Raw genomic sequence first — 57671 nt, 5'->3', positions numbered from 1 at the left:
CCAATAAAAACGAAACGCCCGGCATCGTGCCGGGCGTCCGTATCGGCGTTAATCTCTGTTGCTCATTCGGAGCATGCGACCGAAGGATCGTTTCTTCCAGCCGCTGCCGTGCCGTCGATGGACGCGGCAAGCGGTTTCTGGGGTTTGCCGATATTGATGCGCTCGTCCGCCGCCTCACGGACCGCCTGCCATTCGTTTTCGTGCCTAATGAAAATCTCGCGGGGCACAAAGTTGATCATCATATGTTTCTCACCCTGTTTCGAATCTAGAGCGTCGGCGCGCCTCAAAGAGGCTTCCCGAATGCTGGTCATTTCTTGGTTTCTGTATTGCCTTTGATGTCGGGACCACCCTTGGAAAGATCGGCACCGCTAACGTGGGCCGGCACGTGAATGTCGTGATAGACGCCGGGCGTCAGCGTCAGGTCGACATGATGCGGCGGCAGCACCTGCGCCTTCTGCATGCGGTTCGGCTTTGCCCGCTTCATGCGGTCGGATGCCTCCGTGCGTTTGTCGGGAATATGGGTCGAAGTGTGCATCATCGGCCTCCTTTTTTAAGCTCAACCAGAGCCAAACGGGCAGGCACCGGGATGGTTCCCAAAAAAATCACCTGATCTCGAAGGGCGGCCGGCCTTGACTGGCTGGGGAAGTTCATTACCTAGGGCGTATCCCGCAGCCTTCCAGACATCGGCTGACGGGGAACTTTGGTGCCGGGCCCCTCTGGCGAGAGTTTTTAACGGCGCTCTCGTGATGTCGGTACCGCCTGCAGCTTAGCCGGCGGATTTTTCATCGATGAACAAGCTCACCATGCCTGACCCGCATGCCCGTGGCGGCGTGCCGCATCTTTCCGATCTAACCACCCTCGTCAACACGATTTGCGGCCGCGAGGTGCGGCCATGAACCAGCCCGCGACCCCATCCTCGCTCAGCTATTTCCGCTGGGCCTTCATCGTCACTGCCCTCGGCCTCGTTCTTGGCGCCGTGCTCGGTTGGCAGACCACAGGCACGATCGGCGGCATGGCAACCGTCTTCTTCATCTGCACCGTGCTTGCGGTGCTGGAGATTTCGCTGTCCTTCGACAATGCCATCGTCAATGCCAACAAGCTGAAGGAGATGACGCCGGTCTGGCAGAAGCGCTTCCTCACTTGGGGCATCATCATCGCCGTCTTCGGCATGCGCATCGTCTTCCCGCTGGCGATCGTCGCCATCGCGGCACAGATCGGCCCCTGGGACGCTCTGGTGCTTGCCGCCCGCGAGCCGGCCGAATATGCCCGCATCATGAACGATGCGCATCTGCCGATCGCAGCCTTCGGCGGCACCTTCCTGATGATGGTCGGCCTCAACTATTTCTTCGACCACAAGAAGGAAATCCACTGGCTTCCGGGCCTGGAAAGGGTGATGGCGCGTTCGGCCACCATCAAGGGCATCGAAATCGCCTTCGTACTGGCGCTGATGCTGGTTTTCTCCTGGCTGATCGGCGGCGAGGAAGCCACCGTGTTCGTCCATTGCGCCATCTACGGCCTGCTCACCTTCCTCGCGGTCGAAGTGGTCGGCGGACTGCTCGATGCCTCGCAAAAGACGATGAGCGCTGCCGCCAAGGGCGGTCTCGGCGCCTTCATCTATCTGGAGGTGCTGGATGCCAGCTTCTCCTTCGACGGCGTCATCGGCGCCTTTGCGCTGACACAGAACCTCTTCGTCATCGCCATCGGCCTCGGCATCGGCGCCATGTATGTGCGCTCGATGACGATCATGCTGGTGGAAAAGGGAACGCTTGCGGAATACCGCTATCTCGAGCATGGCGCCTTCTACGCCATCCTGATCCTCTCGGTGATCATGTATGCGCAGACCCTGGTGCACATCCCCGAGGTGATCACCGGCCTCGGCGGCGCGGCCTTGATCGGCCTGTCGCTCTGGTCGTCCATCCGCCACAACAAGCGTGAGCGGGTAGAAGATCAAGCCGCCGCACAGGAAGAGCTTCACGCCTGATGTTACAGGCCGCGGTGCTCGGCACTGCGGCACCCCTTCAGAAAAATAAAGCCCGCGACCATCCGGTTGCGGGCTAATTCATTCATGCATGCATGCATCGAAGATTTTAGCGGATGACCTGACCGAAAGATGCCGGGTCGATGCCGAGTTCCTTAAGGTCGCGGGCACGCGGGCGGCGGCCGGCTTCAACGGCGGCGCTGACGGCATTTGCGGCGCCGAGCGCAGCAAATGCGCGGCCAAGGAAACCGGTGTGGATTGAACTGCGGATAGCGGACATTGTCTTCTTCTCTCACTCTATGATTGACCACCCATAGGTGGGCACCCGAGCGCGCCGCAACAATGCACGTAAAATCACCGCAGCCATGCAAAAAGAAGAGGCCGGCGCATGTCTCCATGGCCGGCCGCGAGGCAGGGGTAAGGTCGTCTTTTTAGTCTTCGTTTGCCGCCAGCTGCGACAGCACCTGGCCGCGGCCGCGCAGCCGCAGGATCAGCGGGATGAGGAAGGCCGCCGCCGCAACGATGAGCAGACCCGCCGCGATCGGCGACATGACAAGCGTCGTCACATCGCCCTGGCTGATCGCCAGCGCTCGGCGCAGCTGCTGCTCGGCAAGCGGACCGAGGATCAGGCCGACAACGGTGGGCGCGATCGGATAGCCGAAGAGCCGCATCACATAGCCGAGCAAGCCAAAGGTGAGCAGCATGCCGAGCTCGAACACCGACGGATTGGCACCGATCGTTCCAAGCGTCGCAAACAGCAGGATGCCCGCATAGAGCCACGGCTTGGGAATGGTCAGCAACCGCACCCAGAGCCCGATCATCGGCAGGTTCAGCACCAACAGCATCGCATTGGCGATGAGCAGGCTGGCGATCAGTCCCCAGACGAGCTGCGGATTGGTGGCAAACAGCAGCGGCCCCGGCTGCAAGCCGTATTGCTGGAAACCGGCCAGCATGATCGCCGCCGTCGCCGTCGTCGGCAGGCCGAGTGTCAGAAGCGGCACCAGCGTGCCGGCGGCCGACGCGTTGTTCGCCGCCTCGGGACCGGCCACGCCTTCGATTGCGCCATGGCCGAATTCCTCCGGATTCTTCGCCAGCCGCTTTTCGGTCGCATAGGAGAGGAAAGTGCCGATTTCGGCGCCGCCCGCCGGCATCGCGCCGATCGGGAAACCGATCAGCGTGCCGCGCAGCCAGGGCTTCCACGAACGCGCCCAATCCTCAGCGGTCATCCAGAGCGAACCCTTGACCGCCTCGACCTTCTCGGCGATCCGGTTGCCTTGCGCGGCGATATAAAGTGTCTCGCCGATCGCAAACATCGCCACGGCAAGCGTCGTCACCTCGACACCGTCGAGCAGGTCGGGAATGCCGAAGGAAAGCCGCGCCTGCCCGGTCTGCTGATCGATACCGACCATGGCGAGCGCGAAACCGATGAACAACGACGTCAGCCCTCTCAAAGCCGAATCGCCGAAGGCTGAGGAGACGGTGACGAAGGCAAGCACCATCAGCGCGAAATATTCACGCGGCCCGAAGACCAGCGCCAGCTTGACGATATAGGGCGCGATGAAGGCAAGCCCGAGCGTCGCGATCAGGCCGGCGACGAAGGAGCCGATCGCCGCTGTCGCCAGCGCTGGTCCGCCGCGCCCGGCGCGCGCCATCTTGTTGCCCTCGAGCGCGGTGACGATCGAGGCGCTTTCACCCGGCGTGTTGAGCAGGATCGAGGTCGTCGAACCGCCATACATGCCGCCGTAATAGATGCCGGCAAACATGATCAGCGAGCCGCCGGGATCGAGTTTGTAGGTCACGGGCAACAGCAGCGCCACGGTAAGTGCCGGGCCGATGCCGGGAAGCACGCCGACGGCGGTGCCGAGCGTCACGCCGACCAGCGCATAAACCAGGTTCATCGGCTGCATCGCAACCAGGATACCCTGCCATAGGAATTCGAATGTGCTCATCTTGGTGTCCCAAGCGGCGTTCCCGACCATCCGATTTCGGGGTCAGGCGCCGCGCAAAATCAAAAGAGCTGACAGCGCGTCCGCGCGGTCAGAAGAACAGATGTTCGAGCGGGCCGGCCGGCAGCGTCAGTTGCAGCAGCTGCGAGAAGATCGCCCAGACGACGAAGCTGAAGACGATGCCAAGCGGCAGCGAGATCCATAGCTTGCGTTTGCCGAAGCCGCGTGCCGTCAGCGCAAAGAGGATGCCGGTCGCAATCGAGAAACCGGCGACGCGCAACAGCAGCATCTGGCCGGCGAGACCGGCGACAATCCAGATGACGGGTGCGACTTCCTGCCGGTCACGTTCCGGAAAATCGCCGCGCCAGGCTTCGAAGGCGGTCCAGATCCCGAGACAGAAGAGGCCGAACGCCACCACTTGCGGCACGGTCGCCGGACCGATGCGGTCATACTGCGCAATGGTTTTCAGATGCAGGGCATCCCAGGCCATCACGCCGGCGACGACGAAGAGGAAAACGGCAATGATGAACGCCGCCCAATCAGGGCGGCGCTCGGTTGCCGAGGAGGGGTTATCCTCGCTCATTGAACAAGTCCGATATCTTTGAGAATGCCTTCAGTGGCGGAGACGTCCTTCTCGAGCTGCGCCTTGAAGGCGTCGCCGGACAGATAGGTGTCGGCCCAGCCCTTGGTCTTCAGCGTTTCCTGCCAGGTGGCGGAGTTGTGCAGCTTCTCGAAATCGGCGGTGACGGCCGCGACCTGATCAGCCGACAACCCGGGAGCAGCGGCAACCATGCGCCAGTTCTGGATGGTGACGTCGGTGCCGGCTTCCTTCAGCGTCGGGGCATCGACGCCGTCGATACGCTTGTCGCTGGATACGGCGAGAAGACGGAGCGTGCCGGATTTCACCTGCGATTCGAACTCGCTGTAGCTCGAGACGCCTGCTGTGACCTGGCCGCCGAGAATGGCGGCGAGCGCCTCACCGCCGCCGGAGAAGGCGACATAGTTGATCTTCGTCGGATCGACGCCGGAGGCTTTGGCGATCAGGCCGACCGTGATGTGGTCGGTACCGCCGGCCGAACCGCCGCCCCAGGAAACCGAACCCGGATCCTTCTTCAGCGCCGCAACCAGATCGGCCATGGTCTTGATCTCGGAGGAAGCGGGAACGACGACAGCCTCATATTCGCCGGTCAGGCGGGCGATCGGCGTAACGTCCTTGAGCGTCACCGGCGATTTGTTGGTCAGGATCGCGCCGACCATGACATAGCCGCCGACGATCAGCGAGTTCGGATTGCCGGCAGCCTGGCTGCTGAACTGTGCAAGGCCGATGGTGCCGCCGGCGCCTGGAACGTTCTGGACCTGCACGTTGCCGGAGATTTTCTCCTGCTGCAATGCGGTCTGCAGCGAACGGGCCGTCTGGTCCCAGCCGCCGCCCGGAGCAGCAGGCGCGATGATGGTGTAGTCGGCCGCATAGGCCGGCAGCGCGATAGCAGCTGCAAGAAGGGTTGCGATGAATGTATGCTTCACGATGTGTCCTCCGTGGGCGGCTGAGCAAACCGCCTGTTATTCTCCAGGGAATCGGGAGGAATGGCTGATCAGCGGACACAAATGTCCTGAATGACGAGCGGAATACCTCCCAAAGCTTCAGCTCTCCGCCTCCACGGAGAAGAAGTAGCCAAAGCGACCACAACAAGCTGTCATTTAGCTGACATCGGCGAGATATCCAGAAGCACAGGACACTTTTTTGCCGTAATTGGCGGGTGGCGGGCTAAAGCCGGCCCTACACGGCTGCATTCACGGGCGTTGGCCGCCGCCGAGGACAATTGCAGGCTTCAACTGGCCAAGCCCCCGAGCCGACCTCCGGAGCCTGCATTGCTCTCAATACCTGTGGTTTAATTCCTTGCAACCCCGGCCCCAAGTCAATTACACTTTGATCAATTCAGGGTTTTGCTTTCCCGTATCTCGATTTCTGCAGAGCTTTATTTCGCCGATCTTCCGAGGAAACGATATGTCGCGCTGCCTGCATACCAATCCCGGCCGGATTTACGACGACATCCGATCGCTGCGTCCCGGCGCGGCCCTGACGCTGGAAAACGGACGATACCCAACGCCGCTCGTGCTCTCCTCGCTCAGCGGCTCCCAACAGCAGCCGGTCGTGATTGGCGGCGCCTGTGCCGTCATCGACGGCGGCAGAAGCTATGAAGACTATCGCGACACCGCCAACCGCCTCTCCGCCGTGCAGGAAGCCAATGGCCGTTTCCCCGGCATTTATTACATCGCCGACAACGCAGCGCTGATGCTGCGCAATTGCCAGTGGGTCGTCATTGAGGATCTCACGTTCGAAGGCTGCTGGCCGACCGCCATCTATCTCGACAACTGCCAGCACATCACGCTCCGTCGCCTGCATATTCGCGGCAGCACGATCGCCATCGGCGCAGCCGGAGCCTATACGCGCCATCTGCTGATTGAAGATTGCGATTGGATACAGGATCTGCAGTCTCACGGCGAGGCGGACCTTGCCACGATACGCCAGGTCGATGCGGTCGATGCCGCGCTCGATCCCGAGGATTGTAGGCTCTGGCGAAAAACCTACTGGGGCCAGGTCCACGGCAATCTCGAAGACACCCAAAGCCGCGTGAACGTCGAAAAGGACGAGCGCGGTTTTGACGGCGACTTCTTCAGGGCCTGGACCATCGCCGGTTATGTCGTCCTGCGCGGCAACGTCATTCTCGATGCCTTCAACGGCATCCATTTCTTCAACGATGCGTCCGATTCCACGGTGGAGGATTTCTGCCGCAACATCGTCATTGAGAACAACTGGTTCGTCCGCATTCGGGACAACGCCCTCGAGGCGGAGGACTATGCCTGGAATTGGACCGTGCGCGGCAACAAGTTCGTCGACTGCTACATGCCTTTTTCGCTGGAGATGCGCCGATCCGGCTATTTCTACATCTACGGCAATCTCGGCTGGAACCAACACCGCCCCGGCCCTGATGACGACGATCGCAATTTCGGCCAGCTTTTCAAATTTCCCAAAAAGCACGAAGCCGCCGGCCCGCACTATGTCTTCAACAATTCATGGATGCTGAGAGGGCCGATCAGCAAGCGCAACCGCTTCCGCCAGTTTCACCATCTGAACAATGCGATCGGCTATTACGGCGCGGCCGGCCTGTCGACGCCGGAGGATTCCGTGCCCTTTGGTGCAGGCTGGCAGAGCGTGCCGAAGGAGGGACAGGATGAAAGCTCGCTCGAAGGCAAGCATTTCACCAGGCTTTGGCAGGAACTCGACATCCGCTTCGACGGCGATCTGATCGACCACAAATATTTCCCCGACCCGCTGCGCCAGGCGGGATATGCGATCGGCGTGGACGCACATCCCGGGCCGGTTCCTTTCCGCTCGCCCGTCCTCGGCCTGCCTGAGGGACTGAAGCTGACCACAAAGGTTCCGGCAGTCTCTTTCCTGATGCAGCTTCCCGACGGACGCGCGCAGGCCGTCGGCTGCGCGGACTACACCATCGGCGCCTGGCAGGGCGAAGATCCGTTCACGGTTGGTAAGCCGATGTTTTACGAATACTGGCTTTACGCCGCCGACCCTTGCGGAAAGGATGAATCAGCCGAAAGCTGAGGCTCTTCACTGCGCCCGCAGCACTTCGTTCCAGTGCGCGATCAGCCGCGCCCGTTTCACCTGGTCGAGATAGACCATCAGCCCGGGACTGACCGGCACCGGCCGCAGTTGGGCGCCGAGCAGTTCCTGCAGCGTATTGGCGGTATTTTCCCCCGCCACCTCGGGACTGACCGCCGGGATCTGCAGCTCGCGCGCCATGATCGTCTGTCCTTCCCTCGACATGAAGAAGGTGAGATAACGCCGACCGAGCTCCGGCTCGGCGGCCGCCTGCGGCACCAGGCCGATCCGCGACATCACCACCGTATAGTCCTTCGGCAGCACGATGCCGACATCGGGATAGCGCGAGGCCCAGTCGGCCGCATAGGAGCCGAGAATATTGTAGCCGAGCACGAAGCGGCCATCGGCAACACGCTCGAGGATCGCCGAACTCGTCGAATAAAGCTTGACGCCGGCAGCCCCCATCGCCCCGATCACCGACCAGATATCGCCGAATTGCTCCTGGTCACGCGCCATGAACAGAAAGCCGACCCCGGAGCGCTCGATATCGTAGGTGCTGATCCGGCCATAAACCGCATTGCCCTTGCGTTTCAGATAGTCGACGAATTCCGCCCGCGAACTCGGCACCGGCTCATGCACAAAGCTCGGCTTGTGATAGACGAACACCGCCGGCTCGAAGGTCAGCGCATAGGCGGTGTTGCGCCAGTTCGCCCATTTCGGCCAGGCGGCGCTCATTGGCAGGTTGCTGACCTGCGCATATCCGTCATTGGAAAGCTTCACCTGCAGATCCATCGCCGAGGAAAAGGCGAAATCCGCCGTCTTCTTGCCGGCATCCGTCTCCTTGACGATCCGGTCGTAGATATCGCCGGTCAACATGTCCTCGTATTTGACCGCGACGTCGGGATTGGCCTCCTGGAAACCCCGGATCATCGGCTGCGCCAAGGGTTCGTCGAGCGAGGAATAAACCGTCAGCACCGCCGCATCGGCATTGCCCGACTTTGCCGGATAAAAGGTCTGATCGGCGAGCGCAAAGCCCGGCCAGAACGCCAGCAGCAAGATGAAAACTCTCCTCATGCCGCAACAATGCCTGAGCATGCCGGGAGGAGCAACCGGATCTAGAGCCTTTCCGGGTTAGATTGCAGCATTCTGCCGGAGCAGGTTTTCGTCAGGGCAAAGGCGATTGGCGAAGGGCATACCCCCAGGTACGTCCGAGCCGATCGCCTTTGATCCTGGCGGAAAGATGCCCGGCCCTTCGAGTTGGCTGAAACGGGCCGGCTGATCGACCGGCCGGCTTGGCCGTAGAACTGGGCTACGACGCGCGCCGGCCCGTCGACCATCCGACTCCGTTTGAGCCAACAGAATGCTGCAATCTAACCCGGAAAGGCTCTAGGCGATGACCCACTCCATCAGCGCATTTTGCGCATGCAGCAGAAAGGCCTTGGCGGCGCGGCTTTGGCAGCGCGGGTGCTCTATCGCTTCGGCCGTCACCTCCTCGCCGCGCCGAACCGGCGGGCATGGCAGGAAGATCGCATCCTCCCGCAGCCGATCGAGCAGATCGCTCCCGATCCGGTAGCCGGCAAGCGCGTCGCCAATAGCGTCACCCGGCCATGAATCGGTGATGACGATGTCGGCATCCAGTAACTCGCCCATATCGGTGCTCACGCGAAAACACCTGTTGAGCAGCGCGGCGTCGCTGATATGCCAGCGTTCAGGAAAGACCTGCACCACCTCGATCGGCAACGCGATCGACGCTTCGGCCCAGGAGCGCAGGATATTGGCGTCCGCCGCCACGCCAACGACCTTCAACCTTTCGATCGAGCCGCGCCGGCTGTTGATATAGGCAAGGTCGCCGAGCGTCTCGCAAGGGTGGTTGGAGCGTGTGCGCGCATTGATGACAGGCACCGGCGAGACCGCCGCTACGGCCTTCAATGTCGTAAGCTCTTTCGTGCGGATCACCAGCATGTCGAACCAGTTGCCGAGATAACCCGCAAGGTCGCCGGTCTCCTCCCTGACATTGAAGCCGATCGGCACATGCGCGCAGATACCGCCCATCGCCTGGATGCCGAGATCGAAGGCACTCGTATTGCGCCAGCCACCGTCGTCGGCAATCAGCGCGACGCGTTTGCCCGCAAGGCTCTGCGGCATGGCGCGCTCATCCCAGGCTTTGGCGAGCTCGCCGGCGCGAGCGATAATCGACCGAAGCCCGGCCTCCGGAATATCGTGAAACTCCAGAAAATTCCGGGCCGAACCGGTCATCCAAAATCTCCATGGCGCATGAAACCCTCGCCACAATAACCGGCGCCGGCCTGACAGCAATCGCGAATCACCTTCCATACGGTGCTGGATATCCTCACGATCGTCTTCCAGGCCATGCATTGGGTCCGGTTCACGCCCCAAACCGATCGACAGCTACTTTTATAATGCCGACCTCGAAGCATCTTCCGAAGAAGATCGCTCTGCTTTCTCCGATTAGAATCTTCTTTTCATCACAAAGGATTAGCGCCGAACGCCATCCTTCACCCATTCAGAGTATTGATGAAGATCGGCGACGATATATGGTCGCGCTGCCGTGTCAAAACGTCGAATCCTCCCGAATTTCTATTCAGGGGGCGACTCTACGCGACAAAAACTCTATAAAAAGCCGGACTAAACTGGGAGGATCCTGGGAGGGGTCATGGAACGACGACTGAGCGCTATTCTCGCTGCGGATGTCGTCGGCTACAGCCGACTGATGGGCATCGATGAGTCAGGCACGTTGCAGGCGCTGAACCGCCATCGCTGCGAGTTGGTTGACATTCGTATTTCGGATTACAAGGGCCGGATCGTCAAACTCACCGGCGACGGCATCCTTGCCGAATTCCAGAGCGTGGTGAATGCGGTCGCCTGCGCCGCCGAAATCCAGCGCAGCATGGCGGCCCGCAACGAGAGCGTGCCCAAGGACGAGCGCGTCGAATTCCGCATCGGCATCAATCTCGGCGACGTGGTGGTCGAAAACGGCGATATTTTCGGCGATGGTGTCAATCTCGCCGCCAGACTCGAACGTATCGCAGCGCCCGGCGGCATCGCCGTGTCCGCCTCGGTGCGCGACCAGGTCGGCTCGCGCCTCAATCTCGGCTTCGATTTTATCGGCGAACATACGTTGAAGAACATCAGGCAGCCCGTGCAGGTCTATACCGTCACTCTGACGCCACCCTCCTCAGCCAGGTTGGTCGCGCAGAACCGCAATACCTGCTTCATCGCGGTGCTGCCCTTCACCAATATGAGCGGCGATGCCGACCAGGACTATTTCTCCGACGGTATCACCGAAGACATCATCACCGACCTCTCCAAGATCTCCAGCCTGCACGTCGTGCCGCGCAACACCATCTTCACCTACAAGGGCATATCGGTGAAGGTGAAGCGGCTCGCCCAGGAGCTTGGCGTGCGCTACGTGCTCGAGGGAAGTGTGCGGATCTTCGGCAATCGCGTGCGCATCTCAGGCCAACTGATCGACACCGCCAATGGCGATCATCTCTGGGCCGAGCGTTACGACCGCGACCTCACGGACATCTTCGCCATTCAGGACGAGATCACCCATGCGATCGTCGGCCAGTTGAAGGTGCGTCTGCTGCCGGAAGAGAAGAAGGCGATCGCCACTGAGCCGACCGCCAATGTCGAGGCCTATACCTACTATCTCCGGGGCCGCCAGCTCTCCCACACCTGGACCAAATCCTATCTGCAGCTTGCCAGACGGATGTTCTGCAAGGCGGTCGAGCTCGACCCCGACTATGCCCGCGCCTATGCCGGTATTGCCGATTGCGACGCAGCGATCCGCGATTGGGCCCCTGACGACGTGCCGCTGCGGCGCATCCTCGACATGAGCGCCCGCGCGCTCGCGCTTGATCCCGACCTTCCCGAGGCCCACGCCTCTCATGGTCTCGCCCTGCATCAGAGCGGCTTTGACGACAGGGCGGCGGCGGCCTTCGAACGTGCCTTGGCGCTCGACCCGAACCTCTTCGAGGCGAATTTTCATTATGCCCGGTTCTTCTTCATGCACGGCAACTTTGCCGAATCGGTGCAATATTTCACCCGCGCCGCCGAGATCCGCCCCGACGATTACGTCTCGCCGATCCACCTGATGTCTGCCTACCGCTCGCTCGGCCGTGTGCTGGATACGGAAAACTGGGCGCGCCTAGGCCTGCTGCGCGCCGAACGCGCGCTGAACCTCAATCCGGAAAATTCCGGCCCCGCCCATCGCGGCGCGCTGGCGCTTGCCCATATGGGCGATGTGACGAGAGCACGCGACTGGGCGGCCCGTGCGATCGCCATCGATCCCGACGACATCGTCGCGCAGTATAATCTCGCCTGCGTCTATTCCGTCCTCGGCGATGTCGACCAGGCGATCGATCTCTTGCAGAAGCTGCTGCCGAACAGCTCCGTCTACCATATCAAATGGTTCAACAACGATTCCGACCTCGACAATATCCGCGACGATCCCCGCTTCCAGCAACTGCTGGCCGCCGCAATGACGCATCGCGAACGGGTCGAAAGGACCGGCAGCTGAAAGCGCCTTTTCACGGCGCCGTTCACCATTCCGGAAAATCGCTGTGACATCCCATCGGCACCTCTGTAATCTCGCTGAAAAACAGGGGAGCCATCCGTGCGCATTCTGCTCACCGAAGACAATATCGCACTGGCCGACGGCCTGTCGGCGATCTTGCGCGGCACGGGCCATGCCGTCGATGTCGTCCATGACGGCGCATCCGCCAATGCGGTCATCGCCGCGGAAAATTTCGATCTTGTCATTCTCGACCTCAACCTGCCCGAGATGGACGGGCTCGACGTGCTGCGCGCCATGCGCGCCCGGCAAAACCAGGCAGCCGTCCTCATCCTGACGGCGCGCGGCACGCCGGAAGAACGGGTGAAAGGTCTCGATCTCGGCGCCGACGATTATCTGATCAAACCCTTCGACATATCAGAATTCGAGGCCCGCGTGCGCGTGCTTCTGCGCCGCCAGGCGGGGCTCCGTTCGGCGACCGTCGGCTTCGGCGGCATTTCCTTCGACCTCAACTCCCGCACCTTTTCATCAGGCGCGACACCCCTCGACATTCCTGCCCGCGAGCTTGGGCTGCTCGAAATCCTCTTCATGCGGGCCGGCAAGGTCGTCGCCAAGGAAGCGATCATCCAGTCGCTGACGGCCTTCGACGACGACATTTCGGCCAATGCCATCGAGCAATATGTCAGCCGCCTGAGGAAACGCCTCTCGCCGCACGGCCTGACGGTCAAGACCGCCCGCGGCATCGGCTATTATCTCGACAAGCTGCCCGAGGCCTCATGACATCAGCCTATTCCCTCAGGCGCCGGCTGCTCTTCTGGCTGCTCGTCTCCACCGCCGTCATCGGCACGCTGGCGCTTGCCGACACCTATCGCGAGGCGGTCCAGACCTCGAATATCGTCTCCGACCGCGTGCTCGCCGGCTCGGCGCTGGCGATCGCCGAACGCGTCGTCGTCGCCGAGGACGGCACGCTGCAGGTCGATATTCCCTATGTCGCGCTTGAAATGCTGACCTCAGCCGCCCAGGACCGCGTCTTCTATCGCGTCGACGGCCCGCCGGGCCAATTCATCACCGGTTACCAGTCGCTGCCGGTCCTGAAGAAGACGCCGCCCAATGCTGCCGCCTTTGCCGACGACACCTTCCGCGGCGAGCCGATCCGCGTCGCCACCCTCGAACGTTCCGCCTCGACGGGCATCCGCTCGGTGCCCTTCGTGGTGACGGTCGCCGAAACCACCATCGCCCGCCGCCAGCTGGCGCAGGCGATCCTCGTCCGCTCGGCACTGCGCCTCGCCTTCATGATCGCCGGTGCCGCCGTCATCGTCTGGATCTCGGTCACGATGGCTCTGCGTCCGCTCTACAAGCTCGGCGACGCCATCGGCGAACGCAGCCCCGATGACCTGCATCCGATCGAAGAGATCGTGCCGAGCGAGGTCGAGCCGCTGGTGGATACGGTGAATTCCTTCATGGTCCGCCTGCAATCGGCGCTCGATGCGCTACGCCATTTCACCGGCAATGCCAGCCACCAGCTGCGCACGCCGCTGGCGATCATCCGCACCCAGCTTGCCCTCTCCGTCCGTGCCGGCTCGCTTGACGAGGCGCAGGCGGCAGCGCTGAAGGGGGATCAGGCCGTGGCGCATGCTGAGCGCATCCTCGCCCAGCTTCTGCTGATGGCAAAGATCGACGCTGCCACCGCCAAGGAGGCGCTGACCGCCTCCGCCATCGATCTCGCGGCAATCGCCCAGGAAATCACCGGTGAGCAGATCCCGACGGCTGCCGTCGCCGGCATCGATCTCGGCTTCGACGGCGAGAGCCCGGCGATGATCCGCGCCGAGCCGCTGCTGATCGGCGAAATGCTGCGCAACCTTGCTGGAAATGCCATCGCCTATGCCGGCAAAGGGGCCGAGGTCACCGTCCGCATCATCGCAGCATCAGAGACGATCCGCCTCGAAGTCGAGGACAACGGCCCCGGCATTCCACGCAACGAGCTGGAGGCGGTGCGGGGGCGTTTTTCGCGCGGCAACGAAACAGGTGCGCCGGGCGCCGGCCTCGGCCTGCCGATCGTCGAAGAAATCGCCAATCTTTTCAATGCCGACCTGACGCTGGAGCCGGGGCCGAACGGCAGGGGCCTGAAGGCGGCCGTCACCTTCGCCAAGGCAGCGTAAAAGCTTCGACCCTCCTTGCTTTCTCTCGCTGCATTGCACACACTGATTTTGGGAACAGCAAGCCGCACGACGATGCGCGCCGGATAAAAAGAGAAATATGTCGATCAAAGCCAGTATCTATCATCTGACCCACTACACTTATGACAAGCCGGTCCGCCTCGGCCCCCAGATCATCCGGCTGAAACCGGCCTCGCATTCGAAGACACGGGTGCTCAGCCACTCGCTGAAGGTCACGCCCTCCAACCATTTCGTGAACCTGCAGCAAGACCCTTACGGCAATTACCTCGCCCGCTACGTCTTTCCGGATCCGGTGACGGAATTGAAGATCGAGGTCGATCTCGTCGCCGACATGACGGTCTACAATCCCTTCGACTTCTTCGTCGAGGAGGAGGCGACCAAGTGGCCGTTCGGATATCCGGAAACGATCCAGGAAGATCTGTCGATCTACATGACGCCGGAGCCGGCCGGTCCGCGCCTGAAGGCGCTGCTTCCGACGCTCGACTGGTCGCCCGGCCAGCCGACGGTCGATATGATCGTCGGCCTGAATGCCCGCCTGCAGCGGCAGATCGGCTACGTCATCCGCATGGAAACCGGCGTGCAGACACCGGAGGAAACACTGGAAAGCGCCAAGGGCTCCTGCCGCGACACCAGCTGGCTGCTCGTCCAGATCCTTCGCCATCTCGGCCTGGCCGCCCGCTTCATCTCCGGCTATCTCATCCAGCTGACGCCTGATCTGAAGGCGCTCGACGGCCCTTCCGGCACCGAAGTCGATTTCACCGACCTGCATGCCTGGGCCGAGGTCTATCTGCCCGGCGCCGGCTGGGTGGGGCTTGATCCCACCTCCGGCCTCTTGACCGGCGAAAGCCATATCCCGCTCGCCGCCACGCCGCATTATCGCAACGCCGCCCCGATCTCCGGCGGTTATTTCGGCGAGGCCGAAACCGAATTCGCCTTCGACATGAAGGTCTCGCGCGTCGCCGAACATCCGCGCATCACCAAGCCCTTCTCCGATGAAAGCTGGGATGAGCTCAACGAACTCGGCGAGAAGGTCGACCGTGTCCTCGAAGCCGAGGACGTGCATCTGACGATGGGCGGCGAGCCGACCTTCGTTTCGATCGACGATTTCCAGTCGGAAGAGTGGAACACCGCCGCTGTCGGCCCGACCAAGCGCGAAAAGGCCGACAGCCTGATCCGCCGGCTGCAGGAACGCTTCGCCCCCGGCGGCTTCCTGCATTACGGCCAGGGCAAATGGTATCCGGGTGAAAGCCTGCCGCGTTGGACCTTCTCGCTCTACTGGCGCCGCGACGGCAAGCCGATCTGGCAGAACCTCGATCTGGTCGCCGCCGAAGGTAGGGATACCGGCGTTGCGGCCGCGGATGCCGAGAAGCTCCTGACCGCGATCGCAAAAGAGCTGGCAATCAAGCCTGAGATGGTGCAGCCGGCCTATGAGGATACTGCCGACTGGATCATCAAAGAGGGCAATCTTCCCGAAAACGTCGATCCGTCGAATTCGAAACTGAAGGATCCCGAGGAACGCAACCGCATCGCCCGCGTTTTCGATCGCGGTCTCACCGTCCCCACGGGTTACATCCTTCCGGTCCAGGCATGGAACGCCAAGGCGGCTGAAGCCCGGGTCTGGGTCAGCGAGAAATGGCGCACCCGCCGCGGCAAGATCTTCCTCGTTCCGGGTGACAGCCCGATCGGCTACCGCCTGCCGCTCGGCACGCTGCCCTATGTCCCCCCGGCGCGTTATCCCTATATCCACCCCGCCGATCCGACCATCCCGCGCCAACCGCTGCCGGACGTTTTCGTACCGGCCGGCCGCGCCATGCCGGAAGCCTCCTTCCACGCCGACGAGAGCAATCGCGGCCGGATCGAACAGACGCTCGGCGACATCGGCGGCGCCGTGCGCACCGCCATGTCGGTCGAGCCGCGAGACGGCAGGCTCTGCGTCTTCATGCCGCCGGTCGAGCGCATCGAGGACTATCTCGAACTGATCGCCGCTGCCGAAAACGCCGCCGCCGAGCTTAAGCTTGCCGTCCACATCGAAGGTTATCCGCCGCCGCAGGACGAGCGCATCAACGTCATCCGCGTCGCCCCGGATCCCGGCGTCATCGAGGTCAACATTCATCCGGCCTCGAACTGGAAGGAATGCGTCGACATCACCACGGCGATCTACGAGGAGGCGCGCGCCACCCGGCTCGGCGCCGACAAGTTCATGATCGACGGCCGCCACACCGGCACCGGCGGCGGCAACCATGTCGTCGTCGGCAGCGCCAACCCGAACAACAGCCCCTTCCTGCGCCGTCCCGATCTCCTAAAGAGCACGGTGCTCCACTGGCAGCGCCATCCATCGCTGTCCTACCTCTTCTCCGGCATGTTCATCGGCCCGACCAGCCAGGCGCCGCGCATCGACGAGGCTCGCCACGACACTCTCTACGAGCTGGAGATCGCCATGGCGCAGATCGGAGCACCCGGCCGTGGCCAGCAGCCGCTGCCCTGGCTCGTCGACCGGCTGTTCCGCAATCTGTTGACCGATGTCACCGGCAACACCCACCGCGCCGAGATCTGCATCGACAAGCTGTTTTCGCCCGACGGCCCGACCGGACGGCTCGGCCTCATCGAGTTCCGCGGCTTCGAGATGCCGCCGAACGCGCGCATGTCGCTTGCCCAGCAATTGCTGGTGCGTGCGCTGATCGCCCGCTTCTGGATCAACCCGGTCGACGGCAAATTCGTCCGCTGGGGCACAACCCTGCACGACCGTTTCATGCTGCCGCATTTCGTCTGGGCCGATTTCCTCGACGTGCTTGCCGACCTCAGCGAAAACGGCTTCGACGTCAGCCCGGAATGGTTCAAGGCCCAGCTCGAATTCCGCTTCCCCTTCTGCGGCGAAGTCGAATATGAGGGCTCGAAGCTGGAACTGCGCCAGGCGCTGGAGCCTTGGCATGTCATGGGCGAGGAAGGCGCGCCGGGCGGCACCGTGCGTTACGTCGACAGCTCCGTCGAGCGCCTTCAGGTCCGGCTCGAAACCAGCAATACGGCGCGCTACACCGTCACCTGCAATGGCCGCATGCTGCCGCTGACGCCGACCGGCACCTCCGGCGTCTCGGTCGCCGGCGTCCGTTACAAGGCGTGGCAGCCGGCCTCCGGCCTGCACCCGGTCCTGCCGATCAACACGCCTTTGACTTTTGACATTTATGATACATGGTCGAAGCGTTCGATCGGCGGCTGCATCTATCATGTTGCCCATCCGGGCGGCCGGACCTATGACACCTTCCCGGTCAACGGCAACGAGGCGGAAGCAAGGCGGCTCGCCCGCTTCGAGCCGTGGGGACATACGGCAGGCGGCTATATCCCGCGCGCCGAAACGGGTTCGCTTGAATTCCCGCTGACGCTGGATCTGAGGCGGCCGGCCGGAATTTAAGGCTGAGGTTGAGGCCGGGGGTTAAGGCTTGGGTTTTGATGGGTAAGAGGCCGGCAGTGGAGCGCAGGGGAGAGGCAGAGGACCGCATCAAGGGTGCGGCCTTCGACTATGCGCCGATTCCCGGCATCGCCGATGAGATGGTCGACAATAAAGGCGTCGTCCGCCCGGTCTGGCAGCGTTTCCTCTCGCATCTTGGCGCAATGCCGGAAAAGGATCTCGCCGAGCGTTTCGCCCGCGCCGACCGTTATCTCAGGGATGCCGGTGTCTTCTACCGCGCCTACGGCAGCAAGGGCACCGGTGGTGAACGCGCCTGGCCGATCTCGCATATCCCGGTGCTGATCGACGAGCGCGAATGGCAGACGCTTTCGGCAGGCCTCGTCCAGCGCGCCGACCTGCTGGAGGCGATCGTCGCCGATATCTACGGCGCCAATCGGCTGGTGGAAGAAGGGGTGCTGCCGCCGGCGCTGATCGCCGCCAATCCGGAATTCCAGCGCCCGCTCACCGGCATCCGGCCGGCCTCCGGCCACTATCTGCATTTCTGCGCCTTCGAGATCGGCCGCGGGCCTGACGGCAATTGGTGGGTGCTGGCCGACCGGACGCAGGCGCCGTCAGGCGCCGGTTTCGCACTGGAAAGCCGCGTCGCCACGACCCGGGCCTTCTCGGATATCTACGCCGAAACCCCCGTCCATCGCCTCGCCTCCTTCTTCGGCGCCTTCCGTGACGCGCTGCAGGGCATGAAACATTCGGGCGACGACCGCATCGCCGTGCTGACGCCGGGGCCTGCCAACGAGACCTATTACGAGCACGCCTACATCGCCCGTTATCTCGGCTTCATGCTGCTCGAGGGCGAGGACCTCACCGTCGTCAAGGGCCGCGTCATGGTGCGCACCGTCGCCGGCCTGAAGCCGATCGGCGTGCTCTGGCGCCGCCTCGATTCGGCCTTCGCCGATCCGCTGGAACTGAACCAGAATTCACATATCGGCACGCCCGGCCTCGTCGAAGCGCTGCGCGCCGAAAACGTCACCATCGTCAATGCGCTCGGCACCGGCGTTCTCGAGACCCGGGCGCTTCTGGCCTTCATGCCGACCATCTGTCGCCGTCTGTTGGGGCAGGATCTGCAACTGCCCTCGATCGCCACCTGGTGGTGCGGCCAGAAGGAAGAGCGCGAGCACGTCGCAAAAAATATCGAGAAGATGGTGATCGGCCCGGCCTATTCCCGAGCCCCCTTCTTCGACGACAACGGCGAATCCGTGCTCGGCGCGTCGCTGCGCGCGACCGCCAAGGATTCCATTACCGATTGGCTGCGCTCGGACGGCCCGAAACTTGTGGGACAGGAGGTCGTAACGCTCTCGACGACGCCGGCCTGGGTGGACGGCAAGCTCGTGCCACGGCCGATGTCGCTGCGCGTCTTCGCCGCCCGCACGGCAAACGGCTGGCAGATCATGCCCGGCGGTTTTGCCCGCATCGGCTCAGGCGCCGATGTCGCGGCGATCGCCATGCAGTCGGGCGGAGCGGCCGCCGACGTCTGGATCGTCAGCGACAAGCCGGTCGAGCGCCACACGCTGCTGCCGGCCGAGGGCAGTTTCACCCGCAACATGCCGGGCAGCCTGCCGAGCCGGGCGGCCGACAACCTGTTCTGGCTCGGCCGCTATATCGAGCGCGCCGAGGGGGCTCTGCGCATCCTGCGCGCCTGGCATGCGCGTTATGCCGAAGCCGCCGATCCGAGCCAGCCGCTGCTCGCCGACGTCTCCGACTATCTCGCTGCCGTCGATATCGATACCGCCGAACCCGTGCCGGAAAGGCTCCTGCGCAATATCGACAGCGCCGTCTATTCGGCCAGCAACATCCGCGACCGTTTCTCGCCGGACGGCTGGCTGGCGCTCAACGATCTCGCCAAGACCGCCCGCCGCTTCCACGTCAGCGTCACTGCCGGCGATGACGCCAGCCACGCGATGACGATCCTGCTGCGCAAGCTTGCGGGCTTTGCCGGCCTCGTGCACGAAAACATGTACCGCTTCATGGGCTGGCGCTTCCTCTCGCTCGGCCGCTACATCGAGCGCGGCCTGCATATGACCCGGCTGCTCGGCCATATGTCCGGCCCGGAAGCGCCCGACGGCGCGCTCGACATGCTGCTCGAGATCGGCGACAGCGTCATGACCCACCGCCGCCGCTACAACGTCAACACGGCACGGCTGACCGTCACCGACTTGCTGGCGCTCGACCCCTTGAACCCGCGCTCGGTGCTCTTCCAGGTCAACGAGATCCATCACGAGGTCGAGCAGCTGCCGAATGCCCTGATCAACGGCCAGATGTCGCCCTTTTACCGCGAGGCGATGCGACTCCATTCCGGCCTGGCGGTGATGACGCCGGAGGGCATGGGGGTCGAGGTCTATCAACGGCTCGAACGCGAATTGGAACAGCTTTCCGATCTGCTCGCCCAGACCTATCTCGGGTGACATCGATGCTCTACGATCTCACTCTTCGCATGGGTTACAGCTACGACGTGCCGGCCTCCGGCGCCCGCCACATCATGCGCCTGATGCCGCTGTCGCTGACCAACCGCCAACGCCTGGTGGCCGGCTCGATCACCATCTCGCCGACGCCGGACGAGCAATCGCATTTCGTCGATTTCTTCGATCATCCCGCCACCTCCTTCATGCTGCGCGCGCCGCACGAGAAGCTCGACATTCGCATGCAGGCCCGCGTGCAGGTGGAAAGCCAGCCGATCGCCGCCGATTTCTCGCCGCTGCTTGCCGATCTGCCGGAGGAGATATCCGGCATCTGGTCGCTGGCGCCGGATTCGCCGCATCACTTCCTTGGTGACAGCCCGCGCCTGGTGCAAGCGCGCGAGATCAGCGACTATGCCCGAAGCTGCGCCGTGCCTGGTCTGACGGCGATGCAGATCGCCCATGCGCTCTGCGCCCGCATCAACAAGGATTTCACCTACGACCCCGAAGCGACGACGGTGGACACGACGCCGCTCGAAGCGTTCAGGCTGAAGCGCGGCGTCTGCCAGGATTTCACCCACATCATGATCCTGGCGCTCCGAAGCCTCGGCATTCCGGCCGGCTATGTCTCCGGTTTCCTGCGCACCATCCCGCCACCGGGCAAAGAACGGCTGGAAGGGGCTGATGCCATGCATGCCTGGGTCAGGATTTGGTGCGGCGAAACGATCGGCTGGATCGAGCTGGACCCGACCAACGACATCCCCGCCGGCATGGACCACATCGTCGTCGCCTATGGCCGGGACTATTCCGACGTCGTTCCCGTGATCGGCGTATTGAAAAGCTATGGCGGCCAGCGCGCTGTCCAGGCGGTCGATGTGATCCCGCTGAAATAATCCCAAAACTGGAAAAATCCATCGATTCGTTAGAATTGAATGGACGCCGTAAGGGCGGCGTAAAGAAGTAGCGATGCCTAATGTAACCCACAGGGTCCATTTCGGGTGAACATGATGCGCACCTCCTTCTTGCATCCCTGCCTACGTCGCATGTTGAGCGACCGTGGCGGCAATTTCGGCCTCATGACGGCGATCATGATGCCCATTCTTCTCGGCGTCGCCGGCATGGCGATCCAGGTGGGCGACATGTTGCTCTCCAAACAGCAACTCCAGGAAGCGGCCGATTCGGCGGCGCTCGCAACCGCGAGCGCCCTGGCAAATGGCACGATCCAAACGTCACAGGCCGAAGCCTTCGCGCGGAATTACGTTGCCGGGCAGATGGCGAACTACCTTCAGAGCGGCGTCGACATCAAGAACGCGACAGGCGTTAACGTGCAGACGACGACGTCGGGCAAATCAACATCCTACCAGGTAACGGTTTCGCCGGGTTACGACCTCACGGTCAACCCGCTGATGCAGGCGGTCGGCTTTACGACGCAGCATCTTTCGACGTCCAGCACGACGGTCGGTGGTCACTCACAGACCCAAGGCTCGATCTCCATGTTCCTCGCACTCGACAAGTCGGGGTCGATGGGAGATCCTACCACCACCGTCACGACGGAATCATACACCTACAAGTGCAACCCTCATCTGAACAATAGCGGCAAAAATACAATCTACGACACATGCACCGGCACGCGCACGCGTTATTTCACAAAGATAGAAGCGCTGAAGCTCGCCGCCGGCAAGCTCTTTGCTCAACTCGATAGCGCGGATCCCAATGCTGACTATGTGCGCACAGGCGCGGTATCCTATGATATCGTTGAATACCCAGCCAGCAGTCTCGCCTGGGGAACTGCCGCTGCCTCAAACTACATCAACGCGCTTCAAGCGGGTGGCGGCACGAACTCGAGCGGCGCAATGAACACGGCCTATTTGTCCCTGACAGCTAAGAACGCTGCCGCGAATGATGTCGAAGACACTGCCCATCAGCAGAAAACCGGGCAAGTACCCAAGAAGTACATCGTCTTCATGACGGACGGCGACAACAACAATGATACCAGTGGCGGCCGTTCCTATGACACCGCGACCAAGAAGACCTGCGACGACGCGAAATCGAAGGGCATCGAAATCTATACGATTGCCTTTATGGCACCCGCAGGCGGACAGGCGCTGCTGCATTATTGCGCCTCCGACGACTCCCATTATTTCCAGGCTGAAAAAATGGAAGACCTCCTTGCCGCCTTTGAGGCGATCGGAGCAAAGAGCTCCGCACAGGTGACGCGCCTGACAAACTGACGATCCATCAGGCGAAAAGCCCAACTCAAAAGCCGCGCCGGAATAAACCGGCGCGGTTTTTCGTTATCGCTGTCCCACCCATCTGATCGGGAAAAGCGATTGAAATCAATGCCATCGAACCCACTGAATATGAAGGTTTCGCAAATTTTTCGTTTGTCCAAATCCCTTGTTGCAAGTGCTTCCTAACGATGCATAAACTGTCGCTGAGACAAGCGACAAATCGATTAGATCAGGCTTAATAGCCTGAAACCAAATTAAAATTGGCGAGATCTGACCATGAATACCGTTTCCAAGCCAGTTATTCCCTCCCCCGCCCCGCGCAGCTCGAAGCCGGAAATTCTCGCCGAAGAAATCATCGAACGTCTGACCTACCGCATCGGCAAGGACGCCAAGGTGGCAAAGCCGCATGACTGGCTGACGGCGACGATCCTGGTAGTCCGCGACCGTATCATCGATCGGTGGATGGCCTCCACCCGCGAGGTTTATGCGACCGGCGCCAAGCGCGTCTATTATCTTTCCCTCGAATTCCTGATCGGCCGCCTGATGCGCGACGCCGTCTCGAACCTCGGCCTGATGGAAGAGGTGCGCGATGCACTTGCCTCGCTCGGCGTCGACGTCAACGTCATCGCCGGCCTGGAGCCGGATGCCGCGCTCGGCAATGGCGGCCTCGGCCGTCTGGCCGCCTGTTTCATGGAAAGCATGGCAACGGTCGACGTTCCAGCCTATGGCTACGGCATCCGCTATGTCCACGGCCTCTTCCGCCAGCAGATGGCCGACGGCTGGCAGGTGGAACTGCCGGAAAACTGGCTCGCCCATGGCAATCCCTGGGAGTTCGAGCGCCGCGAGAGTTCCTATGAAATCGGCTTCGGCGGCGCCGTCGAATTCATCACCACCCATGACGACCAGCCGCGCTACGTCTGGAAACCGGCCGAACGCGTCATTGCCGCCGCCTTCGACACACCGGCCGTCGGCTGGCGGGGAAAACGCGTCAACACGCTGCGCCTCTGGTCGGCGCAGCCGATCGACCCGATCCTGCTCGATGCCTTCAACGCCGGCGACCACATCGGGGCGCTGCGCGAAAGCAACAAGGCCGAAAGCCTGACCCGGGTTCTCTATCCCGCCGACGCCACGCCTGCCGGCCAGGAATTGCGCCTGCGCCAGGAGTTCTTCTTCTCGTCGGCCTCGCTGCAGGACATCCTTCGCCGCCATCTGCAGCAATATGACGATTTCACCTCGTTGCCTGATAAGGTGGCGATCCAGCTGAACGACACCCATCCCGCGGTCGCGGTCGCCGAACTCGTGCGCCTGCTCTGCGACGTACACGGCATGGATTTCGACCAGGCCTGGGACATCACCCGCCGCACCTTCTCCTACACCAACCACACGCTTCTTCCGGAAGCCCTGGAAAGCTGGCCGGTGCCGCTGTTCGAGCGCCTGCTGCCGCGCCACATGCAGATCGTTTACGCGATCAACGCCAAGATCCTGATCGATGCCCGCAAGGGCAAGAACTTCTCCGATGGGGAAATCCGCTCGATCTCGCTGATCGACGAAAGCGGCGACCGCCGCGTGCGCATGGGCAACCTCGCCTTCGTCGGCTCGCACTCGATCAACGGCGTCTCGGCGCTGCACACCGACCTCATGAAGGTCACGGTCTTCGCCGACCTGCACAAGCTCTATCCCGACCGCATCAACAACAAGACCAACGGCATCACGCCGCGCCGCTGGCTGCAGCAATGCAATCCCGGCCTTACCGGCCTGATCCGCGAGGCGATCGGCGACGAATTCCTTGACGATGCCGAGAAGCTGACGCCGCTCGACAAGTTCGCCTCCGACCCGACCTTCCAGCAGAAATTCGCCGCGGTGAAGCGCGCCAACAAGGTGGCGCTCTCCAATCTCGTCGCCAGCCGCATGGGCGTGAAGCTCGACCCGTCGGCGATGTTCGACATCCAGATCAAGCGCATCCACGAATACAAGCGCCAACTGCTGAACATCATCGAAGCCGTCGCCCTCTACGACCAGATCCGCTCGCATCCGGAGCTGGATTGGGTGCCGCGGGTAAAACTCTTCGCCGGCAAGGCGGCGCCGAGTTATTACAATGCCAAGCTGATCATCAAGCTGATCAACGACGTCGCCCGCACGATCAACAACGACCCGTCGGTCCGCGGCCTGCTGAAGGTAGTCTTCGTGCCGAACTATAACGTCTCGCTCGCCGAAGTCATGGTTCCGGCCGCCGACCTGTCCGAGCAGATCTCGACCGCCGGCATGGAAGCATCCGGCACCGGCAACATGAAGTTCGGCCTCAACGGCGCACTGACGATCGGCACGCTCGATGGCGCCAATGTCGAGATGCGCGACAATGTCGGCGAGGACAATATCGTCATCTTCGGCCTCAAGGCTGACGAGGTGTCGAAGGTCCGCAGCGACGGCCATAATCCCCGCGCCATCATCGAGGGGTCGCGCGAACTCGCCCAGGCGCTCGCCGCCATCGGCTCCGGCGTCTTCTCGCCCGATGACCGCAATCGCTACACCGCGCTGATCGACGGCATCTATTCGCACGACTGGTTCATGGTCGCCGCCGATTTCGATGCCTATGCCCAGGCCCAGCGCGAAGTCGACCAGATCTGGACCAACCAGTCCGCCTGGTACACCAAGACGATCAACAACACGGCGCGGATGGGCTGGTTCTCTTCCGACCGTACGATCAGGCAATATGCAGACGAAATCTGGAGAGCCGGATGAAAACGCCGAAAACCGTCCCTGAAGTAAAGCTTTCCTGGGAAATTTCGGCAGATGAAATCGCGGCGATCCTTGCCGGCTCGCATTCTAATCCCTTTGCCGTCCTAGGTGTGCACCAGGCCGGCGACGCCTTCGTCGCCCGGTGCTTCATTCCGGGCGCCGACGAAGTGACCGCCATGACGCTCGATGGCAGCGTCATCGGTGAACTGAAACAGCTCCATGCCGACGGCGTCTTCGCCGGCCCGGTTTCGCTGACCAAGCTCCAGCCGGTGCGTTACCGCGCCCGCCGCGGTGATGCCGAATGGGCTGTTACCGACCCCTACAGCTTCGGTCCGGTGCTCGGGCCGATGGACGATTATTTTGCCCGTCAGGGCTCGCACCTGCGCCTGTTCGACAAGATGGGCGCCCACCTCATCAAGCATGATGGCGCCCAGGGTATCCATTTCGCCGTCTGGGCTCCGAATGCGCAGCGCGTCTCCGTCGTCGGTGACTTCAACAATTGGGACGGCCGCCGCCACGTCATGCGCTTCCGCTCCGATAGCGGCATCTGGGAAATCTTCGCCCCCGACGTCCCGATCGGCGTTGCCTACAAATTCGAGATTCGCGGCCAGGACGGCGTGCTGCTGCCGCTGAAGGCGGATCCCTTCGCCCGCCGCAGCGAACTCCGGCCAAAAACCGCCTCCATCACCGCCGCCGATCTGGAGCAGGAGTGGGAAGACGAGGCCCATCTGAAGCACTGGCGCGAGACCGACAAGCGCCGCCAGCCGATCTCGATCTACGAGGTGCATGCCGCCTCATGGCAGCGCCGGCAGGACGGCACGATGCTTTCCTGGGACGAACTTGCCTCCAGCCTCATCCCTTATTGCGACGACATGGGCTTCACCCATATCGAATTCCTGCCCATCACCGAGCACCCCTACGACCCCTCCTGGGGCTACCAGACGACCGGCCTTTATGCACCGACCGCCCGTTTCGGCGAGCCGGAGGGTTTTGCCCGTTTCGTCAACGGCTGCCACAAGGTCGGCATCGGCGTCATCCTCGACTGGGTGCCGGCGCATTTCCCGACCGACGAGCACGGCCTCGGCTGGTTCGACGGCACGGCGCTCTACGAGCACGAAGACCCGCGCAAGGGTTTCCACCCGGACTGGAGCACGGCGATCTACAATTTCGGCCGTACCGAGGTCGTTTCCTATCTCGTCAACAACGCGCTCTACTGGGCCGAGAAGTTCCATCTCGACGGTCTGCGCGTCGATGCCGTCGCCTCGATGCTCTACCTCGACTATTCCCGCAAGCACGGCGAATGGATCCCCAACGAATATGGCGGCAACGAGAACCTCGAAGCGGTCCGCTTTCTCCAGGATCTCAATATCCGCATCTACGGCAAAAATTCCAACGTCATGACCATCGCCGAGGAATCGACCTCCTGGCCGAAGGTCTCGCAGCCCGTGCATGAAGGCGGCCTCGGCTTCGGCTTCAAGTGGAACATGGGCTTCATGCACGACACGCTGAGCTACATGAAGCGCGACCCCATATACCGCGGGCACCATCATAACGAGCTCACCTTCGGCCTGCTCTACGCCTATTCGGAAAATTTCGTCCTGCCGCTCTCGCATGACGAGGTCGTCCACGGCAAAGGCTCGCTGATTGCCAAGATGCCGGGCGACGACTGGCAGAAATTCGCCAATCTGCGCGCCTACTACGCCTATATGTGGGGCTATCCCGGCAAGAAGCTCTTGTTCATGGGCCAGGAATTCGCTCAGTGGAGCGAGTGGAGCGAGGAAAAGGCGCTCGACTGGAACCTGCTTCAGTATCGCATGCACGAGGGCATGCGCCGCCTGGTGCGCGACCTCAATTTCACCTATCGCAGCAAGCCGGCGCTGCATGAGCGTGACTGCGAGGGCGAAGGTTTCGAATGGCTGGTCGCCGACGACCACCAGAATTCCGTCTTTGCCTGGCTGCGCAAGGCGCCGGGCCAGAAGCCGGTCGCCGTCATCACCAATTTCACCCCTGTCTATCGCGAGAACTACTCGATCCGCCTGCCGTCCGCAGGCCGCTGGCGGGAAATCCTGAACACCGATGCCGACATCTATGGCGGCAGCGGCAAGGGCAATGGCGGGCGCGTGCAGGCCGTCGATGCCGGCGGTGACATCACCTGCTCGATTACCTTGCCGCCCTTGGCGACAATCATGCTTGAACCTGAAAATTAGTGACTGGTGGGAGGAGAAAATGGTAGAGAAGCGCGTTCAGCCACTTGCCCGCGATGCAATGGCTTATGTTCTGGCGGGCGGTAGGGGAAGCCGCCTCAAGGAACTCACCGACCGGCGTGCCAAGCCGGCCGTCTATTTCGGCGGCAAGGCCCGCATCATCGATTTCGCCCTGTCAAACGCCCTGAATTCCGGCATCCGCCGCATCGGGGTTGCCACCCAGTACAAGGCGCATTCGCTGATCCGCCACATGCAGCGCGGCTGGAACTTCTTCCGCCCAGAGCGCAACGAGAGCTTCGACATCCTGCCGGCCAGCCAGCGCGTCTCCGAGACGCAATGGTATGAGGGCACCGCCGATGCCGTCTATCAGAACATCGACATCATCGAGGATTATGGTGTCGAATACATGGTCATTCTCGCCGGCGACCACGTCTATAAGATGGACTATGAATGGATGCTGCAGCAGCACGTCGATTCCGGCGCCGACGTCACCATCGGCTGCCTGGAAGTGCCGCGCATGGAAGCGGTGGGCTTCGGCGTCATGCATGTCAACGAAAAGGACGAGATCATCGCCTTCGTCGAGAAGCCGGCCGATCCGCCGCCCATTCCCGACAAGCCGGATTTCGCCCTCGCCTCGATGGGCATCTACGTCTTCCACACCAAGTTCCTGCTCGATGCGCTGCGCCGCGACGCCGCCGACCCGACCTCGAGCCGCGATTTCGGCAAGGACATCATCCCCTATATCGTCGAACACGGTAAGGCGGTCGCCCACCGCTTCGCCAAGTCCTGCGTCCGTTCCGATTTCGAGCACGAGCCCTACTGGCGCGACGTCGGCACGATCGACGCCTATTGGCAGGCCAATATCGATCTGACGGCGATCGTTCCGGAGCTCGACATCTACGACAAGTCCTGGCCGATCTGGACCTATGCCGAGATCACCCCGCCGGCGAAATTCGTCCATGACGACGAGGATCGCCGCGGCTCGGCCACCTCCTCCGTCGTGTCGGGCGACTGCATCATCTCGGGCGCCAGCCTCAACAACAGCCTGCTCTTTACCGGTGTCAGGGCCAACTCCTTCTCCAAGTTGGAAGGAGCGGTCATCCTGCCGAACGTGAAGATCGGGCGGCGCGCGCAGCTCAAGAACGTCGTGATCGACCATGGTGTCGTCATTCCGGAAGGCCTGGTTGTCGGCGAAGATGACGAGCTCGACGCCAAGCGCTTCCGGCGGACGGAAAGCGGCATCTGCCTGATCACCCAACCGATGATCGACAAGCTGGATATCTGACTTATGAAAGTTCTTTCGGTTTCGTCCGAAGTCTTCCCTCTGATCAAGACAGGGGGCCTGGCCGATGTATCAGGCGCCCTGCCGATTACCCTGAAAGCCTTCGGGGTCGAGACCAAGACCCTTCTGCCCGGCTATCCCGCCGTCATGAAGGTCATTCGCGACCCCGTCGTCAGGCTCGAATTCCCCGACCTGCTCGGTGAGCGGGCGACCGTGCTGGAGGTTGAGCACGAGGGCCTGGATCTGCTCATCCTCGATGCGCCGGCCTATTACGACAGGCCGGGCGGTCCCTATCTCGATCCGCTCGGCAAGGACTATCCCGACAACTGGCGGCGTTTCGCCGCGCTGTCGCTCGCCGCCGCCGAGATCGCCGCCGGCCTGCTGCCCGGCTGGCGGCCGGATCTCGTCCACACCCACGACTGGCAGGCGGCGCTGACCTCGGTCTATATGCGCTACTATCCGACGCCGGAATTGCCGAGCGTGCTGACCATCCACAACATCGCCTTCCAGGGCCAGTTCGGTTCCGAGATCTTTCCCGGCCTGCGGCTGCCCGCCCATGCTTTTTCCACCGAAAGCATCGAATATTACGGCACTGTCGGTTTCCTCAAGGGCGGCCTGAAGACCGCCCATGCGATCACCACGGTCAGCCCGACCTATGCCGACGAGATCCTGACCTCGGAATTCGGCATGGGGCTCGAGGGCGTCATCGCCAGCCGCATCGACGATCTCCACGGCATCGTTAACGGCATCGACACCGATATCTGGAACCCGGCGATCGATCCCGTCGTCCACACCCATTATGGCCCGACGACGCTGAAGAACCGTGAGGAGAACCGCCGCTCGATCGCCGAATTCTTCCATCTCGACAATGACGACGCCCCGATCTTCTGCGTCATCAGCCGTCTCACCTGGCAGAAGGGCATGGATATCGTCGCCAACGTCGCCGACGAAATCGTCGCCATGGGCGGCAAGCTCGTCGTGCTCGGCTCCGGCGAAGCCGCACTTGAAGGCGCCCTGCTCGCCTCCGCCAGCCGCCATCCCGGCCGCATCGGCGTCTCGATCGGCTATAACGAGCCGATGTCGCATCTGATGCAGGCCGGCTGCGACGCCATCATCATCCCGTCGCGCTTCGAACCCTGCGGCCTGACCCAGCTTTACGGCCTGCGTTACGGCTGCGTGCCGATTGTCGCCCGCACCGGCGGGCTGAATGACACTGTCATCGACGCCAATCACGCCGCACTTGCGGCGAAAGTGGCAACCGGCATACAATTCTCACCCGTGACGGAAACGGGCATGCTACAGGCAATCCGCCGTGCGATGCATTTTTACGCGGACCGAAAACTCTGGACCCAATTGCAAAAGCAAGGCATGAAATCGGATGTCTCCTGGGAGAAGAGCGCCGAACGCTACGCTGCCCTCTATTCAAGCCTCGTCTCGAAAGGCATGTGACCTAAAATGATCAAGTCCGTACCCACCACGCCCTATCTGGACCAGAAACCCGGCACGTCGGGACTGCGCAAGAAGGTTCCGGTCTTCCAGCAGCCGAACTATGCGGAGAACTTCATCCAGTCGATCTTCGATTCGCTGGAAGGTTATCAGGGCAAGTGCCTCGTCATCGGCGGCGACGGACGTTACTACAATCGCGAAGTCATCCAGAAGGCGATCAAGATGGCCGCCGCCAACGGCTTCGGCAAGGTCATGGTCGGCAAGGGCGGCATCCTGTCGACGCCGGCCGCGTCCCACATCATCCGTAAGTACAAGGCTTTCGGCGGCATCATCCTCTCCGCCAGCCACAATCCCGGCGGCCCCACAGAAGATTTCGGCATCAAATACAACATCAACAATGGCGGCCCGGCGCCGGAAAAGATCACCGACGCGATGTATGCGCGCTCGAAGACGATCGACAGCTACAAGATCGCCGACTTCGCCGACGTCAATCTCGACCGCATCGGCAAGGACGAACTTCCCGGCGGCATGATCCTCTCGGTCATCGACCCGGTCGAGGACTATGCCGCACTGATGGAGGAGCTGTTCGATTTCGGCGCCATCCGCAATCTGATCAGCCTCGGCTTCCGCATCGCCTTCGATGGAATGAGCGCCGTCACCGGTCCCTATGCCAAGGAAATCTTCGAAAATCGTCTCGGCGCTCCTTTGGGCTCGGTGCGCAACTTCATGCCGCTGCCGGATTTCGGCGGTCATCATCCCGATCCGAACCCGGTTCACTGCAAGGAACTGTTCGATGAGATGATGGGCGATGACGCGCCCGATTTCGGCGCCGCGTCCGACGGCGACGGCGACCGCAACCTGATTATCGGCCGCGACATCTTCGTCACCCCCTCCGACAGCCTGGCGATCCTTGCCGCCAACGCCAATCTCGCCCCCGGCTATTCCGGCGGTCTCGCCGGCATCGCCCGTTCGATGCCGACATCGGGTGCCGCCGACCGCGTCGCCGAAAAACGCGGCATCGGCATGTACGAGACGCCGACCGGCTGGAAGTTCTTCGGCAATCTGCTCGACGCCGGCATGGCGACGATCTGCGGCGAAGAAAGCTCCGGCACCGGCTCCAGTCACGTCCGCGAAAAGGACGGTCTCTGGGCGGTGCTGCTGTGGCTGAACATTCTTGCCGTGCGCGGCGAGAGCGTCGTCGATATCGTCACGCAGCACTGGCAGACCTATGGCCGCAACTATTATTCACGCCACGATTACGAAGGCCTCGACACCGATGCGGCGAACGGCCTTGTGGACAATCTCCGCAGCCAGCTTTCCACCCTGCCCGGCAAGAGCTTCGGCAGCTTGAAGGTCGAGAAATCAGACGACTTCGCCTATCACGATCCGATCGACAAATCGGTGAGTGAGCATCAGGGCATCCGCATCCTCTTCGAAGGCGGTTCCCGCGTCGTCTTCCGCCTGTCCGGCACCGGCACGTCTGGCGCAACCTTGCGCGTCTATATCGAGCGCTACGAGCCGGATTCGACTCGCCACAACATCGAAACGCAGGAAGCGCTCGCCGATCTGATCGCGGCCGCCGAAAGCATTGCCAGCATTCGGGAACGCACGGGACGCGACGCGCCAACCGTGATCACCTGATCCGGGGGGAACATGCGGGGGTCCAGTTCGGCGCAAAGCGGCGCGATCGTCTTGGAGACCGGCGTCGAATTTGCCGTGTGGTCGCATGATGCCGCACAGATCGAACTCTGCCTCTTCGACAATGACGGCAACAGGGAATTCGCGCGCCTGCCGATGGCGCGCGACAGCAATCACACCCATCGTCTCTTCGTCGACGGGCTGAAGGCGGGCGGGCGCTATGGTTATCGCGCCGACGGTATCTACGCCCCTGAAAACGGCCTCTGGTTTGACCCCTCCAAACTGCTGATCGACCCCTACGCCAAAGAGATCGACCGGCCGTTCCGCTACGATCCGCGTCTCGGCATCTATGGCGAGGACAGCCAGGATCTGATGCCGAAGGCGATCGTCACCACCGATACCCCAGCCGATATCGGCAAGCCGCTCTTCAAACCGGGCGGCTTCATTTATGAAGTGGCGGTGCGGCCCTTCACCATTCTCCATCCCGACGTGCCGGAGGCCGAGCGCGGCACAGTCGCAGCCCTTGCCCATCCCTCCGTCGTCGCCCATCTGAAGCGGATCGGTGTCGATGCCGTCGAACTGATGCCGATCACCGCCTGGATCGACGAACGCCACCTGCCGCCGCTCGGCCTCTCCAACGGCTGGGGCTACAATCCGGTCGCCTTCATGGCCCTCGATCCGCGGCTGGCACCGGGCGGCATGGCGGAACTTCGCAAAACGGTCGCCGCTCTCCACGCCGAAGGCATCGCCGTCATCCTCGATCTCGTCTTCAACCATACCGGCGAGAGCGACCGTTACGGGACGACGCTGTCGCTGCGCGGCCTCGACAACCTGCATTATTACCGCCACGCCCAGAATGGGCCGGGCGAACTCGTCAACGACACCGGCACCGGCAACACGCTCGCCTGCGATCATCCCGAGGTCCGACGTCTCATCATCGACAGCCTGCGCCATTTCGTGCTCAACGCCGGCGTCGACGGTTTTCGCTTCGATCTCGCCCCAGTACTCGGCCGCACCGCGACGGGTTTCGAGCGCGACGGCGGAACGCTTACCGCGATCCTAGCCGACGAGGTGCTCGCCGACCGGATCATGATCGCCGAGCCCTGGGATATCGGCCCGGGCGGCTACCAGCTCGGCAATTTCCCCAGTGCCTTCCTCGAATGGAACGACCGGGTTCGCGACGATCTGCGCTGCTACTGGCGCGGCGACGATTGGAAGACCGGCGCGCTGGCGACGGCGCTCGCCGGCTCCTCCGACATCTTCGCCCGCAACGACGGCGGAGAGACGCGCAGCGTCAATTTCCTCGCCGCCCATGACGGCTTCACGCTGACCGATCTCGTCTCCTACGCCGGAAAGCACAATGACGCCAATGGCGAACACAATCGCGACGGCCACAACGAGAACCATTCCTGGAACAACGGCGTCGAGGGGGAAACCGTCTATCCCACTATCCGCAAGCGTCGCAAAGACGATGTGATGGCGCTGATATCGACGCTCTTTGCCACCCGCGGCAGCATCATGCTGACGGCGGGCGACGAGGGCGGCCGCAGCCAGCACGGCAACAACAATGCCTATTGCCAGGATAATGAAATCACCTGGCTGGACTGGAAGACCCTGAACGAGGACCTCATCGCCCACACCGCCTTCGTCTCAGGGCTGCGCCGTCGCTTCACCGTCTTTTCGGAAGCCGGCTTTTTCTCCGGAGATGGTGATGTCGAATGGATCTCGCTCTCCGGCGAAGCGATGACCGTCGTCGAATGGGAGACGCCGTCGCTCTCGACCCTCGGCATGCTGCTTATGACCGGCGACCGCTCCTCTCGGGGCGAGCAGACCCGGCTTGCCGTGCTCTTCAACCGGTCCGACAGCCGCCAGATCTTCACGCTTCCGGAAGGCGAGGCGGCCTGGCGGCAACTAACACCCGAGGAAACGAAAAAAGCCGGGACCAGCGTGACCGTCGAGCCACGCTCCGTCGCCTTTTTCGTAGAAAAATGACCGCCTCGGCCCGCCTGGGCGAATCCTTGTCGCAATCGTCATAAATGCACGATAAGGCTTTGAAGCGGCGCGCTTATCTGACGAGGAATGCATGGGCATGGAAATTTCACTCTCCGACGTGCGGGGATTGATCGGCATGGAAACGGGCCTTTCGGATTGGGTCACCGTCGACCAGACGATGATCGACGCCTTCGCGGCGGCGACCGACGACCATCAGTTCATTCATGTCGATCCCAAGCGCGCGGCGGCCGAGAGCCCCTTCGGCGGTACCATCGCCCATGGCTTCCTGACACTGTCTCTGCTGTCGACGATGAACTACAACTGCCTGCCGAAAGTGCGCGAGCAGACCATGGGCATCAATTACGGTTTCGAGCGCGTCCGCTTCATGACGCCGGTGAAAAGCGGCGCCCGCGTCCGCGGCCGCTTCCTGCTCTCCGACGCCCGCTTTCGCGGCGCCGGCATGCTGATGACCACCTATGACGTGACCATCGAAATCGAAAACGAGAAGAAGCCGGCGCTGACGGCAAAATGGATCACCATCATCCAATTCGATCCGAAGGACCGCCCCGAGGACGCGTAAGCAAAGCGCTGCTCTTATTGCTCCGGCGAATTGAAGACAGCTTCGAGAGCGTGTCCGTCCGGATCGATGACGAAGGCGGCATAATAATGCTCGCCATAATGGGGCCGCAGACCGGGACCGCCATTGTCACGGCCGCCATGCGCGATGGCCGCCGCATGAAATTGATCGACCGCCTGGTGGCTCGGGGCGGCAAAGGCCAGATGAGAACCCGGGCCGGCCGGGCGCTGACCATCCGGGCGATGTTTGATCGCCAGCTTGTCTCCGCCGCCGGGAGGTCCGTAGCCGATTGCCTGCCCTGTCTGCCCCGGCCGGATATCGTCCCAGACCCTGACATAACCGAGCGCGGCGAAGGCAGCATCGTAAAATGCCGCCGATCGCTCGATATCGGAAACGCCGAGGGAAGCATGATGCAGCATTGGCCTATCCCTTGAACAGAGGACTATGCAGGAATTGGCCCGGCCTCAATGTCCCGCATCACCGGCCGCTTCTGCCAGCAGCCCGAAGACGTAGTCGGAAAACGACCGCCAGCATTCCACCCGGAACGTATCCTCCTCCGTGCGGAGAAGCACGATCTCCGCCTTGCCGAGAATGGTGCGCGACGCGGCGCCGACCGGAAAGGAAGAAAGCGACAGATCCTGCGGGCAGCCGGCCGCAAGGGTGGTCTCGGCGCCCGGTCCCGAGACGATGATCGCGACATTGCGGTGGGAAACGTCGGTCGCCGAATGCAGCGCTCCGGCGCCGGCAAATACTGCCATCAGATCGGCGCCGGCCTCATCGATGACAAGCCACTCATCCGGCCCGATCCAGAGCGCCGATCGGGCACCGGCCCGGCCCGATGTCTTCGGGGCGGTCGGCACGGACAAGCCGAGAGCGGAGGAAAGTGCTGCAAGCGATTCCGCAGGCGCGCGCAGCGCCACCCGGCTCGCGGCCGGGGCCACCGTCAGCCGCACGTTTGCGGAGCCGCCGAGACGGCCGTCAAGCACCGGCTTGCGAATTGCGACATCAGCCATGAATGCGGCCTCCTTCCTTGTCAAAGAACACCAGATCCGTCACTTCGACGGCGATCGTCCGGTCGGGCATCGGCACGTAGAGCGTCTCTCCCATCCGCGCCCGGCCGCCGGCGACAAGCGCGAAGGCGATCGACCTGCCGCAACTTTCGGACCAGTAGGCCGAGGTGACGTGGCCGAGCATGGTCATCGGCTTCGGCTCGTTCGGGTTGGCAACGACCTGCGCACCTTCTTCGAGCACCAGCTTCGGATCCTTGGTGACGAGGCCAACCAGCTGCTTGCGCCCGTCCTTGACGAGATCCGGCCGCTGCAGCCCGCGAATGCCGACGAAATCCTTCTTTTTCTTGGAAACCGCCCAGGCAACTCCGGCGTCATCGGGGGTCACCGTCCCATCGGTATCCTGCCCGACGATGATATAACCCTTCTCGGCGCGAAGGACGTGCATCGTTTCCGTGCCGTAGACGCAAGCGCCGAGCGGTTCTGCATTGGCCCAGACCGCTTCGAGCACCGACTGGCCGTAATCGGCCGGCACGTTGATTTCGAAACCGATTTCGCCGGTGAAGGAGACGCGGAAGAGCCGCGCCGGCACGCCGCAGACCGTGCACTCGGCAACGCTCATATGCGGGAAGGCCTCGTTCGAAAGATCGACCCCTTCGACCAGCGGCGCGACGATCTCGCGCGCCTTCGGTCCCTGCACGGCGATAACAGCCCATTGTTCGGTCACCGAGGTCAGCCATACCTTCAGATCCGGGAATTCCGTCTGCAGATAGTCTTCCATGTGATGGAGAACGCGCGGCGCGCCGCCGGTCGTCGTCGTCACGTGGAAACGGTCGTCCGCCAGGCGTCCGACGACACCGTCGTCATAAACGAAGCCGTCCTCGCGGGTCATGATGCCGTAGCGGGCCTTGCCGGGCTTCAGCGTGTCCCAGGCATTGGTGTAGATGAGGTTGAGGAATTTCGCCGCATCCGGACCCACCACCTCGATCTTGCCGAGCGTCGAGGCGTCGAAGATGCCGGCCGACTCGCGCGCCGTCCGGCATTCGCGGGCGACCGCCTGATGCATGGTCTCGCCGGCCCGCGGATAGAACCAGGCGCGCTTCCAATTGCCGACATCCTCGAAAACAGCGCCATGGGCTTCTTCCCAATCATGCAGCGGCGTCTTGCGTGTCGGATCGAACAGCTCTCCACGCGAGTGGCCGACCAGTGTGCCGTAGGTGACCGGCGTATAGGGTGCACGGAAAGTGGTGAGGCCGACCTGCGGGATTTCCTTGCCGAGCATTTCGGCGGCAATCGCCAGCCCGTGCATGTTGGAAAGCTTGCCCTGGTCCGAAGCCATGCCGTTGGTCGTGAAGCGCTTGATATGCTCGATCGAATGCATGCCTTCGCGAACCGCGAGGCGGATATCCTTGGCACAGACGTCGTGCTGGAAATCGATGAAGGCCTTGGCGTTGGTCTTCGGCCCGGCGCCTTCGGCGGCGCCGATCATACCGCCCGTCCAGTCATAGGCCTGCTCGCCCGAAAGGACGATCTTCTCGCCGCCGCTTTTGCCGCTGGCCTTCGCCATCAGCTCGCCGGCGGCAAGCGATTCCTCGATCGTCCGCTGCAGGTCGTCGGTACCGTTGCAGGCGCCGACCGAGAGGCAGTCCTGCGCGTAGGTTCCGGGCAGGAAGCGCTGGCTTTCGGCATCGAAGGCGACCTTGCCGCGCGACTGCGAGAACAAATGCACGGACGGCGTCCAGCCGGCCGAAACCAGCAGCGCATCGACCGCGATCTTGCGCGGCGAGCCGCCGCCGTTGCGCGCCACCGTCATCGACGAGATGCGCAGCCGCCCCGCCGTGTTGACAACCGACTGGCCTGTGAGAACATCGATGCCGAGCGCACGCGCCTCTTCCAGCACCGCCGCTCCCGGCGCCTGCCTGACATCGACGATGGCGGCGATCGAAACGCCTGATCGTTTCAGGTCGAAGGCCGCCTCGTAAGCCGAGTCATGCGCCGTATAGATGCCGACGTTCTTGCCGACGGCAACGCCGTAATGGTTGAGATAGGTCCGCGCCGCCGAGGCCAGCATGATGCCTGGCCGGTCGTTGTTTGGGAACACCATGTGCCGTTCAATGGCGCCATTGGCGAGGATCACCCGCTTGGCCCGGATCTGCCAGAGCCGCTCGCGCGGCAGATCATGGGAGGGATTGGCGAGATGATCGGTGACGCGTTCGGCAAGGCCGACGAAATTGTGGTTGTAGTAGCCGAAGGCGGTCGTGCGGGTGAGCACTTCGACATTGTCCATCGCCTTAAACCGCGCCACGGCCTTCTGCGCCCAGGCGAAGCCTTCCTGCCCGTCGATTTTCGCACCGGCATCGTAGCGCAGCGCCCCACCGGCTTCCGCCTGCTCATCGCAGAGGATCACTCGGGCGCCGGTCTGGGCCGCGGCCAGCGCCGCCGAAAGACCGGCAACGCCGGCGCCGACCACCAGCACGTCGCAATGGGCATAGCGGCTCGCATAATGATCCGGATCGCCTTCGGTCGGCGCGACGCCGAGGCCGGCGGCGCGACGGATAAGCGGTTCGTAGACATGCTTCCAGGCGGCGCGCGGCCACATGAAGGTCTTGTAGTAGAAACCGGCGGCGAAGAATGGCGACATCAGATTGTTGATGGCGCCGACATCGCGGGCGAGCGAAGGCCAACGGTTCTGCGACTTGACGATCATGCCGTCGAAGACTTCCTGTACCGTCGCGCGCACGTTCGGCTGCTTGCGCGCCGCATCGCGGGCGACGTCGATCAGCGCATTCGGCTCCTCGGCACCGGCCGAGAGAATGCCGCGCGGACGGTGATACTTGAACGAACGTCCCAGAAGATGCACGCCGTGGGCGATCAGCGCCGAGGCGACGGTATCGCCTTCAAGCGCCGTATAGGTCTGACCGTCCAAGCTGAAGCGCGCGGTCTTGGCCGGCGTCAGGCGCCCTTTGCCGGCGATACGGTTGACGCCACTCATTGCGCCTCTCCTTCCAGGGCTTCATATGTCTCGACGGGACTATGCTGCTCGGCCTCCGCGCCGATCCGCGGCTTCGGCTCACCGGCTTTATAGGTCATGATGAACTTGTCGCTCACCGTGTCGCGCACTGCATTGAAGAAGCGCCCGCAGCCGTGAATATGGCGCCAACGTTCGAAGATCAGCCCCTTCGGATTGTCGCGCAGAAAAAAGTAGGCCTCGAATTCCTCATCTGAAATCGAAGCGATGTCGGTGGGCCGCGCGATATGCGCGTCACCCGCGCCGCGGAATTCGAGCTCGGAGCGCTCTTCCTGGCAGTAAGGGCAATGGATCAGCAGCATGTGGAAATTCCTTCTCCTCCCCTTCTCCCCAGCGGAGAGAAGGCGCCTGCAAGACGGATGAGGGGGTGAGCGACGAAAGGAGCGAGCATCCGAGCGAAAACACTCATCATCAATGCGCCACCGCCGCCGCCGCCGCTTCGTCGATCAGCCGGCCGGTGCGGAAACGCTCCAGCGTCAGCCCGGCATTGAACTTGTGCGGCTCGTCGCGGGCGATCAGATGCGCGAAGAGATTGGCCGAGCCCGGCGTCGCCTTGAAGCCGCCGGTGCCCCAGCCGCAATTGACGTAAAGCCCGGGAACCGGCGTCTTCGACTGGATCGCCGAACGATCGGGCGTATTGTCGACGATGCCGCCCCATTGCCGCATCATCTTGACGCGCCGGAACATCGGGAAGAGCTCGCAGATGGCGTCGAGCGTGTGGGTGATGATCTGCAGCCCGCCGGTCTGGGAATAGGAATTATACTGGTCGGTGCCGGCGCCGATGACCAGCTCTCCCTTATCGGACTGGGAGATATAGGCATGCACCGTGTTCGACATGACGACGCAGGGAAAGATCGGCTTCAGCGGCTCGGAGACCAGCGCCTGCAGCGGGCTCGATTGCAGCGGCACACGCACGTCAGCCATCTTCATGATGGTCGTCGTATGGCCGGCCGCCGACACGGCGACCTTTTTGGCGCCGATGAAGCCACGCGAGGTCTCGACCCCGGTCACCCGTCCGTCGGGGCCGCGGCGGATGCCGGTCACTTCGCAATTCTGGATGATGTGCACGCCGCGGTCCGAGGCTGCGCGCGCATAACCCCAGGCAACCGCGTCATGCCGCGCCGTGCCGCCGCGCCGCTGCAGTGCCGCACCGTTGATCGGGTAACGCGCGCTGGCCGAGATGTCGAGCGGCGGACAATAGGCCTTGGCCTGCTCCGGCGTCAGCCATTCATTGTCGATGCCGTAGAGCCGGTTGGCGTGGATATGCCGCTTGAACGACTGCTGGTCGTGAATATTGTGCGAGAGCATCATCACGCCGCGCGGCGAATACATCACATTGTAGTTGAGCTCCTGCGAAAGCCCTTCCCAGAGCTTCATCGAATGCTCGTAGATCTGCATGCTCTCTTCGTAGAGATAATTCGAGCGGATGATGGTGGTGTTGCGGCCGGTATTGCCGCCGCCGAGCCAGCCCTTTTCGATCACCGCCACATTGGTGATGCCGTGCTCCTTGGCGAGATAATAGGCAGCACCCAGCCCGTGGCCGCCGGCGCCGATGATGACCACGTCGTATTCGGCGCGCGGCTCCGGTGACGTCCACTGCTTCTCCCAGCCCTTGTGGCCACGAAGGGCCTCTCTCGCCACGGCAAAAACCGAATATTTCCGCATCCGCCTTCTTCTCCTTCGGGAAAGGGCTGTTCTCCGTGCCCATACAAATCGCAAATCCAAAAGCGGCACAACGGCTCTTTTGCGACGCGCGAGAGCTTTGCTTTTGACACTAAACGACATGAGGCCGAAAAGCGCGCGGTTTTGGGGCGACATCATGCGCTACTTCCCAGGGCCGTTCGCCACGATGAGGCAACCGACCTTTTCCCGGGCCGCCGGCTTGATCTAGCCCAAGTGGGCGAGAAGACAAGCAGTTACTAAAATGTTAATCCACCCTATGTTCCCGGGGTTCCTGTATCATGTGGGGTCGGCGTTCATTACTCCAGGCGCTTTGCATCGTGGTGGGCGCGCAACCGGCACTTGCCGCCGAGCCGGTCGGCCAAGCCGTCGTTATCAAGACGGAGGTGACGGGACAGAGCGGCCCGATCGAGGTCGACACCAGCGTTCATCGCAACGAGCGCATCAAGACGTCCCCCTCCGGGCTTGGCCAGTTCCTGTTCCGTGACGGCACGAAGCTCGCGGTCGGCTGGGGCTCGTCGGTCGTGATCGACAAATATGTCTTCGATGATTCCCAATCGGTCAAGAAACTCACCATCAGGGCGGCAAAGGGGACATTCCGCTGGGTCAGCGGCAACTCCAACTCTTCGGCCTACCAGATCCTGACGCCCGCCGGCACGATCGGCGTGCGCGGCACCGCTTTCGATTTCTATGTCGGTCCGGATGGCACGACCGCCGTCGTCCTGTTGAACGGCGCGGCCCGGTTTTGCGGTCCGGGCGGCTGCCGGCAGTTGCAGCAGCGTTGCGATTGCGTGGTGGCCAAGCCGAACGGCAATATGTCGGCAGCACGCCGGGTCGATCCCAGCATTCTCGATACACTCGGAAATCCCCGCGCCCTCCCCTTCCTCTCCGGCAATCAGCGACTTGCAGGCGGCATCGGCATGCTGGGCGGCTGCAATATGGCCTCGGTCGCGCCGGAAAGAAAAGACAGACAACCGCCTCCGCCGGCGATTGCGCCTGCTCCGCAAAGGCAGGACCCTCCGCAGAGGCAGGCCGAGCCGCAAAAGGAGCGGCCGAACAAGCCCGACAAGCCGCATCACGACAAGCCTCATCATGACAAACCGGATAGGCCTGACAAGCATGAGGGCCATGGCCGCCATGACGATGACGGAAAGCCGGGAAATCACGGCGAGGATCATCGCGGCCACGACCGCGACCATCATGGACATCGCGATCGCGATCATGACAACGATCGGAGCCACGACAGGGGGCGGAATTTCAACCGCGGCCGTTGAGGCCTATCAGTCGGCGGCGCTCTTTTCGATCACCTCCGGTACCTCGCGGAAATGATCGGTCCTGCCGGATATGCGCTGGTAGAATTCCGCCAGAGCGCCGGTCACCTGCACCGCCCTCAGCTTTGCCGTATCGATAAGCTTCCGGCTGTTCCGCGAATGCGATTGCAGGGCCTGCATCAACTGTCGATGAATGACTTCGAGCGCGGCGAATTCCTGGGATGCCGCCACCCGTTCATCGCCGACAATGGCAAGGATCTGCGTCCGGCTGCTCTTCCCCTTGAGTGGAAGGGCTCCCGCCTCGATCAGCGCCATTCCCCGCACTGACCGTGCCGTGCTGTCGGAGATGAGGATATCGAAGCCGACTTCCTTGCAGCATGACTCGATGCGGGCCGCGATGTTGACGGCATCGCCGACGGCCGAATAGTTGAAGCGGGTCTTAGCGCCCATATTGCCGACGCAGGCAAGGCCGGTATGGATGCCGATGCCGATGCCAACCTCCTGCTCGGGCCCGAAGCCGAAGGCATCGCCGGCGTTCAATTCGGCCAACGTTTCACGCATGGCAAGTGCGGCGCGAACTGCCTTGGTTTCGTGATCGGCCACATCGACGGGCGCATTCCAGAAGGCCATGATCGAATCGCCGATGAACTTGTCGAGCGTGCCTTCATTGGCCACGACATGACGGCTCAGCGCATCGAGCAGGGTGTTGAGGAACGCGACGACATCCGTCGGCGCCAGCCGCTCGCTGATCTCGGTGAAGCTCCTGACATCGACGAACATCACCGTCAGCTCGCGGTCGTCGCCGCCGAGGCGCAATGCATCTGGGGTATGCTCGATGCGATGGAGCAGTGACGGCGAAAGATATTGCCCGAAGGCGCGCCGCACCGCCCGCCGCTCGCGGTCGATCACCAGGATCCGGAACGACGTCGCGGCAAAATGGATGATCGAGCCGCTGACGATCGGCGCCAGCGGATCGAAAAGAAGCCCCGCATAGAGAAACGACAACCAGGATGCCAAAAGTGCCATTGCCGTAATCAGCAGGCCACAGATCAGCGCGACCGCCGGGCTGACGAAGGTCGTCACCACGACGAGCAGGCATCCGAGCACGGCAATCATCAGGATTTCCAGCCCGTCCGCCCAGTCCGGCCGCGACAGGAACTGGCCGGAGAGGATCTGCTCGACCGCCTGCGCATGCAGCGAAACGCCGGGAACGTTCTCGCCGAGGGCGGTGACGCGGATGTCCTGCAGGCCGGCCGCCGATGTGCCGACGAAGACGATGCTGCCGTCGATGGCGGCCGCGACCTCGGGAGAGGCCCCTCCGGCCGCAAGCACCTGCCGGGCGGATATGTAGTGTTCAGCCCGGTCTGGGCTGACATAGAGCCAGAGTTCGCCCGCAGCCGTCAGCGGCACGACGAAATCCCCGATCTTTACCGATGTCATGATGCCGGCGCGATCGGGCGCGCCTGACAATACATAGGTCGATACTCCCTGCGCGACGCGAAGAGCTTCGATGGCGAGATTGGGATAGAGCTGCTCGCCGTCGGTCAGGAACAGCGGCACCGCCCGCACCACCGGCGAGGGGTTGCCGGGGTTGAGGCTGATATGGCCGAGCCCGGCCGCATTGGCCTCCAACTGCGGCCTGAGCGGCGTCGAGGCGCCGAGATAGGGAGGAGCCGCGACGGGGCTTTCGCCTGTGAAGGCGAAACCCGCCTTCACAGGCGGCCGGTATTTGCCCTCGTTGGAAAGGCCAAAGCCGAGGACGACGGGCTTCTCGGCAATCGAGCGGGCGAATATCTCATCATTGTCGGGCAATTTCCTAGCAAGGGAAGGATCGACGCCTGCGACCTCGCGGACGACATTGCGCGGCGACAGCCGGTCCGGCTCGGCGAAAAGAATGTCGAAGGCGATGGCCGAAGCACCCATTTGAGAAAGCCGGTCCACCAGCAGCGCCATCCGGTCCCGCGGCCATGGCCATTGGCCGAATTCGCGCAGGGAGGCTTCGTCGATGTCGATCACCCGGACAGGCATCGGTTCGAAGGCCCTCGGAACCAGCCGCTGATATTCGTCGAACGTCACGCCGCGGATCAGCTTGAAAATCCCGGGATCGCCTGCCCGCAAGACTGTGAGCAGAGCCACGATCGCCAGGCCGATAACGACACCGATTTGCTGCGCGCGCGTCATCATCTCTCCACGCGTCCCCTCCCTCGGCCGACCGAGTAGAGCGGCCCGCATCTGCCGACGGACAGGCTACGCCGCTTTCGGTCCGAACGCCATTCGCACCTGCATTCGCAGCACGCTCTTTTCGGTCTCCCCGTGTCGCTTTTCGCCGGGCGGCCGCAAGGTCTCTTCAATATCGGCCACGCCGCCGGTTTTGGCCGAGCTTTTGCCCGGATGGCAGGGCTTCGACCTTGCCGGGCGCGCGGCGAAATGTTCTTGTAGCGATCGAAAATCGCGTGCTTTTTTTCAAGAGGAATGGAGGTCGCCTTGATTTCCGAAACCGCCGCGCGTCGCAGCGGCTACTGGCTGATCGTCGTCGTGCTGGCAATGCTCGCCGGGCTGCCGCTGGCCGTCTGGCTCGATATCAGCGATCTCTCCGGAAATACCCTGCGGCGTCAGGCGCGCGACATGAGTTCGCTGATATCGAGCATCCGCTCCTATTATTCGGCCAATGTCGTGGGCCGTGTTCTGGCCGCCCACGCCAGCGGCGCGACCGAAGGCACTGTTGTCTCTCACAACTACGCCAATATTCCAGGCGCTATCCCGCTGCCGGCCACACTGTCCCTGGAACTCGGTGACGTCATCAAGGAGCAGCAGGCCAATATCACCTACCGTTTCGTCTCCGACCTGCCGTTCAAGAGCCGCGCATCCCACGAGCTCGACGATTTCGAGACGAAAGCGCTCGCCGCGTTGCGCGCCGATCCGCAGCAGACGCTGAACGACCTCACCCGTGTCGGATTGACCGATACTTTGCGGTTCATCACCCCCGTGGTCATGGGCCAGGCCTGCGTCGCCTGCCACAACAGCCATCCCGAAAGCCCGAAGACCGATTGGAAGGTGGGCGATGTGCGCGGCATTCAGGAGGTCATCATCAGGCAGCCCTATGCGGGCAATGTCTTCGCCTTCAAATACCTGCTCTGTTATTTTCTGTTCGTCGCCATTATCGGCATCAGCTTCATTCTGCTCCAGCGGCAGCAGGCGCGCGCGATCCACAGCGCCAACCGGGATCTGGAAACGGCGAACGAGTTCCTCGCCAGCGTTTCCCTGAAGATTTCGCGTTATCTCTCGCCGCAGATCTACAAAAGCATCTTCTCCGGGCAGAAGGACGTCGTCGTCCATACCGAGCGCAAGCGCCTGACGATCTTCTTCTCCGACATCAAGGATTTCACCGCCACCACCGAGCGCCTGCAGCCGGAAGCCCTGACGGAGATGCTCAACGAATATCTGACGGAGATGTCGAACATTGCTCTGGAACATGGCGGCACGGTGGACAAGTTCATCGGCGACGCGATGCTGGTGTTTTTCGGCGACCCGGAAACCAAGGGTCCGGAGGAGGACGCGAAAGCCTGTCTGCGCATGGCCGTCGACATGCAGCGCCGTCTCGGCGAACTCAAGGACAGATGGCGCAGAAACGGCACCGAAGAGCCTTTCGTCGTCCGCATGGGCATCAACAGCGGCTATTGCAACGTCGGCAATTTCGGCAGCAACGACCGCATGGACTATACGATCATCGGAGCGGAGGCCAACCTCGCAGCCCGGCTGCAATCGATCGCTGAGGGAGGAGAGATCGTCATCAGCTACGAAACCTACGCGCTGGTGAATGAAATCGTCGCGGCCCATCCCCTGCCGCCGATCACGATGAAGGGCATACAACGCGAGATCGTGCCCTATGCGGTGGATGGGCTGACGCTCGGTGCGGATCATAAGAGCCGCGTCCTCAGCGAACATCTCGCGGGGCTCGACCTGCATCTGGATATGAGCCGGCTGGAGCCTGCCGATCGCCTTCGGGTCAGGACGGCGCTCAAGGAGGCGATCGCCGCGCTGGACGAAGCCGCGGGATCGTGACCGGATAGGACAAGCGTGATTTTTCCGCCCGCTTCCCATATCCATCTGGACTTCCCATACCCGATCTGCTATCTCGCATCACCAATCGCAAGGCTGCGGCCGCGCGAACGTTATTGTTTTGCCTCTGGCCGCTGCGCCGCCTCCGGCATCAACCAACCAAAGGAACGTGATTCTCGTGCAGGTACTTGTCCGCGATAACAATGTCGATCAGGCTCTCCGCGCTCTCAAGAAGAAGATGCAGCGCGAAGGCATTTTCCGCGAAATGAAGATGCGCGACTACTACGAGAAGCCGTCGCAGAAGCGTGCTCGCGAAAAGGCTGAAGCTGTTCGCCGCGTTCGCAAGCTGGCCCGCAAGCGCGCCCAGCGCGAAGGTCTGGTCGCAGCACGCTGAGCGTTGCTGTCGTTTTTTTGACGTTTTCAGATGCATTGTGGCGGGGGCGATAGGTTCGCCGCCGCCTTTTTAGTTTGCCGCTGAATCGCATGTCCGCATACCGGATGTGCCGCATGGGGAAAGCGAGCCCGAATGGCAGTCATCACCTTCAATCCGTCCCGCGCTTGGCGCTTGCAGAAAACCGCCTTCCTGCCGGCTTTGGCGCTGGCGGCAATGTTCGGCCTTGCAGGCTGTGAGACGACCCCCACCTCCGATGCGGTCATCAGCATCGACAAGGCGCAGGGCTCGGAAGAGAATATCGCGTCGCTGACGGCTGTTATCAACGCCAACCCCAGGGATCCCGAGGGCTACAATGTCCGCGGCTCCGCCTATGGCCGCGGCGGCGAATTCCGCAAGGCGCTGAACGATTTCAACACGGCGCTGCAGATCAATCCGCGGTTTTTCCAGGCTTACGCCAACCGCGCCCTCGTCTATCGCAACATGGGCCAGCAAGCCCAGGCGATTGGCGACTACAATGCTGCCCTGCAGATCAATCCGAGCTATGACGTCGCCTATATCGGCCGCGGCAATGTCTATCGCATGGCCGGCCAAGACGATCAGGCCTTCAACGACTTCGACAAGGCGATCCAGCTCGGCACCACCGATGGCCGCGCCTATCACAATCGTGGCCTGATCTATCAGAAGCGCAATCAGCAGGACAAGGCGATCGACGACTTCTCGAAAGCGATCTCGCTCGCGCCGAATTCCGCCGAGCCCTATAACGGCCGCGGCATTTCCTATATCGCACTGAACGACGACGACAACGCGTTTGCCGATTTCAACCATGCGATCGAGCTCAACGGCAACATCGCCGAATCCTGGGCCAATCAGGCCCTCGTCTACGAACGCCGCGGCGACAAGGCGAAGGCCGCTCGGTCCTATCGCCACGCGGTCGGCCTCGATCCGAAGTACCAGCCGGCCCGCGACGGCCTTGCCCGCGTCGGCGTCGCCCCAGCCGGCTAACGATATGGTCGGGCGGCAGGAGCGATCCTGCCGCAAAAGCGGCCGCACGGCCTCAAAACGAGACGCCGCAAAAGATCCGCCGCTCTCGACGACCTGTCATAGTATGTTGCAACCTGCTCTTGCTCCCCCTAACATGGCGCTGCTTCGATAGCCCGCTATCGGGCATTCTAAAACGAGTTGAGGGCGGTTTGCGAGAGATGCGGATCTTTGCTTTCCTGGCCGCAAACGAAAACCGTTGCGGGCCACGCGCATCACAGCGCCGCGCGTCTTTTCAGACGGGCAAAAGACCCTGTAACACTCTGTGGCGCACCAGATGAAGATTGTCGCGCTGTTCTTTCCCAAAGCCTCGATCGGCACCTATCTCGTCGCCATGGCAGTGGCGATCGCGCTGCCGATCTTCGCCTTTGTGACGCTGCTTCTGCTACAGCTGGAAGACAACCAGCGTTCGACGCTGCGGCGCGAGACGGCCCAGGATGCGCTCGCTCTTTCGCGCATCATCGACCGCCAGCTTCAGGATATGGCAACGACGCTGCGGCTGCTTTCGAGCTCGCCGGAGCTTGAAAACGGCAATCTCGCCGCTTTCCATCAGCGCACCGAAACAGCCCTCAGAGACAATACGCTTTATGTCATTGCCGTCGACCGGACCGGCCAGCAACTCTTGAACACGCGCCGGGCGTTCGGCACTCCGCTTGGCGAGATAGCCAACACTGCCGCCCTCCAGTCGGCCCTGACCTCCGGTCGCATCGAAGCATCAGACGTCTTTCGCGGCCGCACCAGCGGCGACTGGGTCTATAATGTGACCCTGCCGCGGAAAAATGATCCCGTCGCAGCCCTCATCATCACCCAGGACGCCAAGGATCTGGGCAAGCTCGTGACGACGGAGGGTCTTGCCCCCGGCTGGTCGGCCGCCGTCATCGATCAGAGCGGCCGCGTCGTCGCCGCCACCGGCCCCGCCAATCTCGAACCCGGCACGCCCTTCGATCCGCGCATCCTGCCGGCCTTCACTGCTTCCCGCGGCGTCTTCCAGGACGAGACGATCCTGCCGCACATGCTGCTCGGCTATGCCCGGATTCCCGGCTGGTCGTGGAAGACGGTGATCTGGGGACCGATCGCCCAGGCATCGATCCTCAGCACCTGGCGTTTCCTCATCATCGGCGGCGTGGCCCTTGTGCTCGTCGCCGTGCTGGGCGCCTACGCCGTCGCACGGCAGGTGCGCACCACCATCCGCGATATCGCCGAAATGGCGAACCGCATGGGCGAAGGCCATATCGTCTCGCCGGTCGAGACCAGCGTCATCGAGGCGAACCAGGTGGCGATCGCCCTTTCGAATGCCTCTTTCGATCGCAGCCAGACCGAGGACCGGCTGCGCTTCGTCATGCATGAGCTCGTCCACCGCACCAAGAACCTTCTGACGCTTGCCCAGGCAATGATGCGTCAGCTCGCCAAGCAAGCCGACAGCGTCGAGACCTTCCAGGCCGCCGTCGCCGATCGCCTCGACGGGCTGGTGCGTTCGATCGAACTCCTGACCAGCGAGCAATGGGGAGGTGTGTCGCTGCGGCGGGTCGTCGACATCCATCTGCAGGCCTTCCCCCAATCGCGCGAACAGATCGATATCACGGGCAAAGATTTCGTGCTGAAGCCGGATGCAGTGCAGAATCTCGGCCTCGCCTTGCATGAACTCGCCACCAATTCGGTGAAATACGGCGCACTCTCCGTGCCGCAAGGCCGTGTCCGCTTCGAATGGCATGACGTCAAGGAGGAGGACAAACCGGATGCCTTGCTCCGCTTCACCTGGGAAGAGCGCGGCGGCCCGCCTGTTGTCGAGCCATCGCGCTCGGGCTTCGGCACTACCGTCATCAAGGCTCATGCCGCCTCGGCTTTCCGCGGTGCGGTGCAGGTCGATTTCCTGCCCGAAGGCCTGCGCTGGGTGCTGACGGCGCAGCGCGCCATGCTGGAACGGGATTAGACTCCAGGAACAATCACCATCTCCACCCGTTTCGGACAGGTCGTTCCAAAGGAGAAAGACCATGTTCAAGCAAACCATGATCGCAGCCGCGGCGCTGGCGGCCGCTGCCTGGGCAGGCCCGGCGGGCGCGGAAAGCTATGTCACGCTTGGCCGTCTGGTCTGCGGATCGGATGGCGGCCAGGGCCTGATCGTCACCTCGCAGAAGAACCTCATCTGCACCTATACGCCGGCATCCGGCGGCGCCAAGGCGGTCTATGCCGGCAAGATCGAGAAATTCGGCATTGATATCGGCCAGACCGGCAAAAGCGTGATGATCTGGCAGGTGCTGGCCAAGACCGGCACGGATGTCCCGCAATTCGCCCTTGCCGGTGAATATTACGGCATCGGCGCCGATGCGAGCGTGGGCGCAGGCGCCGGCGCCAAAGTGATCGCCGGCGGCACCAACAAGGCCTTCATGCTGCAGCCATTGAATGTCCAGGCCCAGGAAGGGCTGAACCTGGCGATCGGCGTCGAGAAGATGACCCTCGTGCCGGGCGAGATATGACGAACGCCCACGCCTGGAGCAATTCCAGCAAAAGTGCGTCGCGGTTTTGCGTCCGGAATTGCGTGATAGAGCATTTTCGTGAATCAAACAGCCGCGAGGGCGGCTGTATCTGCGTCGATCAATGCGCGATCGCCTTGTTGATATCCTCGGTCATCTTCTTGGCGTCGCCGAGCAGCATCATGGTGCCGTCCTTGTAGAACAGCGTATTGTCGATGCCGGCATAACCCGAGCCGAGCGAGCGTTTGACGAAGAGGCAGGTCTTTGCCCGGTCGACGTCGAGGATCGGCATGCCGTAGATCGGCGAGGTTTTGTCGTCGCGCGCGGCCGGATTGGTGACATCATTGGCGCCGATGACATAGGCGACATCGGCCTGGGCGAATTCCGAATTGATGTCCTCGAGCTCGAAGACCTCGTCATAGGGAACATTCGCTTCGGCAAGCAGCACGTTCATATGGCCGGGCATGCGGCCGGCGACCGGGTGGATCGCATATTTCACCTCGACGCCGTTCTTCTTCAGATTGTCGGCGAGTTCGCGCAGCGCATGCTGGGCCTGGGCGACCGCCATGCCGTATCCCGGCACGATGATCACCTTGGATGCATTCGCCATCAGGTAGGCCGCATCCTCGGCGGAGCCGAGCTTGACCGTCTTATCAGAGGTATCGGGCCCACTGGCCGCCGTCTCGCCGCCGAAACCGCCGAGGATGACCGAAACGAAGGAACGGTTCATACCCTTGCACATGATGTAGGAGAGGATCGCGCCGGAGGAACCGACGAGCGCGCCGGTGATGATCAGCGCCAGATTGCCGAGCGTAAAGCCGATACCGGCCGCGGCCCAGCCGGAATAGGAGTTCAGCATCGAGACGACGACCGGCATATCGGCCCCGCCGATCGGCACGATCAGCAGGACGCCGAGCGCCAGCGACAGCGCCACGACGGCCCAGAAGTCGAAATGGCTTTCGGTGGCGGCAAGCCCGATGATGAAGAGCACGATCAGCACCAGCAGGCTGGCATTGATCACATGCCGGTAGGGCAGCAGGATCGGCTTGCCGGACATGCGCCCGTCGAGCTTCAGGAAGGCGATGATCGAACCGGTGAAGGTCAGCGCTCCGATCGCCACGCCAAGCGCCATCTCGATGCGCGCCTCGGTGTGAATCTGGCCGATCTCGCCGATGCCGAAGGAGGCGGGCGTATAGAGCGCCGAGGCCGCGACCAGCACGGCGGCGAGGCCGACCAGCGAATGGAAGCCGGCGACCAGCTGCGGCATCGAAGTCATTGGGATGGTGCGAGCGACATAGGCGCCGACGCTGCCGCCGATGGCAAGGCCGAGGACGATCAGTACGAAGCCGCCGAAGGTCGGTGTGGCCAGCACGAGCGTCGTCAGGATGGCGATCCCCATACCGATCATGCCATAGAGATTGCCCTTGCGGCTGGTGGCCGGATGAGAGAGGCCGCGCAGCGCCAGGATGAAGAGAACGCCGGAGACGAGGTAGAGGAAGGCTGCGATATTGGTCATCACTCGCTTACCTGTCCTTCTTGCGGTACATCGAAAGCATTCGCTGCGTGACCAGGAAGCCGCCGAAAATGTTCACCGAGACGAGCACGAGGGCAACGAAGCCGAAACCGGTCGCAAGCCCGCTTGTGGAGATGCCGACCGCCAGCAGCGCGCCGACGACGATGACCGAGGAAATCGCGTTGGTGACGGCCATCAGCGGCGTATGCAGTGCCGGCGTTACCGACCACACGACGTAATAGCCGACGAAAATCGACAAGACGAAGATCGCCAGCTGAAAGACGAACGGATCGATCGCCCCGCCGGTCGCAGCGCTTGCCGCTTCCGGTGCCTGGGCCGCCGCCGTGATGACGGCGGTCACCGCCTGGTCGAGCTGCTCCAGCGCTCTGTCCATTGCTTCACTGGCCATCACATGTCTCCCTTCTTCGCGCCGCCGAAGGCGGGATGAACCACATCGCCGGCATAGGTCAGCATCGTCGCCTTGACGAGCTCATCGTCGAGATTGGCGACGATCGTCTTCGTTTCCTTGTTGACCATGGTCTCGAGGAAGGTGACGAGGTTCTTGGCGTAGAGCGCCGAGGCGCTGGCCGCGACCCGGCCCGGCATGTTGGCGAAACCGATCACCCGCACACCTTCGACATCGGCGATCTCGCCGGCAACGACACCCTCGATATTGCCGCCGCGTTCGACCGCGAGATCGACGGCGACCGCACCCGGCTTCATCGCGGCAAGCATGGCGCGCGAAACGAGCCGCGGCGCCGCGCGACCGGGGATCAGCGCGGTGGTGATGACGATATCCTGCTTGGCGATGTGTTCGGCGACCAGGGCTGCCTGTTTCGCCTGGTAGTCGGCCGACATCTCCTTGGCATAGCCGCCGGCCGTTTCCGCCGCCTTGAACTCCTCGTCCTCGACGGCAATGAACTTGGCGCCGAGCGAGGCGACCTGTTCCTTGGCGGCCGGGCGGACGTCGGTAGCCGAGACCGCCGCACCGAGGCGACGGGCGGTCGCAATCGCCTGGAGGCCGGCAACGCCCGCCCCCATGACGAAAACCTTGGCGGCCGGAACGGTGCCGGCTGCCGTCATCATCATCGGCATGGCACGGTCATAGACACCAGCCGCCTCGATGACGGCCTGGTAGCCGGCGAGATTGGCCTGCGACGAAAGCACGTCCATCGACTGGGCACGGGTGATGCGCGGCATCAGTTCCATCGCGAAAGCCGAAAGCCCGGCACTTGCCAGAGCCGCGATCGCCTCGTCATTGCCGTAGGGATCCATGATGGCGATGACGACAGCGCCGCTCCTGTAACCGGCGATTTCCGACGGGCTCGGACGGCGCACCTTCAGCACCACATCGGCGGAGGCGGCATCGGCAAAGCTGCCGACCCTTGCGCCCGCGGCCTCGAATTCTCCGTCCGGAATGCGTGAAGCCGCACCGGCGCCGGCTTCGACGACGACGTCGAAGCCGAAACTCTTCATTTTCTTCACGGTCTCGGCGGAGGCCGCGACCCGCGTCTCCTCGCCCGCAATTTCCCTTGCAACGAAAACGATATTGCCCAACTGCCCCCCTCCTCCGGGTCAGCCAGACCGCCGCAGGCTTGCCTGCGCGGGTCAAGCACCTGATTCACAAAGCTTCGGAGAAGCTCTCCTCCCCTCAGAGCGCCCTGCGTCCTTTCGGACGCACAAAGGACGCTCCGACCCTCTGAATCGACGCGATCAGCGGAACAGGAAGATGCCGATGGCGAGAAGAATGATGAAGACGAAGAGACCGCCGAGAAGGCCGGCGCCGCCGAAGAAGCCGGCGGTCATCGCCAGCAGGAGGACGATGAGAAGCATCGAGCCGTATTTCGCGCCGGCGATGAACATGTCGTAGGTTTTTTCATGTTCCTTGTAATCCATCGGCGCGCCGGTCTCGACCGGTCCGGTATGATGTTCGGCCATAAATATCGTCTCCCTCAAATGCCTTTGCGCAGCCTGATTCCCTCGCCGAACGAGGGAAATCCCTGGCTGCAGGGATTACACAATGACAGGCGAAAGCGCAATGCATGAGAATGCCGCAGCCGCGCTTCGCAACCGCCGTCTCTTATGGGCGGGGAGAAGAAGAAATCAGAGTGGCAGATCGGTGCCGAGCTCGCCCGGCGGTACGAAACGCGCCGTCGGAATGATGGTGAGCGGCGGCAGCGTGTCGTTGGGATTGCGCGAAAACATCATGCGCTGCTCGCTGGCGCTGGAGATGAAGAAAGGATAGCGCGTCAACAGCTTGCGCCCAACCTCGATCACATTCGTCGCCATCAGCGTCACGTCAACTCCGTAACTCTCCGCCAGCCGGCCGGGCACGATGGTATCGGCATAGAAGACCCGCTTGTAGAAGGCGGCATGCGGGGGCCGGACGGACTGAATAACGCGGTCCGCCCGGAAATACGCTGCCGCAACGATGGCGGGTCTCAGCGTCAGATAGGGAACCCATGGCATGTCGGCCGTGAGCTCCGGATCGGCCGCGAAACGCGCCGGGTCGATCAAGGTCAGCCCGGCGTCCAAAAGCTCATCCATCGCCTCGGGAAAGGCCTCGCCGGACCGGCTGATACGATGCTCCGGCGTCACATAATGAATTCGGATCGTACTGACGAGTTCACCATAATAGTACAGACCGAAGATATAGGCATGGCTGTCGAAATCGACATCGTCCAATAGGCCTTCCGGGGCAAGCGACAGCGCGCCGTGGGCCTTGTAGGCCTTGTAGCGCAGCCGTTCCACCTCCGCCATGTCTTCGCCGCTTTCGACACGGCGATACTCGACGTGATCCAGAATTTCCAGGATTTTCCTGCTGAAATCGCCACGCGTAAAAAGTGTATCTGACATTCTCTCGATCCGCTCGTTAACGGATCATTAATCATACGCCACCGAGATTTAGGCAAGGAAATCCGATAATTCGCATTGTATATAAAGTATTAAGGTTAACGGCGCGGGGGATTTTCAGCAAAGGATCCGGCCGCTGCAGGGCGTTCAGGCGACCTTGTTGCGGCGGCGTTGCACGACGCGGCGGCCGATGCCCTGCTGAAGCAGCGTGATGTTCTGGGAAGGCACCGGCTGCGAGAAAACATAGCCCTGTACCAGATCGGTACTGCGGTGCTTGTTAAGCAGGGCGAGCTGCTCCTCGGTCTCGACGCCCTCGATGACGATCTTCAGGCCGAGTTCGCGAGCGAGATGGACCGTACCGCGCAACAGCTTGAGGCGGCGGGTATCCTCGACGATGTTGCGCACGAAGGAGCGGTCGATCTTGACGATATCGAGCGGCAGGGTGTCGAGATAGCTGAGGCTGGAGAAGCCGGTACCGAAATCGTCGATGGCGATGGTGATGCCGCGAGCCCTGAGCTCCGCCAGGATGGCGCGAACGGCCGCCGGCTCGTCGATCAGGCAGCTTTCCGTGACTTCGAGATGCAGCCGCGCCGCGTCGAGGCCGGAATGGGCAAGCGCTTCGGCGACCACCTGGAGGATGTCGGCATCCCTGAGATCCCGCGCTGAGAGGTTGACCGAGACGGCGATATGGTCCGGCCAGTTCATGCATTCGCTGCATGCCTTGAACAGGACGAAGCGGGTGATGTCGGAGATGATGCCCATATCCTCGGCGAGCCGGATAAAGACATCGGGCGGGATCGAGCCCCTCTCCGGATGCACCCAGCGCGCCAAGGCTTCGGCGCATTCGATGCGCGAGCCGTCGGCTCGGAACATCGGCTGGAAGACGAGATGCAGCGCCTGTGCCGAAACCGCATCGCGCAGATCCGCCTTCAGCTTCTGCTGCTCGATATAGCGGCCATCCATCTCGCGCTCGAAGCCTGAAATGCCGCCCTTGAAGCGCGACTTGCTTTCGAACAGCGCAAGATCCGCCTTGACGCTCCATTCGTCCATCGCGAAGGCGGTGCTTTCGAGGATCGCGTAGCCGGCGCTGAGCGAAACGAGGAAGGTCAGCCCATCGACCTCGTAGTTCCCCTGGATCGCGGCGTGCACGCGGCGGATCTCGATATCGAGCGAGGCCGGCTCCTTCGCATGCGGGAAAAACAGGATAAACTGGTCGCCCATCAGCCGGCCGAGAATGGCGTTGCCGGAAGCCTGCTTGATGTGGGCAGCGATCGCACAGAGCAGATGGTCGCCGGTGACATGGCCGCGCATGTCGTTGACATGCTTGAACTCGTCGATATCGAGCACCATGAAGCCGAGTGGTCCCGACTTCCTCGGATGTTTGGCGAGATAGTCCTGCACCAGCTGGCCGAAATATTCCCGGTTGGGCAGGCCGGTCATCGCATCGAAGCGCACCATGTGCAGGATCTTCTGCTCCGCCTTCACCCGGCTCGACACGTCCTCGAAGATCAGCACGGCGCCGCCGTCGGCCCTGCGGCTGGCGGAGAATTCGAGCGACAGGCTCTCGGGAAAATGAATGAGCGTGCGCGACAGGTTGCCTTCGGCCACCTGGGTCAGCTGGCGCAGGATGAGCTCCGGCTGCGAGGCGTCCATGAAGCTGTAGCGCGCGCCATAGCGCAGCACGGCGCCGAGGTCGCGATCCTTCAGCCGTTCCGGCGCACCGATCTTCAACAGCTCGCAGGCCTTGCGATTGACGACCTGAATGCGGTTTTCGGCATCGACCATGACGAGGCCGTGCGGCATGTTGTTGAGCGCCGTATCGAAACGATCGGCGATAATGGTGATTTCCCGGCGCGCGATGACGTTTTCATAGAGAAATTCGCGCACGCCATTCGCCATGGCCCGCGTCGTCAGCCAGAAAGGAATGAGGAAGATCGACAGCACGCCGCGATAGAAATCCATCGCCAGCAGGCTGCAGACAATCATCGGCAGGCAGCAGAAGAACGTCTGGAGGTCGACTGCGAAGCGCGAACCGTAATTGCGGCCGACGACGGAAACCATGGTCGCCATGGTGACGGAAATGCAGGCAAGTTCCGCAAAGGAATCATGCACGACGAAGATAGCGTAGCCGCTGGCGATGCCGAGCAGCGCGGTGGTACAGGCTCCACTGGCAACAAGAATCCGCTCCCAACGCTCGATGTCGGCGCGCGACAGGCTGTCCTTGTCGACGCGATCGAACCGACGGAAGATGACCATGCGAGCGCCGAAGACCAGAAGGAAGGCGGCCGACAGCAGGATGTAGATGGAGTATTGCGTCTTGGCGGCCACTGCAAGGCACGTCGCAACATGCACGATCACGCCAACAAGAAGCGTCATGCGGTTCCCGGAAAGGGAACTCACAAACGACAGATACACATCTAAAGGGACCCTGTTCGGGTTATCTGGCTTCATCCACACTTTCCCTGTGCGCGGGGATTCTAAGCCCAACCCTTTAAAAATTGATTTCAATGGAATCAAACATTTGGGCAAATTTTCTAAAACCAGAGGGTGAACTGCACAGCTTACACGCGTCAATGCAGCCTACTGGCGAGATTAGTGAAATATCCACGCCTGGGTTGTTGGAATATTCGACAGTCGGATGAGCCGACCCACGCAGGTAAGACTATACTCCAAGGCGAGGCATTTATCCTTCCAATTTCAAAGGCCGTGGTCTACATCGATTGCAAGAGGGAAAACTGCCGGAAACCGGCAGGACAAGAACAAGGGGAGGCGAATGTCGGTACTTCTGGCAATAAGCCGGCTGATCGACCGGATCAGCCAGTTCATGGGCAAAATTTCCGAATATATGGTCCTGTTCTGCTGTCTGATCAGCGCCGGAAACGCCATCGTCCGCTATGCCTTCAACTACAGTTCGAACGGCTGGCTGGAGATCCAGTGGTATCTCTTCGCTTTCGTCGTGCTGCTCGGCGCCTCGCATGCGCTGCGCAATAACGAGCATGTCCGCGTCGACCTGATCTATGGCTCGGTTTCCGACCGGGCGAAGATCTGGATCGACATCTTCGGCCTCATCCTCTTCCTCATCCCCGTCTGCATCTTCCTCGCCTGGGTCTCCTGGCCCTTCTTCGCGCTCTCCTATCGGCAGGGGGAAATATCGGGCAATGCCGGTGGGCTGATCCGCTGGCCCGTCAAGCTGGTCCTCGTCGCCGGTTTCGCGCTGCTTTCCCTTCAGGGCGTTTCCGAACTGATCAAGCGGATCGCAGCCGTGACCGGCCATATCAGCATCGACACAAAATACGAAAAGCCGCTGCAGTAACGCGCGCCTGGAGGAACGGATTTGTTTGATTTCGGCATCATTCCGCCGGCCATGTTCCTGGGCATGGTCATCTTCATGCTCTACGGCTTTCCGGTCGCCTTTTCGCTGGCCGCCGTCGGCTTGTTCTTCGGCATTATCGGCATCGTCACCGGCCATTTCAACGAAGCCCTGCTGCAGGCGCTGCCGCTGCGTTTCTTCGGTATCGTCTCCAACGACCTCCTGCTCGCCATCCCCTTCTTCACCTTCATGGGTGCGATCCTGGAGCGCTGCGGGCTGGCCGAGGATCTGCTCGAAGGCACCGGCAAGCTCTTCGGCGGCATATCCGGCGGTCTCGCCTATGCCGTCATCCTCGTCGGCGCGGTGCTCGGCGCAATCACCGGCACGGTGGCCGCCTCCGTCATCACCATGGGGGTGATCTCGCTGCCGATCATGCTGCGTTACGGCTACAGTCCGCGGCTTGCCACCGGCGTTATCGCCGCCTCGGGCACCATCACCCAGGTGATCCCGCCCTCGCTCGTCCTCGTCGTTCTCGCCGACCAGCTCGGCCGGTCGGTGGGCGACATGTATCTCGGCGCGATCGGCCCCTCGATCCTGCAGGTGACGATCTTCATCCTCTTCATCCTGGTGATGTCGATCATCCGGCCGAAATCGATGCCGCCGCTGCCGAAGGAGGTGCGCGGCGACTTCAACTGGGCGCTGCTCGTCAAGGTGCTGATGGGCATGGTGCCTTCGATCGTGCTGATCTTCCTGGTGCTCGGCACGATCTTCATGGGGCTTGCGACGCCGACCGAAGCAGGCGCGCTCGGCGTGGTCGGCGCCATGCTGCTC

45 protein-coding genes (2 of these 45 cut by a window edge) are annotated in these 57671 nt (G+C 62.3%); 25 read left to right on the top strand and 20 right to left on the bottom strand.

Translation table 11 applies throughout. The annotated features are described in order from the left end of the window. Positions 1-7, top strand: partial view of an MgtC/SapB family protein gene (locus CO667_RS10055; protein WP_097618243.1) — the 3' portion only. 506 nt of this gene lie to the left of the window's left edge; the window shows 7 of its 513 coding nt (coding positions 507-513); its start codon lies off the left edge, out of view; the stop codon is at positions 5-7. 55 nt (positions 8-62) lie between these two features. On the opposite strand, the gene CO667_RS10050 is transcribed toward CO667_RS10055, so the two are convergent. Together CO667_RS10050 and CO667_RS10045 are read right to left on the bottom strand one after the other, a co-directional pair. Next, the gene (locus CO667_RS10050; protein ID WP_097618242.1) at positions 63-242 is read right to left on the bottom strand and encodes a hypothetical protein; all 180 of its coding nucleotides are present in this window, start codon (positions 240-242) and stop codon (positions 63-65) included. A gap of 65 nt (positions 243-307) precedes the next feature. Continuing rightward, positions 308-538, bottom strand: a complete 231-nt coding sequence (locus CO667_RS10045) for a hypothetical protein (protein WP_097618241.1) — start codon at positions 536-538, stop codon at positions 308-310. 354 nt (positions 539-892) lie between these two features. Between CO667_RS10045 and CO667_RS10040 the strand changes: the two genes are divergently transcribed. After that, positions 893-1981: a DUF475 domain-containing protein gene (locus CO667_RS10040; RefSeq protein WP_097618240.1), complete on the top strand. Its 1089-nt coding sequence runs from the start codon at positions 893-895 to the stop codon at positions 1979-1981. A 106-nt stretch (positions 1982-2087) separates the two neighbouring features. On the opposite strand, the gene CO667_RS35335 is transcribed toward CO667_RS10040, so the two are convergent. From CO667_RS35335 to CO667_RS10020, 4 genes are all read right to left on the bottom strand, one after another. Beyond that, positions 2088-2258 carry a hypothetical protein gene (locus CO667_RS35335; RefSeq protein WP_097618239.1) on the bottom strand — a complete coding sequence of 57 codons (171 nt, stop codon included), beginning with the start codon at positions 2256-2258 and terminating at the stop codon, positions 2088-2090. 151 nt (positions 2259-2409) lie between these two features. Continuing rightward, positions 2410-3927, bottom strand: a complete 1518-nt coding sequence (locus CO667_RS10030; RefSeq protein WP_018243554.1) for a tripartite tricarboxylate transporter permease — start codon at positions 3925-3927, stop codon at positions 2410-2412. 88 nt (positions 3928-4015) lie between these two features. Beyond that, entirely contained in the window at positions 4016-4507 is a 492-nt protein-coding gene (locus tag CO667_RS10025; RefSeq protein ID WP_097618238.1) for a tripartite tricarboxylate transporter TctB family protein, read from the bottom strand. Beyond that, positions 4504-5448: a tripartite tricarboxylate transporter substrate binding protein gene (locus tag CO667_RS10020; protein ID WP_097618237.1), complete on the bottom strand. Its 945-nt coding sequence runs from the start codon at positions 5446-5448 to the stop codon at positions 4504-4506. Before CO667_RS10020 ends, CO667_RS10025 begins: the two co-directional genes overlap by 4 nt. 481 nt (positions 5449-5929) lie before the next feature. Between CO667_RS10020 and CO667_RS10015 the strand changes: the two genes are divergently transcribed. Continuing rightward, a complete protein-coding gene (locus CO667_RS10015) occupies positions 5930-7546 on the top strand; it encodes a right-handed parallel beta-helix repeat-containing protein (RefSeq protein WP_097618236.1) in 1617 nt (538 codons plus the stop codon). A 6-nt stretch (positions 7547-7552) separates the two neighbouring features. Here CO667_RS10015 and CO667_RS10010 read toward each other — a convergent pair whose 3' ends face one another. Together CO667_RS10010 and CO667_RS09995 are read right to left on the bottom strand one after the other, a co-directional pair. Then, a complete protein-coding gene (locus CO667_RS10010) occupies positions 7553-8599 on the bottom strand; it encodes an ABC transporter substrate-binding protein (protein WP_097618235.1) in 1047 nt (348 codons plus the stop codon). A 330-nt stretch (positions 8600-8929) separates the two neighbouring features. Further along, positions 8930-9799, bottom strand: coding sequence for an ornithine carbamoyltransferase (locus CO667_RS09995; RefSeq protein ID WP_097618234.1), 870 nt, complete (start codon positions 9797-9799; stop codon positions 8930-8932). 418 nt (positions 9800-10217) lie between these two features. Here CO667_RS09995 and CO667_RS09990 point away from each other — a divergent pair, with 418 nt between their 5' ends. From CO667_RS09990 to CO667_RS09925, 14 genes are all read left to right on the top strand, one after another. Continuing rightward, positions 10218-12086, top strand: a complete 1869-nt coding sequence (locus tag CO667_RS09990; RefSeq protein ID WP_097618233.1) for an adenylate/guanylate cyclase domain-containing protein — start codon at positions 10218-10220, stop codon at positions 12084-12086. Positions 12087-12182: 96 nt separating this feature from the next. Continuing rightward, complete coding sequence (locus tag CO667_RS09985; RefSeq protein ID WP_097618232.1) at positions 12183-12860, top strand: response regulator transcription factor; 678 nt, start codon at positions 12183-12185, stop codon at positions 12858-12860. Beyond that, a complete protein-coding gene (locus tag CO667_RS09980) occupies positions 12857-14239 on the top strand; it encodes a sensor histidine kinase (protein ID WP_097618231.1) in 1383 nt (460 codons plus the stop codon). The genes CO667_RS09985 and CO667_RS09980 overlap by 4 nt, the downstream gene beginning before the upstream one ends. Before the next feature lie 97 nt (positions 14240-14336). After that, the gene (locus tag CO667_RS09975) at positions 14337-17663 is read left to right on the top strand and encodes a transglutaminase family protein (protein ID WP_097618230.1); all 3327 of its coding nucleotides are present in this window, start codon (positions 14337-14339) and stop codon (positions 17661-17663) included. A 38-nt stretch (positions 17664-17701) separates the two neighbouring features. Next, complete coding sequence (locus CO667_RS09970; protein ID WP_097618229.1) at positions 17702-20119, top strand: circularly permuted type 2 ATP-grasp protein; 2418 nt, start codon at positions 17702-17704, stop codon at positions 20117-20119. Between the two features lie 5 nt (positions 20120-20124). Further along, a complete protein-coding gene (locus tag CO667_RS09965; protein WP_097618337.1) occupies positions 20125-21003 on the top strand; it encodes a transglutaminase family protein in 879 nt (292 codons plus the stop codon). Positions 21004-21117: 114 nt separating this feature from the next. After that, positions 21118-22341, top strand: a complete 1224-nt coding sequence (locus CO667_RS09960; RefSeq protein ID WP_097618228.1) for a TadE/TadG family type IV pilus assembly protein — start codon at positions 21118-21120, stop codon at positions 22339-22341. A gap of 276 nt (positions 22342-22617) precedes the next feature. Next, the gene (locus CO667_RS09955) at positions 22618-25080 is read left to right on the top strand and encodes a glycogen/starch/alpha-glucan phosphorylase (protein WP_097618227.1); all 2463 of its coding nucleotides are present in this window, start codon (positions 22618-22620) and stop codon (positions 25078-25080) included. After that, complete coding sequence (glgB, locus tag CO667_RS09950) at positions 25077-27284, top strand: 1,4-alpha-glucan branching protein GlgB (protein ID WP_097618226.1); 2208 nt, start codon at positions 25077-25079, stop codon at positions 27282-27284. The genes CO667_RS09955 and glgB overlap by 4 nt, the downstream gene beginning before the upstream one ends. Positions 27285-27303: 19 nt before the next feature. Further along, on the top strand, positions 27304-28566 hold the full coding sequence (gene glgC, locus CO667_RS09945; protein WP_097618225.1) for a glucose-1-phosphate adenylyltransferase: 1263 nt from the start codon (positions 27304-27306) through the stop codon (positions 28564-28566). Positions 28567-28569: 3 nt separating this feature from the next. Then, positions 28570-30012, top strand: a complete 1443-nt coding sequence (glgA, locus tag CO667_RS09940) for a glycogen synthase GlgA (protein WP_097618224.1) — start codon at positions 28570-28572, stop codon at positions 30010-30012. A 6-nt stretch (positions 30013-30018) separates the two neighbouring features. Continuing rightward, on the top strand, positions 30019-31650 hold the full coding sequence (locus CO667_RS09935) for an alpha-D-glucose phosphate-specific phosphoglucomutase (protein WP_097618223.1): 1632 nt from the start codon (positions 30019-30021) through the stop codon (positions 31648-31650). Positions 31651-31662: 12 nt separating this feature from the next. Continuing rightward, positions 31663-33639, top strand: coding sequence for a glycogen debranching protein GlgX (gene glgX, locus CO667_RS09930; RefSeq protein WP_097618222.1), 1977 nt, complete (start codon positions 31663-31665; stop codon positions 33637-33639). A 91-nt stretch (positions 33640-33730) separates the two neighbouring features. Next, positions 33731-34219 (top strand): MaoC family dehydratase, encoded by a 489-nt coding sequence (locus CO667_RS09925; protein ID WP_097618221.1) that lies wholly within the window; start codon positions 33731-33733, stop codon positions 34217-34219. 14 nt (positions 34220-34233) lie between these two features. On the opposite strand, the gene CO667_RS09920 is transcribed toward CO667_RS09925, so the two are convergent. The 5 genes from CO667_RS09920 to CO667_RS09900 form a co-directional block, all read right to left on the bottom strand. Then, a complete protein-coding gene (locus CO667_RS09920; protein ID WP_097618220.1) occupies positions 34234-34635 on the bottom strand; it encodes a VOC family protein in 402 nt (133 codons plus the stop codon). Between the two features lie 45 nt (positions 34636-34680). Beyond that, complete coding sequence (locus CO667_RS09915) at positions 34681-35229, bottom strand: sarcosine oxidase subunit gamma (RefSeq protein ID WP_097618219.1); 549 nt, start codon at positions 35227-35229, stop codon at positions 34681-34683. Continuing rightward, a complete protein-coding gene (locus tag CO667_RS09910; protein ID WP_097618218.1) occupies positions 35222-38215 on the bottom strand; it encodes a sarcosine oxidase subunit alpha in 2994 nt (997 codons plus the stop codon). The genes CO667_RS09915 and CO667_RS09910 overlap by 8 nt, the downstream gene beginning before the upstream one ends. Continuing rightward, positions 38212-38553 carry a sarcosine oxidase subunit delta gene (locus CO667_RS09905; RefSeq protein WP_097618217.1) on the bottom strand — a complete coding sequence of 114 codons (342 nt, stop codon included), beginning with the start codon at positions 38551-38553 and terminating at the stop codon, positions 38212-38214. The genes CO667_RS09910 and CO667_RS09905 overlap by 4 nt, the downstream gene beginning before the upstream one ends. A 109-nt stretch (positions 38554-38662) precedes the next feature. After that, on the bottom strand, positions 38663-39916 hold the full coding sequence (locus tag CO667_RS09900; RefSeq protein WP_097618216.1) for a sarcosine oxidase subunit beta family protein: 1254 nt from the start codon (positions 39914-39916) through the stop codon (positions 38663-38665). A 296-nt stretch (positions 39917-40212) separates the two neighbouring features. Between CO667_RS09900 and CO667_RS09895 the strand changes: the two genes are divergently transcribed. Further along, complete coding sequence (locus CO667_RS09895; RefSeq protein WP_097618215.1) at positions 40213-41205, top strand: FecR domain-containing protein; 993 nt, start codon at positions 40213-40215, stop codon at positions 41203-41205. A 6-nt stretch (positions 41206-41211) separates the two neighbouring features. On the opposite strand, the gene CO667_RS09890 is transcribed toward CO667_RS09895, so the two are convergent. Next, positions 41212-43383, bottom strand: coding sequence for an adenylate/guanylate cyclase domain-containing protein (locus tag CO667_RS09890; RefSeq protein ID WP_097618214.1), 2172 nt, complete (start codon positions 43381-43383; stop codon positions 41212-41214). Between the two features lie 291 nt (positions 43384-43674). Between CO667_RS09890 and CO667_RS09885 the strand changes: the two genes are divergently transcribed. From CO667_RS09885 to CO667_RS09865, 5 genes are all read left to right on the top strand, one after another. Further along, entirely contained in the window at positions 43675-45264 is a 1590-nt protein-coding gene (locus tag CO667_RS09885) for an adenylate/guanylate cyclase domain-containing protein (protein WP_097618213.1), read from the top strand. Positions 45265-45439: 175 nt separating this feature from the next. After that, entirely contained in the window at positions 45440-45655 is a 216-nt protein-coding gene (gene rpsU, locus CO667_RS09880; RefSeq protein WP_003542939.1) for a 30S ribosomal protein S21, read from the top strand. Positions 45656-45787: 132 nt separating this feature from the next. Then, positions 45788-46657, top strand: a complete 870-nt coding sequence (locus CO667_RS09875; RefSeq protein WP_097618212.1) for a tetratricopeptide repeat protein — start codon at positions 45788-45790, stop codon at positions 46655-46657. A 313-nt stretch (positions 46658-46970) separates the two neighbouring features. Further along, positions 46971-48623, top strand: a complete 1653-nt coding sequence (locus tag CO667_RS09870) for a sensor histidine kinase (protein WP_097618211.1) — start codon at positions 46971-46973, stop codon at positions 48621-48623. 61 nt (positions 48624-48684) lie between these two features. Further along, on the top strand, positions 48685-49167 hold the full coding sequence (locus CO667_RS09865) for a DUF992 domain-containing protein (protein ID WP_097618210.1): 483 nt from the start codon (positions 48685-48687) through the stop codon (positions 49165-49167). A 118-nt stretch (positions 49168-49285) separates the two neighbouring features. On the opposite strand, the gene CO667_RS09860 is transcribed toward CO667_RS09865, so the two are convergent. The 6 genes from CO667_RS09860 to CO667_RS09835 form a co-directional block, all read right to left on the bottom strand. Beyond that, a complete protein-coding gene (locus CO667_RS09860) occupies positions 49286-50680 on the bottom strand; it encodes an NAD(P)(+) transhydrogenase (Re/Si-specific) subunit beta (protein ID WP_097618209.1) in 1395 nt (464 codons plus the stop codon). Positions 50681-50687: 7 nt separating this feature from the next. Continuing rightward, positions 50688-51086, bottom strand: a complete 399-nt coding sequence (locus tag CO667_RS09855) for a proton-translocating transhydrogenase family protein (protein ID WP_003542949.1) — start codon at positions 51084-51086, stop codon at positions 50688-50690. Further along, positions 51086-52234, bottom strand: a complete 1149-nt coding sequence (locus CO667_RS09850) for a Re/Si-specific NAD(P)(+) transhydrogenase subunit alpha (RefSeq protein ID WP_097618208.1) — start codon at positions 52232-52234, stop codon at positions 51086-51088. Before CO667_RS09850 ends, CO667_RS09855 begins: the two co-directional genes overlap by 1 nt. 156 nt (positions 52235-52390) lie before the next feature. Further along, positions 52391-52615 carry an aa3-type cytochrome c oxidase subunit IV gene (locus tag CO667_RS09845; protein ID WP_097618207.1) on the bottom strand — a complete coding sequence of 75 codons (225 nt, stop codon included), beginning with the start codon at positions 52613-52615 and terminating at the stop codon, positions 52391-52393. A gap of 165 nt (positions 52616-52780) precedes the next feature. Then, complete coding sequence (locus tag CO667_RS09840) at positions 52781-53533, bottom strand: hypothetical protein (protein ID WP_097618206.1); 753 nt, start codon at positions 53531-53533, stop codon at positions 52781-52783. A gap of 144 nt (positions 53534-53677) precedes the next feature. Further along, entirely contained in the window at positions 53678-55981 is a 2304-nt protein-coding gene (locus CO667_RS09835; protein WP_097618205.1) for an EAL domain-containing protein, read from the bottom strand. 322 nt (positions 55982-56303) lie between these two features. Between CO667_RS09835 and CO667_RS09830 the strand changes: the two genes are divergently transcribed. Both CO667_RS09830 and CO667_RS09825 read left to right on the top strand, forming a co-directional pair. After that, positions 56304-56843: a TRAP transporter small permease subunit gene (locus tag CO667_RS09830; RefSeq protein ID WP_097618204.1), complete on the top strand. Its 540-nt coding sequence runs from the start codon at positions 56304-56306 to the stop codon at positions 56841-56843. A 21-nt stretch (positions 56844-56864) separates the two neighbouring features. Continuing rightward, positions 56865-57671, top strand: the 5' portion of a protein-coding gene (locus CO667_RS09825) for a TRAP transporter large permease subunit (RefSeq protein WP_097618203.1). The gene runs 690 nt beyond the window's last position; the window shows 807 of its 1497 coding nt (coding positions 1-807); it begins with the start codon at positions 56865-56867; its stop codon lies off the right edge, out of view.

It is taken from the genome of Rhizobium sp. L43, assembly GCF_002531725.1.
Classification (GTDB): domain Bacteria; phylum Pseudomonadota; class Alphaproteobacteria; order Rhizobiales; family Rhizobiaceae; genus Rhizobium.
This window is presented reverse-complemented; position numbering and strand designations above follow the sequence as displayed.

Bases quoted from the DNA above. Each gene is read 5' to 3' on its own strand.
- CO667_RS10050 (WP_097618242.1), bottom strand. From the start codon at position 242: ATGATGATCAACTTTGTGCCCCGCGAGATTTTCATTAGGCACGAAAAC.
- CO667_RS10045 (WP_097618241.1), bottom strand. From the start codon at position 538: ATGATGCACACTTCGACCCATATTCCCGACAAACGCACGGAGGCATCC.
- CO667_RS10040 (WP_097618240.1), top strand. From the start codon at position 893: ATGAACCAGCCCGCGACCCCATCCTCGCTCAGCTATTTCCGCTGGGCC.
- CO667_RS35335 (WP_097618239.1), bottom strand. From the start codon at position 2,258: ATGTCCGCTATCCGCAGTTCAATCCACACCGGTTTCCTTGGCCGCGCA.
- CO667_RS10030 (WP_018243554.1), bottom strand. From the start codon at position 3,927: ATGAGCACATTCGAATTCCTATGGCAGGGTATCCTGGTTGCGATGCAG.
- CO667_RS10025 (WP_097618238.1), bottom strand. From the start codon at position 4,507: ATGAGCGAGGATAACCCCTCCTCGGCAACCGAGCGCCGCCCTGATTGG.
- CO667_RS10015 (WP_097618236.1), top strand. From the start codon at position 5,930: ATGTCGCGCTGCCTGCATACCAATCCCGGCCGGATTTACGACGACATC.
- CO667_RS09995 (WP_097618234.1), bottom strand. From the start codon at position 9,799: ATGACCGGTTCGGCCCGGAATTTTCTGGAGTTTCACGATATTCCGGAG.
- CO667_RS09990 (WP_097618233.1), top strand. From the start codon at position 10,218: ATGGAACGACGACTGAGCGCTATTCTCGCTGCGGATGTCGTCGGCTAC.
- CO667_RS09980 (WP_097618231.1), top strand. From the start codon at position 12,857: ATGACATCAGCCTATTCCCTCAGGCGCCGGCTGCTCTTCTGGCTGCTC.
- CO667_RS09975 (WP_097618230.1), top strand. From the start codon at position 14,337: ATGTCGATCAAAGCCAGTATCTATCATCTGACCCACTACACTTATGAC.
- CO667_RS09970 (WP_097618229.1), top strand. From the start codon at position 17,702: ATGGGTAAGAGGCCGGCAGTGGAGCGCAGGGGAGAGGCAGAGGACCGC.
- CO667_RS09965 (WP_097618337.1), top strand. From the start codon at position 20,125: ATGCTCTACGATCTCACTCTTCGCATGGGTTACAGCTACGACGTGCCG.
- CO667_RS09960 (WP_097618228.1), top strand. From the start codon at position 21,118: ATGCGCACCTCCTTCTTGCATCCCTGCCTACGTCGCATGTTGAGCGAC.
- CO667_RS09955 (WP_097618227.1), top strand. From the start codon at position 22,618: ATGAATACCGTTTCCAAGCCAGTTATTCCCTCCCCCGCCCCGCGCAGC.
- glgB (WP_097618226.1), top strand. From the start codon at position 25,077: ATGAAAACGCCGAAAACCGTCCCTGAAGTAAAGCTTTCCTGGGAAATT.
- glgC (WP_097618225.1), top strand. From the start codon at position 27,304: ATGGTAGAGAAGCGCGTTCAGCCACTTGCCCGCGATGCAATGGCTTAT.
- glgA (WP_097618224.1), top strand. From the start codon at position 28,570: ATGAAAGTTCTTTCGGTTTCGTCCGAAGTCTTCCCTCTGATCAAGACA.
- CO667_RS09935 (WP_097618223.1), top strand. From the start codon at position 30,019: ATGATCAAGTCCGTACCCACCACGCCCTATCTGGACCAGAAACCCGGC.
- glgX (WP_097618222.1), top strand. From the start codon at position 31,663: ATGCGGGGGTCCAGTTCGGCGCAAAGCGGCGCGATCGTCTTGGAGACC.
- CO667_RS09925 (WP_097618221.1), top strand. From the start codon at position 33,731: ATGGGCATGGAAATTTCACTCTCCGACGTGCGGGGATTGATCGGCATG.
- CO667_RS09920 (WP_097618220.1), bottom strand. From the start codon at position 34,635: ATGCTGCATCATGCTTCCCTCGGCGTTTCCGATATCGAGCGATCGGCG.
- CO667_RS09915 (WP_097618219.1), bottom strand. From the start codon at position 35,229: ATGGCTGATGTCGCAATTCGCAAGCCGGTGCTTGACGGCCGTCTCGGC.
- CO667_RS09910 (WP_097618218.1), bottom strand. From the start codon at position 38,215: ATGAGTGGCGTCAACCGTATCGCCGGCAAAGGGCGCCTGACGCCGGCC.
- CO667_RS09905 (WP_097618217.1), bottom strand. From the start codon at position 38,553: ATGCTGCTGATCCATTGCCCTTACTGCCAGGAAGAGCGCTCCGAGCTC.
- CO667_RS09900 (WP_097618216.1), bottom strand. From the start codon at position 39,916: ATGCGGAAATATTCGGTTTTTGCCGTGGCGAGAGAGGCCCTTCGTGGC.
- CO667_RS09895 (WP_097618215.1), top strand. From the start codon at position 40,213: ATGTGGGGTCGGCGTTCATTACTCCAGGCGCTTTGCATCGTGGTGGGC.
- CO667_RS09890 (WP_097618214.1), bottom strand. From the start codon at position 43,383: ATGACGCGCGCGCAGCAAATCGGTGTCGTTATCGGCCTGGCGATCGTG.
- CO667_RS09885 (WP_097618213.1), top strand. From the start codon at position 43,675: ATGGAGGTCGCCTTGATTTCCGAAACCGCCGCGCGTCGCAGCGGCTAC.
- CO667_RS09875 (WP_097618212.1), top strand. From the start codon at position 45,788: ATGGCAGTCATCACCTTCAATCCGTCCCGCGCTTGGCGCTTGCAGAAA.
- CO667_RS09870 (WP_097618211.1), top strand. From the start codon at position 46,971: ATGAAGATTGTCGCGCTGTTCTTTCCCAAAGCCTCGATCGGCACCTAT.
- CO667_RS09865 (WP_097618210.1), top strand. From the start codon at position 48,685: ATGTTCAAGCAAACCATGATCGCAGCCGCGGCGCTGGCGGCCGCTGCC.
- CO667_RS09860 (WP_097618209.1), bottom strand. From the start codon at position 50,680: ATGACCAATATCGCAGCCTTCCTCTACCTCGTCTCCGGCGTTCTCTTC.
- CO667_RS09855 (WP_003542949.1), bottom strand. From the start codon at position 51,086: ATGGCCAGTGAAGCAATGGACAGAGCGCTGGAGCAGCTCGACCAGGCG.
- CO667_RS09845 (WP_097618207.1), bottom strand. From the start codon at position 52,615: ATGGCCGAACATCATACCGGACCGGTCGAGACCGGCGCGCCGATGGAT.
- CO667_RS09840 (WP_097618206.1), bottom strand. From the start codon at position 53,533: ATGTCAGATACACTTTTTACGCGTGGCGATTTCAGCAGGAAAATCCTG.
- CO667_RS09835 (WP_097618205.1), bottom strand. From the start codon at position 55,981: ATGAAGCCAGATAACCCGAACAGGGTCCCTTTAGATGTGTATCTGTCG.
- CO667_RS09830 (WP_097618204.1), top strand. From the start codon at position 56,304: ATGTCGGTACTTCTGGCAATAAGCCGGCTGATCGACCGGATCAGCCAG.